This is a genomic window from Cephaloticoccus capnophilus, from assembly GCF_001580045.1.
Lineage (GTDB): Bacteria > Verrucomicrobiota > Verrucomicrobiia > Opitutales > Opitutaceae > Cephaloticoccus > Cephaloticoccus capnophilus.
In genome coordinates, this window is the sequence record NZ_LSZP01000003.1 from 1 (window position 1) to 57,671 (window position 57,671).

The 57,671-nt window shown below is 59.9% G+C and carries 47 protein-coding genes and 6 tRNA genes (1 of these 53 running past the window's edge); 24 read left to right on the forward strand and 29 right to left on the reverse strand.

Annotated elements, in window-relative coordinates:
• The 13 genes from AXK12_RS00155 to AXK12_RS00215 all read right to left on the reverse strand — a co-directional run.
• Positions 1-365, reverse strand: a 365-nt coding sequence (locus AXK12_RS00155) for a hypothetical protein (RefSeq protein ID WP_156468733.1), incomplete at its 3' end; no start/stop codon positions are given.
• 79 nt (positions 366-444) lie between these two features.
• Positions 445-627: a cyclophilin-like fold protein gene (locus tag AXK12_RS08665; RefSeq protein ID WP_156468734.1), complete on the reverse strand. Its 183-nt coding sequence runs from the start codon at positions 625-627 to the stop codon at positions 445-447.
• Between the two features lie 796 nt (positions 628-1,423).
• A tRNA-Pro gene (locus AXK12_RS00165) sits at positions 1,424-1,500 on the reverse strand.
• 195 nt (positions 1,501-1,695) lie between these two features.
• Complete coding sequence (locus AXK12_RS00170; protein ID WP_068710764.1) at positions 1,696-2,244, reverse strand: hypothetical protein; 549 nt, start codon at positions 2,242-2,244, stop codon at positions 1,696-1,698.
• Between the two features lie 57 nt (positions 2,245-2,301).
• A complete protein-coding gene (locus tag AXK12_RS00175) occupies positions 2,302-2,847 on the reverse strand; it encodes a hypothetical protein (protein WP_068710765.1) in 546 nt (181 codons plus the stop codon).
• 39 nt (positions 2,848-2,886) lie between these two features.
• On the reverse strand, positions 2,887-4,266 hold the full coding sequence (locus AXK12_RS00180; protein ID WP_156468735.1) for a tetratricopeptide repeat protein: 1,380 nt from the start codon (positions 4,264-4,266) through the stop codon (positions 2,887-2,889).
• Between the two features lie 36 nt (positions 4,267-4,302).
• Entirely contained in the window at positions 4,303-4,959 is a 657-nt protein-coding gene (locus AXK12_RS00185) for an energy transducer TonB (protein WP_068710767.1), read from the reverse strand.
• Positions 4,960-4,982: 23 nt separating this feature from the next.
• A complete protein-coding gene (locus AXK12_RS00190) occupies positions 4,983-5,423 on the reverse strand; it encodes an ExbD/TolR family protein (protein WP_068710768.1) in 441 nt (146 codons plus the stop codon).
• Between the two features lie 85 nt (positions 5,424-5,508).
• Positions 5,509-5,931 (reverse strand): ExbD/TolR family protein, encoded by a 423-nt coding sequence (locus AXK12_RS00195; RefSeq protein WP_068710769.1) that lies wholly within the window; start codon positions 5,929-5,931, stop codon positions 5,509-5,511.
• A 42-nt stretch (positions 5,932-5,973) separates the two neighbouring features.
• Complete coding sequence (locus AXK12_RS00200; protein WP_068710770.1) at positions 5,974-6,642, reverse strand: MotA/TolQ/ExbB proton channel family protein; 669 nt, start codon at positions 6,640-6,642, stop codon at positions 5,974-5,976.
• Between the two features lie 418 nt (positions 6,643-7,060).
• Positions 7,061-7,134, reverse strand: a tRNA-Gln gene (locus AXK12_RS00205).
• Positions 7,135-7,200: 66 nt separating this feature from the next.
• Positions 7,201-7,275 (reverse strand) — tRNA-Thr (locus AXK12_RS00210).
• A gap of 110 nt (positions 7,276-7,385) precedes the next feature.
• A tRNA-Lys gene (locus AXK12_RS00215) sits at positions 7,386-7,460 on the reverse strand.
• Between the two features lie 196 nt (positions 7,461-7,656).
• Here AXK12_RS00215 and AXK12_RS00220 point away from each other — a divergent pair.
• The 14 genes from AXK12_RS00220 to ribF all read left to right on the forward strand — a co-directional run bounded on the left by AXK12_RS00220 (position 7,657) and on the right by ribF (position 24,523).
• Positions 7,657-7,791 (forward strand): hypothetical protein, encoded by a 135-nt coding sequence (locus AXK12_RS00220; RefSeq protein WP_231863458.1) that lies wholly within the window; start codon positions 7,657-7,659, stop codon positions 7,789-7,791.
• Positions 7,792-7,896: 105 nt separating this feature from the next.
• A complete protein-coding gene (rplT, locus tag AXK12_RS00225) occupies positions 7,897-8,286 on the forward strand; it encodes a 50S ribosomal protein L20 (protein WP_068710772.1) in 390 nt (129 codons plus the stop codon).
• A 169-nt stretch (positions 8,287-8,455) separates the two neighbouring features.
• Entirely contained in the window at positions 8,456-9,508 is a 1,053-nt protein-coding gene (gene pheS / locus AXK12_RS00230; RefSeq protein WP_068710773.1) for a phenylalanine--tRNA ligase subunit alpha, read from the forward strand.
• A gap of 55 nt (positions 9,509-9,563) precedes the next feature.
• Positions 9,564-12,056: a phenylalanine--tRNA ligase subunit beta gene (gene pheT / locus AXK12_RS00235; RefSeq protein WP_068710774.1), complete on the forward strand. Its 2,493-nt coding sequence runs from the start codon at positions 9,564-9,566 to the stop codon at positions 12,054-12,056.
• A gap of 52 nt (positions 12,057-12,108) precedes the next feature.
• Positions 12,109-12,393 carry an Asp-tRNA(Asn)/Glu-tRNA(Gln) amidotransferase subunit GatC gene (gene gatC, locus AXK12_RS00240; RefSeq protein WP_068710775.1) on the forward strand — a complete coding sequence of 95 codons (285 nt, stop codon included), beginning with the start codon at positions 12,109-12,111 and terminating at the stop codon, positions 12,391-12,393.
• 12 nt (positions 12,394-12,405) lie between these two features.
• Positions 12,406-13,902: an Asp-tRNA(Asn)/Glu-tRNA(Gln) amidotransferase subunit GatA gene (gene gatA / locus AXK12_RS00245; RefSeq protein WP_068710776.1), complete on the forward strand. Its 1,497-nt coding sequence runs from the start codon at positions 12,406-12,408 to the stop codon at positions 13,900-13,902.
• A gap of 43 nt (positions 13,903-13,945) precedes the next feature.
• Entirely contained in the window at positions 13,946-15,421 is a 1,476-nt protein-coding gene (gatB, locus tag AXK12_RS00250; RefSeq protein WP_068710777.1) for an Asp-tRNA(Asn)/Glu-tRNA(Gln) amidotransferase subunit GatB, read from the forward strand.
• A 278-nt stretch (positions 15,422-15,699) separates the two neighbouring features.
• A complete protein-coding gene (locus AXK12_RS00255) occupies positions 15,700-17,010 on the forward strand; it encodes a DUF2851 family protein (RefSeq protein ID WP_156468736.1) in 1,311 nt (436 codons plus the stop codon).
• A gap of 147 nt (positions 17,011-17,157) precedes the next feature.
• Positions 17,158-18,408, forward strand: a complete 1,251-nt coding sequence (nusA, locus tag AXK12_RS00260; RefSeq protein WP_068710813.1) for a transcription termination factor NusA — start codon at positions 17,158-17,160, stop codon at positions 18,406-18,408.
• A 101-nt stretch (positions 18,409-18,509) separates the two neighbouring features.
• On the forward strand, positions 18,510-21,152 hold the full coding sequence (infB, locus tag AXK12_RS00265) for a translation initiation factor IF-2 (RefSeq protein ID WP_068710779.1): 2,643 nt from the start codon (positions 18,510-18,512) through the stop codon (positions 21,150-21,152).
• An 81-nt stretch (positions 21,153-21,233) separates the two neighbouring features.
• Positions 21,234-21,659 (forward strand): 30S ribosome-binding factor RbfA, encoded by a 426-nt coding sequence (gene rbfA, locus AXK12_RS00270; RefSeq protein WP_068710780.1) that lies wholly within the window; start codon positions 21,234-21,236, stop codon positions 21,657-21,659.
• On the forward strand, positions 21,659-22,741 hold the full coding sequence (locus AXK12_RS00275) for a DHH family phosphoesterase (protein ID WP_068710781.1): 1,083 nt from the start codon (positions 21,659-21,661) through the stop codon (positions 22,739-22,741). The genes rbfA and AXK12_RS00275 overlap by 1 nt, the downstream gene beginning before the upstream one ends.
• Positions 22,738-23,463 (forward strand): tRNA pseudouridine(55) synthase TruB, encoded by a 726-nt coding sequence (gene truB / locus AXK12_RS00280; protein WP_068710782.1) that lies wholly within the window; start codon positions 22,738-22,740, stop codon positions 23,461-23,463. The genes AXK12_RS00275 and truB overlap by 4 nt, the downstream gene beginning before the upstream one ends.
• Positions 23,464-23,494: 31 nt before the next feature.
• Entirely contained in the window at positions 23,495-24,523 is a 1,029-nt protein-coding gene (gene ribF, locus AXK12_RS00285; RefSeq protein WP_231863455.1) for a riboflavin biosynthesis protein RibF, read from the forward strand.
• A 90-nt stretch (positions 24,524-24,613) separates the two neighbouring features.
• Here ribF and AXK12_RS00290 read toward each other — a convergent pair.
• Positions 24,614-24,687 (reverse strand) — tRNA-Val (locus AXK12_RS00290).
• A 177-nt stretch (positions 24,688-24,864) separates the two neighbouring features.
• Here AXK12_RS00290 and AXK12_RS00295 point away from each other — a divergent pair.
• Complete coding sequence (locus AXK12_RS00295; RefSeq protein ID WP_068710783.1) at positions 24,865-26,526, forward strand: DNA repair protein RecN; 1,662 nt, start codon at positions 24,865-24,867, stop codon at positions 26,524-26,526.
• 72 nt (positions 26,527-26,598) lie between these two features.
• On the opposite strand, the gene AXK12_RS00300 is transcribed toward AXK12_RS00295, so the two are convergent.
• From AXK12_RS00300 to AXK12_RS00320, 5 genes are all read right to left on the reverse strand, one after another.
• The gene (locus AXK12_RS00300) at positions 26,599-28,455 is read right to left on the reverse strand and encodes a cytochrome c biogenesis protein (protein ID WP_068710784.1); all 1,857 of its coding nucleotides are present in this window, start codon (positions 28,453-28,455) and stop codon (positions 26,599-26,601) included.
• Positions 28,455-29,729 carry a cytochrome c biogenesis ResB family protein gene (locus AXK12_RS00305; protein ID WP_068710785.1) on the reverse strand — a complete coding sequence of 425 codons (1,275 nt, stop codon included), beginning with the start codon at positions 29,727-29,729 and terminating at the stop codon, positions 28,455-28,457. Before AXK12_RS00305 ends, AXK12_RS00300 begins: the two co-directional genes overlap by 1 nt.
• A gap of 87 nt (positions 29,730-29,816) precedes the next feature.
• Complete coding sequence (locus AXK12_RS00310; RefSeq protein WP_231863456.1) at positions 29,817-30,350, reverse strand: hypothetical protein; 534 nt, start codon at positions 30,348-30,350, stop codon at positions 29,817-29,819.
• Between the two features lie 349 nt (positions 30,351-30,699).
• On the reverse strand, positions 30,700-31,698 hold the full coding sequence (gene dapF, locus AXK12_RS00315) for a diaminopimelate epimerase (RefSeq protein WP_068710787.1): 999 nt from the start codon (positions 31,696-31,698) through the stop codon (positions 30,700-30,702).
• Between the two features lie 119 nt (positions 31,699-31,817).
• Complete coding sequence (locus AXK12_RS00320; protein ID WP_231863457.1) at positions 31,818-33,431, reverse strand: TonB-dependent receptor; 1,614 nt, start codon at positions 33,429-33,431, stop codon at positions 31,818-31,820.
• Between the two features lie 120 nt (positions 33,432-33,551).
• Between AXK12_RS00320 and sppA the strand changes: the two genes are divergently transcribed.
• Both sppA and AXK12_RS00330 read left to right on the forward strand, forming a co-directional pair.
• On the forward strand, positions 33,552-35,450 hold the full coding sequence (sppA, locus tag AXK12_RS00325; protein WP_068710789.1) for a signal peptide peptidase SppA: 1,899 nt from the start codon (positions 33,552-33,554) through the stop codon (positions 35,448-35,450).
• A 118-nt stretch (positions 35,451-35,568) separates the two neighbouring features.
• Positions 35,569-36,147 (forward strand): iron-sulfur cluster assembly protein, encoded by a 579-nt coding sequence (locus tag AXK12_RS00330; RefSeq protein ID WP_068710790.1) that lies wholly within the window; start codon positions 35,569-35,571, stop codon positions 36,145-36,147.
• A 103-nt stretch (positions 36,148-36,250) separates the two neighbouring features.
• Here AXK12_RS00330 and AXK12_RS00335 read toward each other — a convergent pair whose 3' ends face one another.
• The 7 genes from AXK12_RS00335 to leuS all read right to left on the reverse strand — a co-directional run bounded on the left by AXK12_RS00335 (position 36,251) and on the right by leuS (position 46,499).
• A complete protein-coding gene (locus AXK12_RS00335) occupies positions 36,251-37,339 on the reverse strand; it encodes a tRNA dihydrouridine synthase (protein ID WP_068710791.1) in 1,089 nt (362 codons plus the stop codon).
• Positions 37,340-37,403: 64 nt separating this feature from the next.
• A complete protein-coding gene (locus AXK12_RS00340; protein ID WP_068710792.1) occupies positions 37,404-38,258 on the reverse strand; it encodes an LpxI family protein in 855 nt (284 codons plus the stop codon).
• 287 nt (positions 38,259-38,545) lie between these two features.
• Entirely contained in the window at positions 38,546-40,795 is a 2,250-nt protein-coding gene (locus tag AXK12_RS00345; protein ID WP_068710793.1) for a GumC family protein, read from the reverse strand.
• Positions 40,796-40,801: 6 nt separating this feature from the next.
• Complete coding sequence (locus tag AXK12_RS00350) at positions 40,802-41,431, reverse strand: polysaccharide biosynthesis/export family protein (RefSeq protein WP_068710794.1); 630 nt, start codon at positions 41,429-41,431, stop codon at positions 40,802-40,804.
• Positions 41,432-41,489: 58 nt separating this feature from the next.
• Entirely contained in the window at positions 41,490-42,635 is a 1,146-nt protein-coding gene (locus AXK12_RS00355; RefSeq protein ID WP_068710795.1) for an outer membrane beta-barrel protein, read from the reverse strand.
• Between the two features lie 184 nt (positions 42,636-42,819).
• Entirely contained in the window at positions 42,820-43,752 is a 933-nt protein-coding gene (locus AXK12_RS00360) for a hypothetical protein (protein ID WP_068710796.1), read from the reverse strand.
• Positions 43,753-43,859: 107 nt separating this feature from the next.
• On the reverse strand, positions 43,860-46,499 hold the full coding sequence (leuS, locus tag AXK12_RS00365; RefSeq protein WP_068710797.1) for a leucine--tRNA ligase: 2,640 nt from the start codon (positions 46,497-46,499) through the stop codon (positions 43,860-43,862).
• 3 nt (positions 46,500-46,502) lie between these two features.
• On the opposite strand from leuS, the gene AXK12_RS00370 reads away from it, so the two are divergent.
• The 5 genes from AXK12_RS00370 (at position 46,503) to ahcY (ending at position 52,306) form a co-directional block, all read left to right on the forward strand.
• Positions 46,503-47,693, forward strand: coding sequence for a PDZ domain-containing protein (locus AXK12_RS00370; protein WP_082782519.1), 1,191 nt, complete (start codon positions 46,503-46,505; stop codon positions 47,691-47,693).
• A gap of 43 nt (positions 47,694-47,736) precedes the next feature.
• Positions 47,737-48,393, forward strand: coding sequence for a riboflavin synthase (locus AXK12_RS00375; RefSeq protein ID WP_068710799.1), 657 nt, complete (start codon positions 47,737-47,739; stop codon positions 48,391-48,393).
• Between the two features lie 15 nt (positions 48,394-48,408).
• Positions 48,409-49,383, forward strand: a complete 975-nt coding sequence (locus AXK12_RS00380; RefSeq protein ID WP_068710800.1) for a uracil-DNA glycosylase — start codon at positions 48,409-48,411, stop codon at positions 49,381-49,383.
• A gap of 160 nt (positions 49,384-49,543) precedes the next feature.
• On the forward strand, positions 49,544-50,755 hold the full coding sequence (metK, locus tag AXK12_RS00385) for a methionine adenosyltransferase (protein WP_068710815.1): 1,212 nt from the start codon (positions 49,544-49,546) through the stop codon (positions 50,753-50,755).
• A 105-nt stretch (positions 50,756-50,860) separates the two neighbouring features.
• The gene (gene ahcY / locus AXK12_RS00390) at positions 50,861-52,306 is read left to right on the forward strand and encodes an adenosylhomocysteinase (protein ID WP_068710801.1); all 1,446 of its coding nucleotides are present in this window, start codon (positions 50,861-50,863) and stop codon (positions 52,304-52,306) included.
• Positions 52,307-52,662: 356 nt separating this feature from the next.
• Here ahcY and AXK12_RS00395 read toward each other — a convergent pair whose 3' ends face one another.
• The 3 genes from AXK12_RS00395 to AXK12_RS00405 form a co-directional block, all read right to left on the reverse strand.
• A complete protein-coding gene (locus tag AXK12_RS00395; protein WP_068710802.1) occupies positions 52,663-54,057 on the reverse strand; it encodes an ABC transporter substrate-binding protein in 1,395 nt (464 codons plus the stop codon).
• A gap of 467 nt (positions 54,058-54,524) precedes the next feature.
• Entirely contained in the window at positions 54,525-55,292 is a 768-nt protein-coding gene (locus tag AXK12_RS00400; protein ID WP_068710803.1) for an SDR family NAD(P)-dependent oxidoreductase, read from the reverse strand.
• 101 nt (positions 55,293-55,393) lie between these two features.
• Positions 55,394-56,269, reverse strand: coding sequence for an SMP-30/gluconolactonase/LRE family protein (locus tag AXK12_RS00405; protein ID WP_068710804.1), 876 nt, complete (start codon positions 56,267-56,269; stop codon positions 55,394-55,396).
• Between the two features lie 321 nt (positions 56,270-56,590).
• Between AXK12_RS00405 and AXK12_RS00410 the strand changes: the two genes are divergently transcribed.
• Both AXK12_RS00410 and ftsH read left to right on the forward strand, forming a co-directional pair.
• Positions 56,591-56,684 (forward strand) — tRNA-Ser (locus AXK12_RS00410).
• 291 nt (positions 56,685-56,975) lie between these two features.
• On the forward strand, positions 56,976-57,671 hold the 5' end (the start) of the coding sequence (gene ftsH / locus AXK12_RS00415) for an ATP-dependent zinc metalloprotease FtsH (RefSeq protein ID WP_068710805.1). Its footprint extends 1,332 nt past the window's final position; only the first 696 of its 2,028 coding nucleotides appear in the window; its start codon is at positions 56,976-56,978; its stop codon lies off the right edge, out of view.

Genomic DNA, 57,671 nt, shown 5'->3' on the forward strand with positions numbered 1-57,671 from the left:
CGCACCGCCTTGTTATACGCCGCTTGCGCCGCTGCGTCTCCATTAGCCGCCGCGATCAACTGCTCGCCCTGCTCAGGCGACGCGGAGAGTTTGATCAAGTCCTCGTCCGTGTTGTACTTGCGCAGTTGCTCGTAGGCGAGGGGAGTGAGCAAGCCCCCGTCCGTGTCGGTAATGTAGATCTGCCGCTCGCCGGTCTCAGGATTGACCGCCACAGCCTGCATAGACGCGCCCGACTGCTTCGGCTGCGCTTCGAGCATCTGCCTAGCTAACACCCGAGCACGTGCCCGCGCATCCACTGCCCCCGCCACACCGAACACACCACCACCTACGCCGCCCAATAGCCCGCCGATACCCGCCTCCAGCATACGCCGCTGCAAGCCCTCACCCGTGAAAGCCTCGCGCGTTTCGTCGTACGTTTGCGACGCCCTGTAGTCATTCCAAAGCCTAGATTGAGCCGAGGAGGATCAACCCGCGCGAGTAGCCGAAATCTTTGTAAAAGAGGGAGAGGTTTCCCCAAGGCGCGTAGTAGGCGACAGAGCCCAGCTCCGGGTCGCTGCCAGCAGGGGCGTCGTTTTTATTAGGTTTGCGCGCAAGACCTGATAAGTCCCACACGCGACACCGCCTCATAACGCGCCGCGTTGTCGCTCCCTATACGCTTAAGCTTACCAGCTCGGGTTAACGCCACCAGCTCCCGAGTTATCGCCTCCGGCGCTAGCGTGTACTCATAACCCTCCGCTCGCAAACCCTCGATAATCTCCGCACGGGGTAGCGCCTCAGACGCCTTGCCCACCACCGCCAAAATGCGGCGCGGTAAATACCCCCTAGGCGCTCGCAAACGCCCCACTGCTGCCCCACCGCAACCACGCATCAACCCCACACGCGCTTTTTCGACCGCCCGCAGCTCCAACTGCAGCCGCGCAATCTCCCCGTGCAAACGCCCCTCCTCCTCTCGCATAGACGCCACCAGTGCAGCAATCGCCGCATTTGCCGCCGATGATACGGCCCCACCCACACTATCCGACGCTTGTTGAGTACTCATAGCTACAGCTCCTATCTTGTTGTTGTTGTGGGGGCGTTAGTATCCCCCAGCTCTGCCGACGCCACACCAAACAACCGACAAAATCGCTCCCAGCCCAGCTCTACGGTCTTTGGGGTGATGCAAAAATAGGCACGCACCACCGCACGAGATACCCCACGACCCCGATAGTGCGCTAGCAGCATATTAATGTCCCGATGCGTCAGTAATACCGCCGTGCAGCACCACGCCCACTCACACGCTCACGACCTTTGCTCTGCAACTGATCTTATACCATGTTTGTAACAGTTTTGTACCCGCTCCCGTGCTAAATCAGGCCCCAAACCACCATCACAATCCACTTTTTCCGACACTTTTCCCTCTGCCGCTCCCTCTATCCCTCGGCCATGGTCGGGGTGGGGAGATTCGAACTCCCGGCCTCTACGTCCCGAACGTAGCGCTCTACCAGGCTAAGCTACACCCCGAATGGCGATCCTCTCACGAGGAGGGGACAGGAAGGAGAGTCGTAGAAGACGCCGCAACTCAAAACTGGGAGACAATCGAAAGAAAAGGGGAAGGAAAACCGGTTCGGGACGAAACAAAAAAGCCCGACTCGTTTTGAGTCGGGCTGAGAAAGAGGCGGCTGTGCCTAGCGATTTGGAGTAAGCGGGGTGGGGAGATCAACGACGCCGAGTACCGCTACCCGCCTGCTGAGCAGCGGGCATTTGGGCGACGGCGCTCGACTCGACACGACGGAGCATGAGCTCAGCCTTACGCTGGATTTCGAGCTCTGCATTGCGCTTAGCGATTTGGGCCAACTCGACGCGTTTGGCCGCGTTGAGGACGTCGGTGTTTAGCTGCTCTTTTTGCTTACGGAGGGTGTCGAGTTGAATCTCTTTTGCTGAGATATCTTTGGAGATACGATCGGCTTCTGCATTAAAGGCGTCGGTCGCGTCTTGGATGTCACGGCCTTCGGCTTCCCATTTGGCGATGCGGTCTGCTTCTTTTTGAGCGGCTTCGGCTTCGCGCTCGGCCGCGCGAGCAGCGGCGTCTTGCCGAGCTTTCTCTTCGATCACCGCGCGCTTGGCTTCTTCTTCTTTGCGCTCGCGCTCCACACGCTCCTTACGGGCGATTTCTTGCTGCTCCAACTCCTTCGACTGGGAGAGGTAGAAGAACGTGAAGACCACCAACATGACGGTGGGAACGATTAAATAGAGCCATTTTTTCATGAGAGTAACGTGGAGTAATGAAAGGACGAAAGGGTGGGCGGGGGAGGCGGGCTGAGCTTATGAGTTGCGGCGGCTGCTTGCTTGGGCGGCCTCGGCGGCAGCGGCAGCGCGGGCGGCCTCAGCTGCGGCGATGCGTTGAATAACTTCGGTGATACCGCCTTCGTTGGACTCGGCTTTGCGGACATACTCTTGAAGGAAGCCTTCTTCCGCGAGGAGGTATTGTTTGCGCTCTTCGAGCTTAGCAACGGCCTCCGTTTCCTTCACAATATCTTGGTCTAGAAGTTCGGCTTGGCGGCGGAGTTTTTGACGCTCGCGGTCGGCGCGCTCACGGGCTTCACGCGCGGTTTGGCGGTCTTCGCGCTCCTTTTGACGTTTGGCCTCGCGAATTTCGCGCTCACGGCGCTGTTCGGCTTGTTTTTCGATGGCCAGCTTAATGGCGAGTTCTCGGTCTTGGGCTTCTTTTTCTCGTTTAGCGACGAGGGCTTGGCGGTCCCGCTCCTTTTTGGCCTCTTGCTCGGCTTCGTACTGTTTGTTGTAGTTCCACCAGTAGCCGCCAAACAGAATCATGGCGATGAGGGGGAAGAGGACGTGGACTTTCTTCATAAGTTTTAAGGGGCTAGAGGGCTACGAAATACAGAGAGATTAGAGGGCTTTGGTGGCGGCTTCGCGGTTGGCGATGGCGTCTTGAATCGCTTGGCGAAGGCCGGGGAGTTGGGCGTTTTCCGTGCGTTGGAGTTCTGCTGCGAGATTAATGGCAACGAGTGCTTCATCGAGCTTTTGGAGTTCGAAGCAGATGTACGCTTTGAAGTAATGGACCGCTCCGACGTTATCGAGCCCGCCTTTCGCGAGTGCGCTGTTGAGGTAGCGGTAGGACTCTTCGCTTTGGTTAAGCGAATAGTAGATTTGGGCAACTTGGTTATCGAGCTGGCCGGATTCCGGGAATTGCTGAATGGCCTCCTTGAGCACCTCGATGGCGGTGAGCTCGCGGTTTACCTGAATGAAGGAGTAGGCGAGGAGTTCCCATTTCTTAATGTCTGCGTCAATGGCGCCACTGCGGAGCCCAGCATGTAGGAGCTCGGTCGCCTTTCCAAATTGGCCGATGTTAAAGTAGATACCAACCAGGTTGTAGTTGTCCTTGGGGGTATTCATGAAGCCGAGGGCTTGCGCGCGCTCTAGGGTCACTATGGCGCGTAGGTTGTACGACTCGGCTTCTTCGGGGCGTTTGGCCTCGGCTGAGAGATTGGAGTAAGTTGCAAAAAGCTGCTGCCAGTAGGTCTGCTTGGCAGGGTATTGCTTTGCGAGGAGCTCTAGGAGGTCAGTCGTGCGCGCGAGGTCGCCTTCCTGTTGAAGGGTGGCGAGGAGGATGAGGTAGAGGCCTTCCTTTGGCGCGAGCTCAGCTTGGAGGGCTTCTTGGCATTGTTGCTGGGCTTTTTTGAGGAAGCCCATATCGATTTTTTGTGGATCGAGTACTGCCTGATTATAGAGGAGCGAGATGTAGAACATCCGTCCATCGGCACTGGGGGATTCTTGGGAGTTTATCCACTTCTCAATGTAACCTAGTGCCTTGCTAAAGAGCTGGGCTTGGGCGGCGGGCACTTTAACCGTGGAGGCCTCTTGGTAATAAATTTGAGCAAGGAGGTAAAGGCGCTCTAGTTGGCTTCTCTCCTCGAAAAATCCATTGGCGACGGCGGAGTTGTAGGCCGCTTCCAGCGGTGGGAGGCTGGCGGCATAATCGCCAAGCTGAAGGTACGCCTTGGAGAGGATGTCGTTGGCGAGTGCCTGATCGAAGCTGTTGGGCGCGGCGTAGCGAAGGATGCTCTGCATGAGCTCGACCACGCCGTTCCAGTCTTGGCCATCAATGAGCGGCTGGATTTTGACCAACTCATTTGCCGTGCGCTCTGAAGGTTGGTTTACAGAGGCTTGCTGGGCATGCAGCGACTGAGGTATGCTGCTCGCGAGAGCGAGAACCAGCCATGTACCCGCTGCTACTCGAGAGATTGTTTTCAGGTGGGGGAAAAGCATGTCAAAAGGAAGGAAAGAGGCTATTTGCGTTGGCGATTAGTCCTGTTGGAGCGTGAAGGACAGCAATTGCTGTACGCGGGTATTCACGTTACGCCCGCCTTTGCGGCCGGGGCGGAACTTCCACTTACTGACCGCTTGGATCGCAGATTGCTCAAAGTCGCGCTGACTGGAGCGAACAATGAAAGGGTTACGTACCTCTCCGCTGCTATCGACGATGAACTCGACGAGGACCTCGCCTTCGACACCGGCGCGGCGCATCTCGAAGGGATACTGGGGCTGGACGCGGAAGCGGGGTTGGGGCTGTTGGTCGAGGTTACGAATGTCGAAGATTTCGACGCCCTTGCCGAGGCCAGTTTGGCGAACGGTCGGAATATTAATCGCGCCTGCCGATGGCTTGAGGCTCTGTGGAGGAGGCGGTTGTACAGGTTGTACGAACGAATCCACGGAGACGAGCTGTGGGACGTCGGTCTGCATCGGGGGCGCAAACTCGGCGACCTCTGCGGCCTCGTCAGATTCGAGGATTTCCTCCTCTTCGGGCTCAAGGTCGAGCTCCGGCATTTCCATCAACTCAATAGTTGGCGGGGCTTCAATGGCCGGGGGAGGCGGCGGTTCGTCGGGCCAAAAGGAGGTTGCCCAGAGGCCGACATGGATAAGGAGGGAGGCGATGATGCCAAGAACGAGGTCGCGGCGCATAGGGAGAGGGTCTTTCTGGGGGGTTAGCGGCCTGTAGTGCGAACACGGGTCTCGACTGAGACTTTGTCGATATCGGCGAGACGGACTTCGTCTAAAACACGGATGGCGAGAGAGAACTTAGCGCGGTCGTCGGTAGTGATGAGTACCCGAGGATCAGCGGTGTTGGCCTTGTAGTTTTGCAACCTAGGGCGGACATCGCTTACGTCAATGAGTTCAGTCGTTTTTCGGTGTGTCCAGTAGCAGTTTCCAAACTCGGATACCTGCAAGGTTACGGTCTCATCTTCTTGACTGGTCGCCGCAGAAGGGGGAGCGGCCTTGGGCAGCTCAACAGGCAGCGATTGGATTTTCTCCAGCGAGAGCGTGAAGAGGATGAAGGTGGCGAGCAGGAAGAAGATCACGTCAATGAGAGGGATAATCTCAATACGTGCTTTCTTGGGGCCGCCGGATGAGTCGTTTCCGGTCATGTTCTAGGAAGAGTTCGTGGGTAAGGTGGGACTTGGGGAGCCAGAGAAGGTTACGGGCGGTGCTGGAAGCACGCCCAGTAGGCGATCAGCCCTCGGCCTTTGCGAGGCGGGTTTCGATAAGGACCTTCTGGACCCCCGCTTTGCGGACTTCGTCGAAGACGTAGATGGCTTGGCTGAAGAAGGCATTTTCGTCGCCGTTAATGAGTACCTTCGGGCTGGCTTCGGAGGCGACGTAGGTCTGCAGACGAACGAGAAACTCGTCGAGCGTCACCGGGTCTTTGTCCCAAGCGAGAGTGCCTTCGTCAGTCACGGTGATTGTGACCGAGTTAGAGGGATCACGGGGCTCACCGGTTTCTGACCTAGGCAGCGCGACGCGCAAGCCGCCTGGTGTATTCAGTGAGAGCGTGAAGAGGATGAAGGTGGCGAGCAGGAAGAAGATCACGTCAATGAGAGGGATGATCTCAATACGTGCCTTCTTAGGGCCGCCACCTTGTGTGCCACCGGTCATCGGAGCGTGTTGTTCAGAGGGTTTTCGTGAGCAGCCCAGCGGTTAGCGGGCTGCTGCGGTGGCGGCTTCGTGCTTGTGGAGGATGATCTCCAAGGCATTGGACGCATCGGCGAGGTCGTGCTTAGCCTGTTCAGCGCGAGTGTTCAGGTAGTTAAAGGGCAGCATCGCGGTGATGGCGATAGCGAGACCGGTCGCGACCGCAATGAGGGCTTCACCCACACCACCGGTGATTTGGCCAGCGTTTGCGGCGATATCGCCTTCGCCGAGAGCACCGAACACGCGCATCATACCCGTAACAGTGCCGAGCAAGCCCATGAGCTGGACGATGGGAATAACCGTGTCGAGGGTGGGGAGTCCTTGCTGGAAGCGGGCGAGTTCGCGGTTCGAGGCGCGGACGAGGGCGTTTGCGAAGGAGGACTTGCGGTGTTCGAGTGCGTAAACTAACACGCGGGCCACATAGTCACCGCTCTTCTTGCCGATAGCGATTGCCCCTTCGATGTCGTTTTTCTCTGCCTTATCTAAAATGGCCTCAACCGCCTCTTCGTCCCGGCTACTGTTTTCACGAATGATGAAGATGATGCGCTCGACGATGACCGTGATAGCGATGAAAGAGGTCAGCAGAATCGGCCACATGATCGGGCCTCCGTGAATGAACAACTCCATGAGAGTGAGGTTCATGAGGAAGGCCATTGGCAGTAGTTGGGTAATCATAAGTTTTACTGTATTCGGGTTGAGAGATTAGGGGAAGGAGGAGAGTGTGATGAAGTTAGCAGTGGTGTGGGTTAAAGAGTGCAGGGGGCTCAGGCTTAGAGGACTTAGCCGCTCCCTAAAGGGACGGGGGCTCTGACACGGGAAAACGGAAAGCGTTCAATGGTTAGACTCATTTATTTTGTGAGCAAAACTAATAGTGGGGGCTAGTAGAGGGGAGGGACGGGCCTGCAAAGGCACCCTGAAAAAAGCACTGAATAACGGGGCGCGGGGAGTTGGAGGACACGCTCACGGCATGTCAACTCCCAAGCTTTGCGTAGTCTTTGTCACTGGGGCTCGATACAAGCCTACTCGAAAGGGGTACTTAGGTTGGGTTGAGGGGATTTCCTTCTTTCAGAACCAATCTCAATCTTATGGCACTTGGCTGCCCGGCTAGGATTCGAACCTAGACAAGCAGAGTCAGAATCTGCTGTGCTACCATTACACCACCAGGCAGTGGGCTATCGCGCTGAGGCGGGGTGTGGGCCATACCCAGTGTGGGTTTTATCTGGGAGGCCAAAATGGAGCCGGCGATGGGAATCGAACCCGCAACCGCCTGTTTACAAAACAGGTGCTCTACCGTTGAGCTACGCCGGCACTAAAGTCAGAAAAAAGTGCGCGAAAGAAGGGGGGAGATGTGAAGGAGCATGCTTACGGCCGATTTTCTCAAGGGGAAAATGGAAAGTTCCGCAATCTGCGCTTTGCTTTGGTGGCTCCCCGGGGACTCGAACCCCGAACCAATTGATTAAGAGTCAACTGCTCTACCATTGAGCTAGGAAGCCGACAAAACGAAGGCCGCAGAAGACGTGGATTCGGCCACGGGATGTCAACAGCGTTCATTCTACAAAATAAAAGTCTCATCGTGGTAAATTGCCTTTACAGGGAGGGGAGGGGGCTGTGTGGTGCGCGGCTTTTCTCATGCAAAAGACCAAAAAGTCCGTTGCCAAACGCTTCAAACTTTCCGCCACCGGGAAGTTGATGCACCGTTCGCCAGGCACGCGTCACCTCGCTTCGACAAAAACCTCGAAGCAGAAGCGCCGTCTGGGCCAAGCCAAGGCTCTCGCTGTCGGGCACGCTGTGCCGCTGAAGCGCTGCCTGCCTCATGGCCTTTAAGCTGTTCGTTAGCAATTAGATACGAAGCGAAAAACAAGAACCTCGCTCGGCGGGTGATTCCCTCAAAGCCGACCCGCCAGCGATTAACCTAAAAGGAAACCTAACATGGCTCGTGCAACTAACTCCCCCGCGTCGCGCAAGCGGCGCAAAAAAGTCCTGAAATACGCCAAGGGCTATTTCGGCAATAAGTCCCGGCTGTTTCGCTACGCGAACGATGCCGTCAAGCATGCGTGGCAGCATGCCTACATCGCCCGCCGCAAGAAGAAGAGCGACATGCGTGCGCTCTGGATTGTCCGGCTCAACGCGGCCTGCCGCGAGGCGGGTATTAGCTACAGCCGCTTCATGGAGGGGCTAAAGGCTGCGCAAATCGAGCTCGACCGCCGCGTGCTTTCTAACCTCGCGATTGAGGATGCCGCCGCCTTCGCGCAGCTCGTCAAGCAGGCTCAAGACGCGCTAAAGGCCAAAGCTGCAAGCACTGCTGCCGCGAAAGCCTAAGCCGCTTCCCTCTCTCCCAGCGCGGCCACGCGCGGAAAATTTCGGAGGACGGGCCTCGACCGTGGGGCACCGTCCTCTTTTGTTTTTGCGAATTGCCGCCTGTGCCAAACCGCGCTTTTCCGCTAGATGAGTGCCGTTCCCGCGGCTGAACTCCTTTCTCTTTTCCCCTATGCAACACACTTTGGATGCCATCCTCACTTCGGCTCGCGCGGAATTTGCCGCCGATGTGCCTTTGCCTAGCCGTGCCGAGTTTGAAGCGGCCAAGGCCCGCTACGTCGGCCCGAACGGTCAGCTTACCGCCCAAATGAAAAAGATGGGCAGCGTGCCGAAGGAGGAGCGGCCCGCGCTCGGCAAACTCATCAACCAGACCAAGCTCGACGTGCAGCAACTTCTTGATGCCGCGCTCGCCCGCATCGAGGCCGGCGAGCTCCGCGCAAGCCTTGGGCCGCCCATCGACCCGACCTTGCCCGCGCCCGATATCGGCCCGGGCTCTTATCATCCGCTCTCCGCCGTCCGTGAAGAGCTGAGCCGTATCTTGCGCAAAGTCGGCTTCACCGTCGCCGACGGGCCGGAAGTCGAGACGGAGTATTACTGTTTCGACGCGCTCAACACGCCTGCCGACCATCCCGCGCGCGACACGCAAGACACCTTTTACCTGCCCAGCTCGGTGCGCTTCGCCAACGTGCCCAAGAAAACCGAGCACGAGCACTATCTGCTGCGCACGCACACGTCCTCGGTGCAAATCCGCACGATGCTCAAAGGCCAGCCGCCGATTCGCATCGTTTCGCCAGGCCGCGTCTATCGGCGCGACACGACGGATGCGACTCACTCGGCCAACTTCCAGCAACTAGAGTGCCTTTACGTGGATAAGAACGTCACGATCGCCGACCTCAAAGCCCTGCTCGACTACCTCTTCGAGTCGCTCCTCGGCAAAGACACGAAGACTCGCTTTCGCCCGCATTATTTCTCCTACACCGAGCCGAGTTTTGAGGTGGATTTGAGCGCACGCCACTTGCCCAAGGTCAACAAGGAGTGGATAGAGATCGGCGGCTGTGGGATGGTCGATCCAGCGGTGTTTGCCGATGTGGGCTACGACCCGGAAGTGTGGAGCGGTTACGCCTTCGGCATGGGAATCGAGCGACTTGCCATGCTCCTCTACGGTATCGATGACATCCGCTATTTTTACCAAAACGACCTACGCTTTCTGAGGCAGTTTGCTTAAGCCGAAAAACGGAAACCGGCCTGCTGTCGTCCCATTTCTGATACGTCTGCTCCCAATGAAAATTTCGCTCAACTGGATAAAAGACTACCTGCCCGCGCTCGACGCCTCGCCAGAGGAAATCAGCCGTGCAATCACCTTCCTCGGCTTCGAGGTCGAGGCCGTCCTCCACAGCGGTGCGCCCGCGCTCGAAAACGTAGTCGTCGGCAAAATCCTCACCCGCGAGAAACACCCCAACGCGGACAAGCTCTCCGTCTGCACGGTTGACGTCGGGGAGGCGCACGGCGGTGTGCGCACCATCGTTTGCGGTGCGCCCAATTGCGATGCGGGCAGGCACGTGCTTGCGGCGCTCCCGGGGGCCGTTCTCCCCGGCGATTTCAAAATCAAGTCCTCAAAAATTCGCGGCCAAGTCTCCGACGGGATGCTCTGCTCAACGGACGAACTGGGCATCGGGACCGACTCTGAAGGCATTCTCCTGCTCTCCGGTGAGCCTGCGCTCGGCACAGCGGCGAACGACGTGCTGCCGGCGGGCGACGTCGTCTTCGACGTCGAAATCACGCCCAATCGGCCCGATTGCCAATCGCATCTTGGGCTCGCGCGTGAGTTGGCCGCGTGGTTCAAGCTCCCGCTTGTTTACCCGCAATCGCGTTTCCGTGGCCTCGCCGAAGACGCGCCAGAGCGGCGCGACCTGCTCGCTGCCGTGCAAGTCGATACACCGGTCGAGTGTCCGCTTTACAGCGCGCACATCATCAGTGGCGTAAAAGTCGGGCCGAGCCCTGATTGGCTCCAAGCGCGGCTTAGCGCTGTCGGGCTGCGCCCAATTAACAACATCGTCGATGTCACGAACTACGTGCTCCTCGAATACGGCCAGCCACTCCACGCCTTTGACGCGGCGCGACTCGGCGGCGACGCGCGCGTTAGCCCTGGTGGCCAGCGCTTGCACATCCGGCACGCGCAGGCGGGCGAGACGCTCACCACGCTCGATGGCAAGGCGCGCGCACTGGAGCCGCCCACGCTCGTTATCGCCGGTGCGGAGACGCCGCTTGCCGTTGCCGGAATTATGGGTGGCGAAGCCTCTGGTGTGAGCGATGCGACGAGCGACCTCGTCCTCGAGTGCGCGATTTTTAAGCGGCAGACGATTCGCCGCACCTCGAAGCGGCTTGGGCTGTCCTCCGACTCGTCCTATCGCTACGAGCGCGGTGTCGATCCGCACATGGCACTTGAGGCGGCGCGTCGTGCGATCGGCCTCATCCTTGAGACGGCGGGCGGCGAAGTAGTCGGCCCGGTTTTCCAGGTTGGCGGCGAGGTGCCTTGGCAACGCGAGGTCGTCGTAACGCACGACTATATTTGCGAAAAACTCGGCTTCGACATTCCCGCCGAGGCGATGCGCGCGGCCTTTGAGTCGCTCGAACTGCGCATCACGCGCGAGGAGCCCACGGAGGCGCGCGGCCCCGCGTGGACGCTTGCCATCCCGAGTTGGCGGCAAGACCTCGACCGCCCGATTGATTTGGTGGAGGAGGTTTTGCGCGTTTACGGCACAGATAAAATCCCCGCAACGCCGCTCACGAGCCCCGGCCTCCTCGCCGAAGACGACCCGACCGTGCGTTTTAATCGCCGCGTGACTGACTTTCTCGTTGGGCACGACTTTAATGAGTGCGCCAGCTACACGCTGCGTTCGGGCGAGGAACTGAGCACTTGGGTTTCGCAGACCGCTGCGGCCGAGCTTGCGCTGGCGAATCCTTTTGTCGCTGACCAATCGCATCTGCGCCCGACGCTGCTGCTCGGTCTGCTCGAAGCCCTGCACCTGAATCAATCGCGCGGAACGCCCGTGCAACGGCTTTGCGAAGTCGGTCGCGTGTTTATCGAGAGTAACGGCCAAACGCACGAGTGCGCGTCGGTCGGCTTCCTCATCGCGGAGGACACGACGACGCGCCACTGGCTGAAACGCGAGGCTGCCGACTTTTACACGGCCAAGCACCTCGTCGCGGCGCTGGCGAATGCGGCTGGAATCGATTTTGCGCGGCAGCCAGTAGAGCCCACCTCCGGCGATTTTCTTGGCTGGCAAGACGGGCACGCGGCCCGCGCGGGCGACCTCGAAAAGCTCGGCTGGAAAGCGCGTTTCGGGCTGCTCGACCTCGCGCTTGTGAAGTCGCTCGGGATTGAGGGCAAAGTATATGCAGGTACGTTTTCGATTTTGCCTGAAAAACTCGCCGATGCGCAGACGCGCCGCCGCTTCGCGCCCTTTAGCTTGTATCCGGCGACGCTGCGTGACCTCGCGCTTGTCGTCCCCGCCGCACTGCCTGCCGAGGACTTGCGCAAGCAACTGCAAAAAACCGCGCGTGCCGTCGTGGGTAATGCCTTTGCGGTCGAGTCGGTCGCACTCTTCGACGTGTATCGCGGCGAGAGCCTCGGAGACGCGCAGAAGAGTTTGGCCTTCAGCCTCGTTTTTCGCGCCGAGGATCGGACGCTTACCGATGACGAGGTGAACGCGGCCTTCCAAAAAATCCAAGACGAGTTACTCGCATCGACTGGATACGCGCTGCGCAAGTAACGTCGTAAAACCGCCCTCCGCTCAACCGCTGCTTCTAGGCCACTTCCCAAACATGCCCGAGGAAATCGATATCGACCGCGTCGCCCAGCTCGCCCGCATCGCGCTGACGCCGGAAGAAAAGGAAAAATTCTCCCGTCAGCTTGGCGACGTGCTCACGCACATCCACCAGCTCGAGCAAGTTGATGTGAGCGGCGTCGAGCCGATGTCGCACGCGCAGCCGCTCGCCAACGTGTGGCAGGCAGACGAGCCGCGCCCCGGGCTGCCGCTCGAAGACGTGCTGCGCAACGCGCCCGCCCACCGCAGCGGCATGATTTCCGTGCCCAAGATTATCGATTGAGTCTTCCCGCGAATGAGCACTGCAACTTCCGCCCCTTCGGCCCTCGCGCCGCTCCACTCTCAAACGATTGCCGAGCTTTCGGCGCGGCTCGTGCGCGGTGAGTTGAGCGCAGTCGAGCTCACGAAAGCGGTGATTGAGCGGACCCGCGCGGTCGAGCCACAGGTAAAGGCGTTTAACTCGTTCGACGAAGCCGATGCACTGGCGCAGGCCGCCGCCTCGGATGTGCGCCGCGCGGCGGGCGAAGCACTCGGCCCGCTCGACGGTATTCCGATCGGGCTAAAAGACGTGATCGCGGTGAGGGATCAGCCTTTGACTGCGTCGAGCCGGATGCTCGCTAACTTCGTGTCGCCCTATGACGCGACGGTGACTGAGCGGCTCAAAAACGCGGGTGCCGTCCTTTGGGGACGGCTAAACCTAGACGAGTTTGCGATGGGCTCTTCGACGGAAAACTCGGCGACGCAGACTACGCGCAATCCTTGGGACTTGGCTTGCGTGCCGGGAGGCTCGTCGGGCGGCAGTGCCGCCGCGGTCGCCGCGGGGCAGGCGATTGCCACGCTCGGCTCGGACACGGGCGGCTCGATTCGCCAACCGGCGGCGTTTTGCGGCGTCGTTGGGCTGAAGCCAAGCTACGGTCTCGTCTCGCGCTACGGGTTAATCGCGTTTGCGTCGTCGCTTGACCAAATCGGCCCGTTTACGCGGACAGTCGAGGATGCCGCGCTGCTGCTCCAAGCGATCGCCGGGCACGACGCGCGGGACTCGACTTCGTTTAACACGCAAATTCCCGACTATCGCGCGGCACTCGCCCAAGCGGGTAAGCCCTCTGCTTGGAAACTCGGCGTGCCGAAGGAGTATTTTGGCGAGGGCATTGATGCGGAGGTTTCCGCTGCCGTTGAGAGAGCGATCGAGTTCTACCGTGCCCAAGGCTGCGAAATTGTCGAAGTCTCGCTGCCGCACACGCGCTATTGTTTAGATGTTTACTACGTGCTGGCGACGGCTGAGGCGTCGTCGAATCTCGCGCGCTACGATGGTATCCGCTATGGCCACCGTGCACAGGGGGCGAGCGACATCGTCGACCTCTACTTCAAGTCGCGTGCCGAGGGTTTCGGCGAGGAGGTTAAGCGGCGGATCATCCTCGGCACCTACGTGCTCTCCAGTGGTTACTACGACGCCTACTATCTGCGTGCGCAAAAAGTCCGCCGCTTGGTGACGCAGGATTTCCTTAACGCCTACGCGAAGGTCGATGCGCTGATTACGCCGACTGTTCCCGCGCCGGCTTTTAAAGTCGGGGCCAAGGCCGACCCGCTCGCGCTTTACTTGTGCGATATTTACACGATTGGCGCGAATCTCGCGGGCTTGCCTGCGATCAGCCTACCCTGCGGTTTCACGGCGGGCGGCTTGCCAATCGGGCTGCAACTCATCGGCCAACCTTTTGGCGAGGCGGCACTACTGCGCATCGCGCAGGCGTACGAAACTGCGCACGATTGGCATCGCCGCGTGCCCGCACTCTAAGGGTTTTAACCCGCCTATTTTTCAGTTTTTCCGCGTTTTCGACATGGCAAATTACGAAGCAGTCATCGGCCTAGAGGTGCATGTGCAACTGCGCACGCGCTCGAAGATGTTTACCCGCGTGCCGACTGGCTACGGACAGCCGGAAAACACACTCACCGACCCGACCGTGCTCGCGCTCCCGGGGGCTTTGCCCGTGATGAACCGCGCCGCGCTCGACGCGATTATTAAGGCAGGGCTGATGCTCGGTTGCGAAATCGCGCCCGTCTGCAAATGGGATCGCAAAAACTACTTTTATCCCGACTCGCCGAAGAACTACCAAATCTCCCAGTACGACCAACCGATCTGCCTTGGCGGCGCGGTCGAGATCGAGTTACCCGGCTCGGCGCGAAACGTGATGGGCGAGCACAAGCACATCCCGCTTACCCGCATCCACCTCGAAGAAGACGTGGGTAAGTGCACGCACGGTGCGAGCGATTCGCTCGTGGATTATAACCGCGCAGGTACGCCGTTAATGGAAATCGTATCCGAACCAGCCCTACACAGCGGGGAGGAAGCCTACGCCTACCTCACTGCGTTGCGCGCAGCGATGGTGCAGGGCGATATCTCCGAGTGCGACATGGAGAAGGGGCAGATGCGCTGCGACGCGAATATTTCGATTCGGCCCGTGGGCTCGACCGAGCTCGGGACGAAGGTGGAGCTCAAAAACCTGAACTCTATCTCCTACGTTCGCGCCGGAATCGACCACGAGATTAAGCGGCAAATCGCGCTCCTCGAATCCGGTGGCGTGATCGTCCAGGAAACGCGCGATTACGACGGGTTGACTGGGGCGTCTCAGTCGCTGCGCACGAAGGAAATGGCGCACGACTACCGCTATTTCCCCGACCCCGACCTCATGCCTGTGCGTGTGGATGAGGCGTGGAAAGCGCGGCTGCGCGCGACTTGTCCGGAGCTGCCCTTTGATCGGCAGCGGCGGTTTTTCGCCGACTATGCGCTGCCCTATACGCTGACCTCGGTCCTCGTTTGGGATAAGCCGTTGGCGGACTATTTTGAAGAAGCCGTCAAGTTGGCGGGGGCGCAGCGCGCCCAGCCGATTGGCAACTGGATCGTCAACGACCTGTTGCGTGAGCTAAAGGCGGGAGGCGCCGGAGGGGCGGGAGGGCTCTCGCTTTCTGAAGTGCGCGTGCGGCCCGAGCACATCGCTGAGCTCGTCGAGCTTGTCGAGTCGGGCAAGTTGCTCAGCCAAGCGGCGAAGGAAGTGTTCGCGGAAATGTTCGCGACAGGCGAGTCCCCGGCGGTGGTTGCGGAAAAACGCGGACTGCTCGCAGAGCCTGCCGACGCGAGCGAACTCGAAGCGTGGTGCCGTGCGGCGATTGCCGAAAACGAAAAGGCCGCCGCCGAGTTTCGCGCGGGTAAGGAGAGTGCGATTAACGGCCTAAAAGGCCCGGTAATGAAAGCGTCGCGCGGCAAGGCCAACCCAAAGGAAGTCGATGCGACCTTGCGCCGCCTGCTGGCGGGGTAGGCGAGCCGCGCGGCCACGTTTGAAACGGGAACATACCCTAGCCACGGAACCGGCGCGGCTATGTTTGCTCGCTCTTTGAGCGCCGCCGCCAATAACGCGTTTTATAAAACCCTCACAGCAAAGTTCGCCTTTTACTCCCCAACTCTGTCCCCCTTTCGCTATGTTTAAATGGATGTTTCTCCCGCTGAAACGCTATGCCGAGTTTTCGGGCCGTTCGCTTGAGCCGCTAAAAAAACGCGTGCTTGTCGGCGCGTGATGTGTGGCGCAGCTTTGCTGGCATGAAGCCGTCGCTGCCGAGTTTAGCGGACGTGTCGCCAGCTCGGCTTACGCACGGGTCGCCGCAGAGGCCAGTGCACTCGTCGCCAAGTCGTGTAGCCGAAGCGTTGGGGACTTACGGGCCTTTCACGTTTTCAGAAAAACTGTTTCAAAAAATCTGGGACCAAGGAGCCTTTGACCAAGCGCGACTCGAAACGGTCGATGGGCAACGCATCCGAATCGAGCGGCGCGGTAAGTGGAATCATCTCGGCGGGCCAGATTTCCGCCATGCGCGGTTGCGGATTGGCGAGGAGGGCAGGGCGGTCGAGGGGGATATCGAGTTACACCTTTATGCGGGCGATTGGGCGGCACACGGGCATGCAGCTGATCCGGCTTATGATCGCGTGAGGCTGCACGTCGTCCTTTTCCCGCCTGCTGAGGGGAAGCGCACGTTCGCGCGTGACGGCAGCGAGATTCCGACTGCCTGCCTTTTGCCGCTGCTTCATCACGATTTGGAGGAGTACGCAGCAGAGGAAGCCGTGGAAACGCTCGCGGGGCGGCGGACGGATACGCTTGCGGAGGCGATTCGCGCGCTCGCGCCCGAGGCGTTGCGCGAACGCTTAGTGGGGCTGGCCGCACAGCGTTGGGCGCAAAAACTGCGTTACGCGGGGCTGCGCGTGCGTCGCTTGGGCTTTGATGAAGCGTGCCACCAAACTGCGCTCGAAGTGCTGGGCTTCCGCTTCAACCGCGTGCCGATGCTTAACCTCGCGCTGCGCTACCCGCTCGCGACTTGGGCGGGCGTGGATGAGGCGGAGCTGGACGCTCGGTTTGCCGAGCAGGAGCAAGCGTGGGCGCGTGCGGCGGTGCGACCGGCCAATCAACCTCGGCGGCGGCTCGCGCAATACGCGCGCTGGGCGAGTGCGTGTCCGCAGTGGCCGACCCGTTTGGGCGAGTTGGCCGTGGGCTGGCCCGTGCCATCGATGGAAGACGATACGCGGGCCTTGCGCCGGGGGCTTTCGCGTGCTGCGTTGCGCGACGAGATTTCCCTGAAAATTTGCGATCGCGCGGTGCGCGGCACACGGCTCGACACGCTGATTTGCGATGGCCTACTCCCGCTGGCGGCGCTGCGCACGGGGCGCGACTTTTCTGGACTGTGGTGGCATTGGTGGGCGGGAGATTTGCCCGGGTTTTTGCGCAACGCGCGGAGCGATTTGCGAAGCGTGGTGACGCCCCAATGCCAAGGCGCAATCCAAGCCCTTATCGCTTGGGCTCTGGAGTTGGAGGCGGTGTCGTCGCTGCGTGCGGCTGCCGATACGGCGGCTTCCTCCGAGTAAGAATGGCGCAGGGGCACTGTGCCTCCTTGACAGCCCCGAAAGCCTCCGGCACGCTCGCCGCTCTTTTACACACTCACTTTCCCGAACAGTTCTGAGAAGTGGGCCCTCTTGGCCCGCTTTTTTTTTCCCTTTTTTACTAAAGCCACTATGAGCCGCGAAATACTATTTGTCCTCGAATACATGGAGAAGGAGAAGGGCATCGGTCGTGCAGACATGATTAACACGATCGCGAATGCCGTGAAGACGGCGGCTCAGAAGGGCGTAAACTCGGGCCAAGAGCTCAAAATCGAGATTAACGAGCGCAACGGCCAGATGCACGCGTGGGCGCTGCTCAAGGTCGTGGACTCTGTCAGCGACCCGAAGACCGAAATCCATGTTGAGCGTGCGCAAGCCATCCAGCCCGGAGCACAGCTCGGTGACATCGTCGAACTCGAAATCGACCCTTCCACACTCGGGCGTATCGCCGCGCAAACTGCCCGCCAAGCGGTGATGCAGCGGCTGCGCCAGTTCGAGAAAGAGCGCATCTACGACGACTTTAAAGACCAAGTGGGCAACATCGTTACGGGCACCGTGCGCCGTCGCGAACGTGGTGACCTTTACATCGACCTGGGCAAGGCTGAGGCGGTCCTGCGCTCCCGCGAGCAAGTCCCGGGCGAGGAATACCAGCCCGACGAGCGCATCCGCTGCCTGCTCCTTGGGATCGACTCCACGCCGCGCGGCCCCGAAATCATCCTTAGCCGCGCGAGCCCCAGATTTGTTCGCCGCCTCTTCGAGCTCGAAGTGACCGAAATCGCCGATGGCACGGTAAAAATCGAAGCCTTTGCGCGTGAGCCCGGCTATCGCACAAAAATTGCCGTCACCAGCACCGACCCGAGGGTTGACCCGGTCGGGGCTTGCGTCGGCGCACGCGGTGCTCGCGTCAAAACCATCGTGCGCGAACTCGGCGGCGAGAAGGTCGACATCATCAAGTATTTTAGCGATCCGCGCGAGATGGTGCTGGAGGCATTCAAGCCTGCGGTGCCCCGCGAAATCATCATCAACGAGGTCGATCACCGCATCCTCCTCAAAGTCGCGACTGACGACCTCGCGGTGGCGATTGGCCGCAAGGGACAAAACGCGCGGCTTACCTCGCGCCTTATCGGTTGGCGGCTCGACATTGAGGAGTTCAAGGCGGCCGGCGACGACCCCGTGCGCAGTGCTATCGACCTGCTCGTGGCCACCTTTGGCATCGACGCGTCTAGCGCGTCCCGCCTTGTCGAAATGGGGATCAACTCGCCCGGAGCCTTTGAAGGCGTCGATGCGGAAGATCTTATCGACGCGGGCTTCAGTGCTGATGAGGCGCAAACTATCATCGCTCGCGTCTCGGCCTCTACCGCCGAGGCCTCTGCTGCCCGGTAAGCTCACTCGCCATCCTGCCGCCGCTCTTCCTCTCTCTCACTTTTTACTAAGACCGCCCGCCTCTCTCCGCAGATAGACCCGCACCTCCCCGCACCTTTTAGATGAGCATCCGCATTCACGAACTGGCCAAGAAGATCGGCATGGACAACAAGCAGCTCCTCAAGCTGCTCCAAGGGCGCAACTTCGAGGTAAAGAGCGTCTCCAGCTCGATTGATAACATCTCGGCTGACGCGCTCGTAGCGGAGTTTGCCAAGCCCGAGGATGCGTCTGCGCCGCAAGATGCCGAGACCGCTGTGAAAACTTCGGCGAGGAGCAAGGCCGCTGCCGAGACGGCGTCTAGCGAGTCTGAAGCCGCCAGCACGCCCGGCGCTCCCGCGACACCGACCGTTAATTTACCTGCCGGAGTCTTTGTTAAAACCCCTGAAGACATCGCTCGCGAGAAGGCCGAAAAAGCCGCCGCTGCCGAAGCCGAAGCGGCTGCGCTAGCCGCCGAGAAAGCAGCGACTCGTGCACAAGCCGAGGCAGCCGCGCGTGAGCCGAAGCCTGTCGCTACTCCGCCTCCTGCGGCTGCGCCCGTGGCACCGTCCGCAGCAGTTTCGGCACCGCCAAAACTGCCGCCGCTGCCGAAACCCGTTCCGCGTGCGGCCCCGTCTATCGCCGCAAAGCCGAGCGCTACTTCCACGGCTTCTGCTGCGCCGCTTTCAGTTCCGCCAGTCTTGGGTGCGCGGCCTCCAGTAAAAGAGTCTTCGCCCGCGCAGCCTCCGGTAAAACCGGCTGCAAGCGCTCCGCCGCCGCCGCCCGTGTTGAGTGCGCCGCCGTCGATTGCGACGACCGCTCCGCGTCCCATAACTGGGGCTGCGGCCCCGGTGCCTCCTCCACTGCCGCCTGTTGCCGGAGCATTTGCACCGAAGCCGCCGCCAATCGCAGCCCCGCTCGCAGCCGCCGCTAGCAGCAGCGACGACCAGGAGATTAAGCACATCCAGCTCAAGCCGCCGATCATCGTCCGCGACTTCGCCGCCGCGCTTGGCCTGAAACCCTTTAAGCTCATCTCGGAGCTCAATCAGCAGGGCGGTTTTGCCTCGATGAACTCGACCATTGAGGAGGCCGTCGCCATCGCGGTCGCCGAGAATCACAACTTCATTCTCGAAATCAAACACCGTGGCGAAGCTGCGGAAAAGAAGGTCGTCCAAGAGAAAGCCGACCCCGAGGAAGAGGAAAAGCGCAACCTAGAGTCGCGCCCGCCAGTCGTGTGCATCTTGGGCCACGTCGACCACGGCAAAACCTCGCTCCTCGATCGCATCCGCTCCGCCAACGTCGTCTCTGGCGAAGCGGGCGGGATCACCCAGCACATCGGTGCGTATCAGGTCGAGAAAGAGGGCCGAAAAATCACTTTCCTCGATACTCCTGGTCACGCTGCATTTACCAAGATGCGCGCGCGCGGAGCCCATGTCACCGACATCGCCGTGCTCGTGGTCGCTGCAGACGACGGCTTCATGCCGCAGACGGACGAAGCGCTCAAACACGCCCAAAAAGCTGGAGTCTCCCTCATCGTCGCGATCAACAAAACCGACGTGAAGGGGGCCAACATCGACCAAGTCAAAACCCAGATGCAGCAGCGCAACATCGCTGCCGAAGACTGGGGCGGCGAGACGATCACCGTGCCCGTCTCCGCGCTCAAAGGCGAGGGCATCGACACGCTCCTCGAAATGATCCTGCTCCAAGCAGACATGCTGGAGCTCAAGGCCAACCCGAAAGCCGAGGCCAGCGGCATCATCGTTGAGAGCGAGATCGATTTTGGCCGTGGCCCGATGGCGACTGTCATCGTCCAGCGCGGCACGCTCAAGGTCGGCGACGCGCTCGTATGTGGAACGCACTACGCGCGAGTCCGTGCCATGTTTGACGACCAGGGCCGCAACATCAAAGCCGCCCCGCCCTCGACTCCTGTGCGCATCATCGGCTGGTCGAGCACACCGGACAGCGGTGCGACCTTCCGCACTGCGAAAAACGCCCGCGACGCCGAAGACCAAGCCGAGACCGAGCGCTTGCGTATCCGCCAAGTCGCCACCCGGGCCGCTTCTGCGCCCAAGGAAGTCTCCGTCGACCAACTTTTCGCGAATATCGCCGCGACACAGGCGCGCACGCTCAAGGTCATCCTCAAGACTGATGTCTTTGGCTCAACGGAGGCCGTGCGCAATGTCCTCGAATCGATCAAGAGCGACAAAGTGCAGCTCGACATCATCGCTGCGGAAGTCGGCCTCGTGACAAAGAACGACGTGCTCATGGCCAGCGCGGCCAAGGCCCTCGTCATCGGCTTCAACACCAAGCTCGAAAACGGCGTCACTTCGATGGCCAAGCACCACGGCGTGCGCATCGAGAGCTTCGAACTCATTTACGAACTCGGCGACAAAGTGCGCGAACTCATGGCCGACCTGCTCGATCCTGACCTTAAGGAAATCAAGCTTGGCGGGGCCGAGGTGCGCCAAGTCTTCGAGTTGGGCAAAGGCGCAGTCGCGGGCTGCCTCGTCACCGATGGCAAGATTACGCGCAACGTTCTCGCGCGTCTGCGCCGTAAAAAGGGCATCGTCCACGAAGGCCGCGTCAGCACCCTCAAACGTTTCAAGGACGACGCCAACGAAGTCCGCGCCGGCCTGGAGTGCGGTATCAAGCTCGACGATTTCAACGGCTACGAAGTCGGCGATCTCATCGAGTGCTACGAGGTGCAGAAAGTCCGCGCCTCGCTCTAATCGGTGCGGGCTCGCTCCTAGGCCCGCCCGTGCTCCTACCTTCGCCGCCCCGTTTGCTCCTCACTTAGCTTTTTTCTCGATATGATTAACCGGCTCTTGCGAGTGAACGTGCTCCTGCAACGGGAGATTAGCGACATCCTCCACCGGCACTATCAACAGGACACCGTTACGCTCACGATTACGGAAGTTCGCTGTGCGCCCGACTTGCGCACTGCGCGCGTGTTTGTGTCGGTCGTGGGGGACGAAGATCACGCCGCCGAGCGGATGCGCTGGCTCTCTCGCCAAGCCAAAGACATCCGCCTAGAACTGGGCCGCCGCATCGTCCTCAAATACCTGCCACGGCTCGACTACGTCCTCGACGGCTCGGCAGAGCGCGGCACGCGCATCGTCCAAATCCTCGACGAACTGGATGCGCACCAACCGAGAGAGGCTGCTGCTGCACGCGACGATGAGGCGGATTTTTCTGCTATCGACGCCGATGAGCAGGGCAGGGAGCTCGCCGAGTGATGGCCTGTTTTTACCCCGAGTTTTCCCAAAAGTTTGCCGCGCTTTTGCCGGAGCTTCGTGCGCACGGTCGTGTCGCCATTGTGGGCCACATGCGGCCCGATGGCGACTGCATCGGTGCACAGGTCGGGCTCGCTCGCGTCCTCTCTGCGGCCGGTGTGCGCGAGGTCACTTGTCTCAATGCCGATCACGTCCCGCGCCGGCTGTCCTTCCTCACGGCGCAAACGCGCGTCCTCCACGCGCCGGAGTTTTTGGGGAATCCCGACTCGGATTTCCGCGCCGGTGATTACGCAGCAATCTTTGTCGATTGCGCGGATGCGGCCCGCTGCGGTGTGGAGCTGCAAACGGCCTTTCCGAAGCCCTTCGCGATGGTTGATCACCACCTCTCGAACCCGGGTTTCGCGACGCACGATTTTTTAGACGCCAACTCAGCGGCGACTTCCGAAATCTTGGCGGGGATCTTTCTCGACCTTGGGCTGCCGATTGATGAGCAGACCGCCCAAGCGCTCTATACGGGAATCGTAACTGATACCGGCCAGTTTCGCTTCCCCTCGACTACACCGCGCTGCTTCGCAATCGCAGGCGAGCTTATCGCTCGCGGAGCCCAACCTGCCGAAATCGGCTACGAACTCTACGAGCGCGAATCGCTCGGGCGGCTGCGCTTGTTGGAGGCATTTCTAAAAACGCTGCGGCTCGAATGCAGCGGGCGGTTTTGCTTCGGGTTTTTGCCCAAAGGGATTTTTGAGGCGACTGGCTCCACCGTGGAAGACACCGAGGGGCTAGTCGATTACGCCCGCTCAATCGAAGGCGTGGAGATCGCCGCACTCGTCGAAGAGCGCGTAGAGGCCGAGTGGCGTGGTGGCGGAGTGAAGATGAAGGCGAGCCTTCGCGCAAAGAACCCGATTTACCGCGTGGATAAAATTGCCGCGAAATTTGGCGGCGGCGGTCACGCGTGTGCGGCGGGGCTCACCGCGGAGGCCGATCGCGAGGCGTTTTGCGCAGAGCTACTCGCCGCAGTTGCCGAGCAACTTGCGCGCGTTGAGGCCAGCGGTGGGGCGACTAACTCGGAGGAGACGATTCTATGATTGGACAATTGGAAGAGCTGCACGGCGTCTTACTCGTCGATAAGCCGCAAGCGCACACCTCGCACGACGTGGTCGCGCGATTGCGCGGAAAATTGCACACGCGAAAAATCGGCCACGCGGGCACGCTCGACCCGATGGCGACGGGGCTCCTCATCATGCTCGTGGGCAAGGCGACGCGGATTTCCCAATACCTCATCAGCCTCGATAAGGAATACACCGGCAGCATCGAACTCGGCAAAATCACCGACACGCAGGACGCCGAAGGCCGCGTGATGGAGACGCGCCCCGTGCCCGCGCTCAGCGAGGCCGAGCTGCGCAAGGCGATGGCCGGTTTCATGGGCGACCAATACCAGACTCCGCCTATGTATTCGGCGATTAAGATAGACGGTGTGCCGCTTTACAAAAAAGCGCGCGCAGGGGCGGAGGTCGTCCGCGAGCCGCGCTTTATTCGCGTCGGTGCTTTCGACCTCACTCGCTTTGGGCTGCCGCAGTTCGACTTCCGGCTCCGCTGTAGCAAAGGCACTTACGTCCGCACAATTGCCAACGATCTCGGCGAGCGCATCGGTTGTGGCGGGCATCTCGCCGCGCTGCGCCGCACGGCGAGTGGACAATTCTCACTCGACCAAGCTTTGCCACTTGAGGCGATTTTAGAGCTGTCGCGCGCGGAGATTAAGGCGCGGCTGATCCCAATCCACGAAGCCGCGCCGAGCGTTGCGCTTTAAGTGTACGGCAACGGGATTGCGCGTAGCGAAATTGGCCTCACAAAACGACGACACGATGGGCACGAAGACACTACGGCAGTTTCCAAGTTTGGAGTCGGTCGATTTTCCTAAAACCGTGCCGCTGCATCTGGCAGTCGGGATGTTTGACGGGCTGCACCTCGGCCACCAGGCCGTAATTGGTCAGGCACTACAGGCAGCCAAGCGCGATGGAGGGACCTTACCTGCAATCGCTGCGGTTCTCAGTTTCTGGCCGCATCCGAGCCACCTACTCCGGCCCGACGCGGCGACTCAGATGCTGATGCTCCCGAGCGATAAAGCCCGCGTGCTCGAAAAACTCGGCGTCTGCGCACTCATCACCCAACCCTTTACTGAAGCGTTTGCGGCACTGGAGGCGGAAGCGGTGCTGCCGCACTTTAAACGCGCGCTGCCCGGACTGGCGGGAATTTACGTGGGCGAGAATTGGTGTTTTGGACGCGGCCGACGCGGCGACTTGGAGCTTCTTAAAGCACAAGGGAAAGCGCACGGCGTCGAAGTCGTTGGGCTTTCCCGTGTGGAGTATGACGGCGAGCCGATTAGCAGCACGCGGATTCGGGCGGCGATTCAGCGCGGCGAAATCGAGCAAGCCAACGCGATGCTCGGCTATCCCTATTTCGCGCAAGGCGTGGTCGCCTCGGGGCGCGGGCTCGGGCGGACGATTGGCTCGCCTACGCTAAACATTGAGTGGCTGCCCGAGCTCCAACCACGCTACGGCGTTTACGCGGTGGAAGTCTCGGCAGTGGGCGCGGAGAGTGGGGCTGGGGTGAACGCTGCGCTGCCGGGAATCGCAAATTATGGACTGCGCCCAACGGTCGGCACGCAGGCCGTGCCGCAACTCGAAGTCTTCATCTTGGCGGACGAATGCCCGTGGGACAGGGGGGACGAACTGCTCGTGGAACTGCGCCACTTCATCCGCCCAGAAAAGAAGTTTGCGGGGCTGGACGAACTGACCGCCCAAATAGTCAAAGACACCACAATCGCGCGCCAGTGCTTAGCTGGAAATCCGCGTATTTCGCAAAATTAGCCTACAAAAAAACCGAAGTGATAATTCTTCGGCGGATTGAGGAGGCGGGGGTAACGACGACGCCCAAAATAAAAATGGTCTGTGACCGCGTGGACCCTACTGGACTCGAACCAGTGACCTTTTCCATGTCAAGGAGACGCTCTAACCAACTGAGCTAAGGGTCCGCTCGGAGAAGAGGAGCGCGGAGTAAGGACGAGCGGTGGGGGGCTGCGCAAGAAAAATTCCGGTCGTTCTAACTAGGGTCGGTTCCCGTTTCAAACGTGGCCGCGACGGAGGCCTATTCTATATCGGTCGAACGACCTCTTGAAAGTATGCGGAGTTTTCTCCGGTATCCGCAGTCTATGCTCCAATCGTTGCGGATCCAAAACCTAGCCCTTCTGGAAGAGGTCGAGCTCGACTTCGAAGCGGGGTTCACGGCGGTCACGGGTGAGACTGGCGCGGGCAAGAGTATCCTGATTGGCGCGTTGAGTCTGCTCGCGGGGCAGCGTGCGGATAAGACGATGATTCGGCAGGGCGCGGAGGCACTCGTCGTTGAAGCGAGTTTGTTTTTCGCAGACTCGGAGCGCGTAGACGCAGTGCTCATGGAGTTGGAGCTGCCGATTTGCGAGGAGGGCGTGTTGATTTTGCGGCGTAGTTTGCCGCGTGAGAAGGCGCCCAAGATTACCATTAACGGCAGCCTCGCGACGCTCAGTGCGCTGCAGCAGTTGGGCGAACTGTGGATTGATTTTCACGGGCCGAGTGAGCCGCGCCGTTTGCTCAAGGAGAGTTGCCAACTGGAGTTACTCGACCTGTACGGACGCTGCGGGCCTGCGCTGGAAACCTACCAGAGGCGCTACCGCGCGTGGCGGGAAGCGGAGGCGGCGGTCGAGCGCTTGCAAGCTCAGCGGCGCGCTTCGCCCGAGCAACTTGAGTTTTTGCAAAGTCAGCTCGCGCGGATGGAGGCGCTCGACTTGAGCGAGGAGGCGATTGGGGCCTTGGAGCGCGATTTTACGCGGATGAGTCAGGTGCAAGAATTGACCGAGCTTGCGGGGCGGCTGGTCGAGGGGCTTTCGGGGGAGGAGGGCGTTGAATCGCGGTTGGCGGCGGTGCTGGCGGACGCGCGGCGCTTGCGCGAGATGGATAGCGAGAGCGCGACACTGGCGGAGCGATTGAGCAGCGCGGCGATTGAGCTGGCGGATGTGGCGAGCGAGGCGAGTGCGTTGCTCGAGGGGCTACAGTTTGACCCGCAAGAGGCGCAGCAAGTGCAAGACAACATGAGTGCATGGCTGGACTTGAAGCGGCGGCACGGCGGGGACCTCGATGCGGTGATCGCGGCGCGCGGCGAGATGCAGCGGCAGCTTGACGAGCAGGGAGACATTGAGGGCGCGCTGCTCCGCGCGGAGACGGCGCGGGATGCCGCGTTGCGCGAGGCACAGGCCGCGGCGGCGGTGTTGCGTGTGCAGCGAGAGAAAGCGGCGACTGGGCTGGGCGAGGTTGCCGCCGGAGCGATCGCGCAGCTCGGTTTCGCCAAGTCGGAGTTTCGGATTTGCATCGTGCCGAAAGAGCTCGGGCCGCAGGGCGATTGCGGTGTGGAGTTTTTGTTTTCGCCCAACGTGGGTGAGGCTGCGTTGCCGCTTAACCGAGTCGCTTCGAGCGGCGAGTTGGCTCGGGTGATGCTTGCGCTAAAAACGCTTTTGGCGGACCTCGACCGTGTGCCGCTGCTCGTGTTCGACGAAATCGACGCCAATGTGGGCGGTGAGATTGGCGCGATTGTGGGGCAAAAGCTGGCGCAGATCGCCCAGACTCACCAGGTGCTTTGCCTGACGCATTTCCCGCAAGTGGCTGCGCAAGCGCGTCGCCACTTGCTCGTTGAGAAAGACCAAACGCAGTCGCGTGCAGTGGTGCGGATTAGAGGGATTGAGGGCGAGCGGGAAGCCCGACTGGGCGAGCTGGCGCGAATGCTCGGCGATCGAAACGCGGCGAGCGCGTTGGCGCACGCGCAGAGGCTGCTAGACTTAGCCTGAAGTAACGCAGCAACCAGCGGCGCGGCGGTGCCGGCAGGGTCCTGACGTAGGGCCCTTTTATTCGTGGCGCACTTATTGGTGCGCTGTCTTTTGAGGCGAGATTGGGCGCAGGAGGGCGAGGGCGATTGCGGCGAGTTGGCTTATGACGAAGGCCGAGAGCCACCAAAAGGCCGCGTCCATAAAGCCGTAGCTGTGTAGGCCTACGCCGAGCATGTTGGTGCCGAACCAGCTCCACGCCGTGACGATGTTGCCAAAGACGGCGAGGCACATGAGGCCGCGTTGGCGGACGAGCCCGCCCCAGCGGGCATGCAGGATAATCGCGTTCCAAATTACGATAATTAGCGCTCCGTTTTCTTTCGGATCCCAGCCCCAGAAGCGTCCCCAACTTTGGTCGGCCCAGATACCGCCGAGGACGGTGCCGACGAGGCTAAAGAGTGTGGCGAAGCAGACGATGCCGTAGACCATCCGTGAGAGTGCGGCGGCGGTTGGACGATCGAGTGAGCGGGTGAAGCATCCGCGCAGGATGTAGATGAGTGCCAAAAAGCCCGCGAGGAAGGTGGCCGAGTAGCCGATTGTGATAATGATGACGTGGGTCGCTAACCAGAAGTTGGAGTCGAGGACGGCGCGCATCATTTCGAGCGTGTCGCCGCCGAGCGAGAGGTGGTGCGCGATTAGTAGCGTGCTAAAGCCGATGAGCCCGGCGGCGACGCTGCCTATCGCGTTTTTGTAAAGCGCTTCGAGGACGAGGCAGAGGAGCACCGCGCCCCAACCGACGAAGAGCGCGGAGGAGTAGAGGTTGGTGACGGGCGGGCGACCTTCGAGCCACATGCGTGTGGCGATGCCCGCACTGGTTGCGATGAAGGCGCAGAGGATGAGCCAAAAGGCGGTGCGGCCCAGCACGTCTGGCCATTTGAGCCAGGAGAAAATGGCGAGGACAAAGGCGAGCACGTAGAGCAGCATGCTGCGGTAGAAGGGGGCGGCTGCGTTAAAGCGCGCCTCGGTGTCGGTTTTGCGTAGCTCGGGTGCGAACTGCGTTTGAAGTTGGTCGCGGTAGAGCCGGACGATTTCGTTAAACTGCGCGTGCTTTTGTCCGCGCCAAGCTTGGGCAAGGCCCGCGTAAGCGAGCACGTTGTGGTCGACTAGGCCGGTTTCAAAGGTGCCGAGCAGGGCTGCGCCCGTCGTGCGCCAGTCGGCGTGTGATGAGTCGTTTGCGCTGCCGCTCGGCGGCGGGATGGGCCGGAGTGTAGAGGCAGTCGAGAGCGTGTCGAAGCGTGTGCCGAGCGCGAGCATGGCGTTAAATGCGGCTTCGTCATAGGGCTCGTTTTGCTGGCGTGCGCGCACGGCGGCGACCCCAGCGGGGAGGTTTTGTTGGAAGTTGAGCAGTTCGCCTAGGAAGTCCGCGCTATCGGGTGGGGCGAGCGTGTGCTTGAGTTCGTGATACAGGTTGAGGTTGAGGTGGAGCTGGATGACGGCGCGTTGGAAGGCGCTGCGTGCAGCGGTGTCGGTTTGCTGCGCGAGTTGCGACTGGCGCATGAGTTCGGGGAAACCGCCGCTGAGTTGGACGAAGGAGAAGCGTTTGCCGCTGTCTCCGTCTTCGGGGCGTAGGTTGAAGAGCGTGAGCACTTCGGGGTGCACGACTTCGAAGGTGCGCATCCGGTCGGCGCGCGCGGGATCGAAAAACACGGTGGCGAGCCAGGCCGTGGGCGCGAGCGTCGCGCCGGAGCCGCTCTGCACGCGTTGGCGGCCTTGGAGCTGGAGGAGCGAGCTGCGGGCGACGGTATCGAGTGGCTTGATACGGCCGTTGGCGAGGATGGGGAGCCGACCAAAGCCTTCGAGGTCGAGCTGCTTGTCCGCGCGGTGGTCGCGCAGGGTGTTTGCGAGCCAGAGTATGGCGAGCGCGAGGACGAGGAGCGGGAGCGCGCGTTTCATTAGCGGGTCCTCCTTGGCTTGGCGGTTTTAGCGGGCGGCGGCTGTGCGGATGCGCTCGTTGCGACTGCGGCCGTCGCCGTTGCGGTTGCAGCCGTGAGGCTTCGTTTTTTGGTAAAGCCAAAAAGCGAGATGCCGAATTGGATGAGGAGCCCGGCCATCATCAAAATGCAGGACACATAGGGGAGCATCCAACTGGGGTTTTTCACGACTTGGAGGACGGAGTAGCCGCTGGCGCTATCCATTTGGTATTGGTAAAAGGTGAGGCCGCCGTAGCGAAGCGGGTTATTCATGTAGATGAGGACTTCGCGGTCGGCTTGTGCGCCGGCCTCACTGAGCCGCACGCGGCTGGAGAAGTTTTTGGGAATTTCGGTGCCTGGGTAAACGTCGTGCCGGAGTTCGAGCAGTTTTAGGGAAAAGGGTTTGTAGTTGCGCGCGAAGCGAAGCGAGAGCTCGAAGCTGCGCCCCGCGTACTCAAAAGGCTGCGGGCGCACAAAGGGATGTGCGGAGAGTAGCCAAGTGCCGAGCGAGCCGTCCGGGCCGATTAGCTCCACGACTGCAGCGGAGAGGTTGCTTTGGTCTTGGCGGTAGCTGAGCGGCAGCGGGATAACCGTAAAATCGCGGCCAAAGCCCATCGTCGTTGGCGGGACGCTCGGTGCGTTCGGCGGGACTTGGTCGCGGGTTTGCGGGATGGCGTTGGGGTAGTAGTCGCGGACGACGAGGCGGAAGGGGAGCTTCGGGTGTTGGACTTCGGCCCTACCGCTTTTCCCGCCGCGCTTTGCGAGGAGTCGGTCGGGCAGGATTACCACGTCGTCGTAGTCGGGATGCGTCGTGTCGATTATGGCGAGTTCTTGGTCTCGGAAGCTTTCGGAGTAGTTTTTCTCTACCCCCTCATCGAGCCGGAGTTGGTAGTCTTGTTGCCAAAGGCCGGTGAACAGCTCGCCGAGGAGTAGCAGGATGAGCCCGCTGTGGGTGAGCTGGATGCCGCTTTTGCCCCAAGTGAAACGGAACCGATACAGATGAGAAAAGATGAGATTTAGCAGGAGCAGTCCGCCGATGAAATAGCCGCCCGGGAAAACGGGCACGGGAATCTCCGTGCCGGGGATTTTTTTGAGGACGAAGAAGGTTTTAAAAAATTGCTCCTGAACCCCCCAGATCCCGAGTTCGACCTGCGCGAGCGTCGCCCAAAAAATCAGGACAATCGAAAGCGCAAGCAGCACGACGGTGAGCTTCAGCGAGGTGAAAAACTTTATGAACTCGTCCCAGTTTTCGCGCATGGTTTTCGAGGGAGGGGAAGGGGGGCGGTAGTGGAGTGGCGGAATGCCGGAGAGGGGCAGGGCTTTGGGCGGCGAGTGAGTGGGCCCTTAGCGCGGCTGGATGGTTTTGAGAAACTCCAGAAACGCGGGCTTCTCGGCGGAGATGAGCGCGGGCGCACCGGTGAGCTTGAAGAACCAAGTGTGCCCGTCGTGCTCGGTGTAGGCGGCGAGGGTGGCTTGCGCGGGTGAGCTTTGGGCGTTGGTCATTTCGACGAGCTTAAAGTCGCGCGGCTTTCGTTCGCCCTCTTGTCCCTCTGGCCCGTCGATGCGCAGCCGTTGGAGTTCGGTGGCGAGCGTGTCGGCGGAAATGGGGTTTAGGCCGATTTGGCCGCGCCAGCGGTTGATGTTGGCAAGGTCGCCGCCGACATCGCCCGGAAAGGCCGTGATGGTGAGCTCGGCGGTCGAGCTGTCGTCTGCACGCGTGAGGCGATAGCCGGCGACTCGCATGGCCACGGGCGGGAGCGGAGCCCAGCTTTCGGGAGCGGTCCAGCGCAGCGCGGCATCGGCCGCACTGGCGGCGGGGATAGCGGGTTGCGCGGTGGGGTTAGCATTGGGCCCGGCTCCGGCATTCGCGGCGGCCATTCCTCCGGGCATCTCAAAAGAGAGCGGGGGTAGCGGGGCTTCCTTGGGCACGCGGTAGGATTGGACCTTGGCCTCTCGACACCCTGAGAAAAACAGGAGCAAGCCTGTGGAAGCGAATAAACTGGCGCGGACAAAACGCATGAAGGCCGAGAAAGCGCAGCTTATCCCGTGAGTTCAAATCCTTACTGTTAGCTATTAGGTGCAGGAGCCTCGCGTATTAGATGGTTTGCTCGCGTTGGGCGCTGCTCAGAAATGGGCGAGTGGGCAGCCTTGTTCATCAGTGCGGTCTCGGCGGTGGCGTAGCAGGTCTGCTCGGGACAGCCCGCTGTCGCTGCACTCCAGCACTCAATCAAACGCGGTCCAGGAAGCTGAAGAGGTCGGGGGAGAGTTGGCCTTCACTGACTTTTGTGACGGTGCCGGTGAGCGTGATTTCCCAGTCGGGGGCGATGTTGATTTCGAGCGTGCCGCCGGGCATGTGCACGGTGACTTGGCTGTCAACGAGTCCGAGCCGGTGTGCGACGGCGGCGGCGGCACTGGAGCTAGTGCCCGAGGCGAGGGTGTAGCCTGCGCCGCGCTCCCAAATCTCGATGCGGATGTTTGCGCGGTCGATTACTTGCATGAACTGCACGTTAATCCGGTTCGGGAAAAGCGGGTGCGTCTCGATTTCTGGGCCGTAGCGGCGGGCGAGTTCTTCTGAGATTTCGGGCAGCGGGACGACGCAGTGAGGGTTTCCCACGCTGGCGGCGCAGAAGGAGAAGTGACGGTCGCGGCCAAGGTCGAGCGACTCGCCTAAGACGTCGCGGGATGGCCCTGCCACAGGGATTTCCGCGCTGGCAAAGGTGGCGCGGCCCATGCCGATGCACAGGCGCCATGCGGCGCGGTCGATAATCTCAACTCGCGCGAGGCCGCCGACTGTTTGGAGGGTGAAGGTGTCGCCTTGCACGAGTCCGTGTTCGGCGAGATAGCGGGCGAAAATCCGCAGCCCGTTTCCGGACTTTTCGGCTTCGGAACCGTCGGGGTTATAAATCCGCAGCATACGGGGGCGGCCATTCGGGCGAGGCTGGGCGGCGTTGTCTTGTTTCGCCCGATCGCCCACTGCATCGGCTACGTTATCGAGCGTCTCGACGGGCCCCCAGAGGATGCCGTCGGAGCCGAGTCCGTAATGTCGGTGGCAGAGGAGGCGGACTTCGGCTTCGGACGGCGGGGCGGATCCCCACTTACTTGGCGTGCGGTCGTTGCCGGCAGGGCCATCCAGCAGTTTGCAGGCACTCGTCGCCTGCGCGGGAAAATCGGCGGGGTTGAGGACGAGGTAGTCGTTTCCTAGGGCGTGATATTTGTAAAACTTCACAGTTGGAGACTGGGTTATTTGGCGGGCGGTCCGACGGCGTTGTGCAGGACGAGCTTAGTCGCCGAGGCGGCCACGTTTGAAGCGAGAACAGACCCGGCCCTTCGTTTGTGGTTCGGAGATTAACTGGCGCCAACGAGCGTGCTGGGCTGCTGCGGAGCTTGGTAGTGGAAGAGTTGGCGGGCTTTGATGACGGCAGCGACGGAGTCGGGGACGAGGTTTTCCCAAGTCGGGTCTTGGTCTTGGATGCGGCGGAGGACTTCGCGCGAGAAGATGTGAAGGATGTCGGGGTTGTAGCCAGTGAGGCACTCAATGTAGCAGTTTTCGTAGAGGTGCGCGTAGAGGTTTCGCAGGTGCGGGGCGACTTGGATGTTTTGCGCGGTGACTGTCTCAATTTTGTGCGCCTCTGTTAGTCGCGCGTCGCGCGGTGTACTGCCGCTGCCATTTTGGCGCTCTCCCGTTGGCGGTGCGGCGGAGTCAGTGGTAGGCTCACTCGTTTGGCCGGTGGCGAGGTAGCATTCGTAGGGTTCTCGCAGCATCGGGTAGACGTAGAGTTTGACGGAGTGGCGGAAGAGCCGTCCGAGCGATTCGAGGATGCCGCCTTCGAGGTTTTCGTAGTATTTTTCGTTAAGAATTTCCAAGAGGTTGGTGATGCCCATGGCCATGCCGATCATCTCTTTGGTGTAGCGGCGGAAGTAGGCGGTGAGTCGGTAAAACTCGGAGTAGTTGGAGATGAGGACGGTGAAGCCGATGGCCCCGAGCAGGTCGACGCGCGAGAGGAAGTCGGCGGAGTCAAACTGGCCGTCAGCCAGCAGGTTGTGCACGGTGATTTCAGTGAGGACGATGAAGTCGCGGTCTTTGACGAGCGGCTCTTGGATAAACTGGGCGGCGGCACAGTGGAGCATATCGACGTTGACGTGGGTGACGGGGCGGAAGCTGCCGCGCTCCACGAGGATGGCTTTTTTGCGCAACACCTCGGAGGGCTGGAGGACGGATCCGCCGGGGCCAAACATGACAGCGTTGGTGAGTCCGTAGTGGACGAGGAGCAGCGAGGTGAGGCGGTTGTCGATGTGCGCAAACTCGGGGCCGCGAAACTCAAGCATGTCGATCTCGATCCGCGTGGGGCTGAGGTGGTCGAGGAGCGAGGCGGTGAATTTTTGCGGGTCGTTGCGGTAGTAGAAGGCGGCGTAGACGAGGTTGGTTCCGATGATGCCGAGGGCTTCTTGCTGGAGGACAGCTTCTGTGTCCGACATGCGGACGTGCAGGACGATCTCGCTGGGTTCGGCGCAGGGCGCAGGCTGGAAGCGGATGCCCATCCAGCCGTGTTGCTCGTTGGTGCCCGCGAAGTTTCGTGCAGAGACAGTGTCGGCAAAAACGAAGAATTGGGTCTTCGTGCCGCGCGATTCGGAGAGCCGTTCGCGCAAGAGCTCGAACTCATGGTCGAGCATCAGCAGGAGCCGTTCTTGGGAGACGTAGCGCGGGGCTTTCCCGTAGATGGCGTCGCTAAACGTCATGTCGTAGGCGGAGATCGTCTTGGCAACCGTGCCGGAGGCGCCTCCTGCTTGGAAAAATACGCGGGCGACTTCTTGGCCTGCGCCGATTTCGGCAAAGGTGCCGTATTTGGTCGCATCAAGGTTGATGCGCAGTGCCTTACGGTGAGTGGTGAGCAGGTCTTGGCTATCGGGGGACGCGGCCCCTTCCATCGGCATCGGGGTGTCGGGCGTAGGGCGACTCATGTTGGCGCGAAGGGTGGGAGGCCGTGCCTATGACGCAACTGTTCCTGTGCGGAATGAACCGGTGCGCGTGCGCTCCTTTTTCTCGCCGCGTGGGCATTGAGGCCCACGCTGTGGCGGTTTATGAAGTCTTTCCTTCGCTCGATGCTGGCGGCCTTTGTTGCCTTGGTGCTGTTTTTTGGTGGGGGCTTTGCGCTGCTGATGCTGGCGGTGGCGATGTTCAGCTTCGTCGGAAAATCGGCTGGGCCGCGCGTGCCCACGGTGCCGAGCGGGGCTTTCCTCGTGGTGAATTTGGACACGCATTTTCGCGATGCGCCTGCTGGGCCGCCGGACTTTACAATGGCCCTTTTGGGCGGTGGACATCTACCGCCCACAGTGCCGCTACGGCGTGCGCTTGACGCGATTCGCACGGCGGCGGACGACGAGCGGATTAAGGGCGTCGTGATTTTTGGCGGGGACAGCGCGACAGGGATTGCGGAGCGGCGCGAACTGCGCGCGGCCTTGGCTGACTTTAAGGAGTCGGGAAAGCCGATTCGGGCCTACCTCTCGCTGGCGTCGAGGAGCCAGTATTACCTCGCCTCGGTGGCCGATAAGATTGCGCTCGATCCGTTTGGCTTCGTGGCGATACCGGGGCTCGCGAGCCAAGGGCTGTTTTTTAAAAATGCGTTCGAGAAGCTTGGAGTGGGCGTGCAGGTCACGCGTGTGGGCAAATATAAGAGCGCGGTGGAGCCTTTTACGAGTGACGGATTGAGCGAGGAAAACCGTGAGCAGACGCAAATGCTTTTAAATGACGTGTGGGGGAGCTTGCTTGGCGATATGGCGGCCAGTCGTGGCCTTGAGGTGAGCGAGATTCAGGCGGCAGTGGATGCTGAGGGGGTGTTGCTCGCCGAGTCGGCCCTGAAGCACGGGCTCGTCGACGAGTTGGTCTATCGGGATGAGTTTTTAGCAGCGATGCGGGCGGAGGCGGGGCACGGGAGCGATGGAGCAGGAAACCGCTCGTTTAAACAAATCTCGCTCCAGAAATACTCGCGCGCGCTGCGAGCCGGAGAGCGGGCGGGGGTTTTTGTGGAAAAGGCGGCAGCCGAAAAAAAGAAAAGTGTGGCGGGTGAAGCTGGCGGAGCGCGAAAGCCGCGCGGGCGCGTGGCAGTGCTTTACGCGGAGGGAGCCATCGTCGATGGGCGTGGAGGGCCCGGGCAAATCGGCGGAGAGCGGTTTGCCCAAGAGCTGCGCACGCTGCGCGAAGACAGCCGAGTGAGCGCGATCGTGCTACGGGTAAACAGTCCGGGCGGCAGTGCGTCGGCGTCGGAGGCGATACAGCGCGAGTTGAGCTTGGCTGCCCAGTCGAAGCCGGTGGTGGTATCGATGGGCTCGGTCGCCGCGTCGGGCGGCTACTGGATTTCGACGCCCGCGCAGCGGATTTTTGCCGAGCCAGTTACGATTACCGGCTCAATCGGTGTCGTTGGCGTGTTCTTCAATATCGAGAGTTTAAGCGAAAAGCTGGGGCTCAATTTTGAGACGGTGAAGACGAGCCGCTTTGCCGATACGGGGGCGATTGACCGCCCGCTCACTGCTGCCGAGCTCTCGATTGCGCAGCGGAGCGTGGATTGGATTTACGACAAATTCATTGAGCGGGTCGCAGAGGGGCGCGGGCTCGCACCGGACTTTGTGCACGAGATTGCGCAGGGGCGTGTGTGGTCGGGACTGCGGGCGCAGCGGCTCGGGCTCGTCGATGAGTTGGGCGGGCTGGGCGAGGCGATTGCTTATGCGGCGGAGGCCGCCGGGCTGGAGCAGGGCCGCTACCGCGTGAGCGAATACCCGAGACCGACGCAGTTTGGCGAAGCCCTTGCGGAGTTCTTCGAGGAGTTCATGCAAGAGGGTTTTGGCGAAGCGCGTGCGCTGAAGGCGAACGCAGTCGTGCGCGGTCTCTGGCAGCGGGCAGCGAGCGAGCTTCGCGCGCTCGAAAGCTACAACGACCCGCAACACGTCTATGCACGGTTGCCGTTAATACTCGAACTGAACTAAGGATCGCAGACCCTGCTGATTGGGGCTCGGCTCGTTGGCCGAGTCGGACGTCCATCATTTAATAAAAAGGGTCGGCGTACCTGCCGGCGACCTCTCTAACACTCCTTTAACGATTTTTATGGAACACCTATTGATGCGCGATGTGCGCGCGACACGCATCCCTTCGGGCGAGTCGGTAATGCTACCGATGGGCGCGGAGTTGCGAATTATGCAGGCACTCGGCGGCAACCTCACAGTGCGCAGCGACGAGGGACTTTTCCTTATCGCTTCGGGTGATGCAGACGCGCTCGGTGGCTATGTGCCGGAAGGCGGTAGCGAGCCGATAGACGAGGGCGGGAGCGGCACGAGCGCGGCTGCGCAAGCGGCCCCGCGTGAGTTTAGCGCGGATGCGGTGTGGGCTGCGTTGCGCGGCTGCTTCGACCCGGAGATTCCGGTCAACATCGTTGATCTGGGGCTCGTCTACGATATGGCGATTGAGACGAGCGAGAGTGAGAAAGGCGTGAGGTATCGGGTGGAGGTGAAGATGACGCTCACCGCGCCCGGCTGCGGGATGGGCCCGGTAATCGCCGAAGACGCGCGTGCGCGAATCGCCGCACTGCCCGACGTCGAAGACGTAAAGGTGCACATCGTCTGGGACCCAGTCTGGGTGCCGCAGATGATTTCCGAGGCGGGCCGCAAAAAACTCGGCCTCGAGTAGTCGCGTCGCTTCGGACAAGTCGAACCTTTCCCTGCCGGAAGGCAGGTAGACTCACTTGCTCGCTGCATCTTGTTCGCGAGATCGATGGAAGAGGTCACTGGCCTCACGCGGCCACTGTTTCCAGTGAGCAGCCGTCTGACTGCGGGGTTTCACAATTGGGGCGTGCGATGACGCCCGGGTAGGGTTCGTCTGAAAAGGGTTTTCCCGGCTCGGAAAGCAGGTGTGTGTCGCAGATTTGGAAGAGTTCGGTGGCAGTGCTTGCGCGGCGGATGGCATGGAGAAATGCCCCAGCGGGATCGACGCTTTGGCCCACAAAGTTGAGGTATTTCTTCATCTTGTTGACGTGCGCGCGCTCGGGAAAATCCGCGCTGCGCGTCGCTTCGTAGAGCCGCTCAATGTAATCGCGAACTTGAGCGAGGACGACGGGGGGCGGTTCGCGATCGGCGAGCGTGTCACGGCACTGGGAAAAAATCCACGGGTTGCGAATCGCGTGGCGGCCAATCATCACGCCTGCGCTTCCGGTTGCCGTGAGGACGTCGCGGGCTTTGGTGGCAGAGGTGATGTTGCCGTTGGCGAGGACGGGGCAGGGAACGCGCGCGGCGGCGTGGGCGATAAAGTCGTAGTGGACCTCGCTGCGGTAGCCTTCGCGGACGGTGCGCCCGTGAACGCTGAGCAGGTCAACACGGTGCTGGGAGACGCTATCGAGAATCGTGTTGAAGTGGGCTGTATCCTCGAAGCCGATACGCATTTTGACGGTAAAAGGGCAGTCGCTGCCGCACGCGTCGCGCAGGGCGGCGAGGAGTTCGGCAATGCGTTGCGGGTCTCGCAAAAGCCCGCCGCCGACGTTTTTCTTATAAACCTTGGGCGCGGGGCAGCCGAGGTTTAGGTCGATTCCGGCGATTGCGTGCGTGCGCAGTTCGCGGACGGTGCGGATGAGTTGTGGAGTGTCTTCGCCGATGAGTTGGGCGAAGATGGGGCGGCCCGTGTCGTTTTCGTCAATTGAGCGCAGGATGTGCTTTTCGGGGCGCGACTGGGAGTGAACGCGGAAGAACTCGGTGAAAAAATAGTCCGGTGCGCCGTAGTGCGCGATGACCCGCATGAAGGCGAGGTCGGTCACGTCCTGCATCGGGGCGAGTGCTGTCAGCGGCTGCCCGAGGATATGTCCGCTCGGAAGTTTAGGAAGCTGGCTCATTGGGTGGGAGAGTCACATGACGAGGCGACACCGACACCTCGCAAAATAAAATAGTCTGCGACTGCTAATTGAAGCCGAGCAGGGCGATTTTGGCTTCTCGGGCGCGGGCGAGGATGGCGGGCTTATCGAGGAGGATGACGCTGCCGACCTTGAGCGCGGCGGCGTGAATGCCCGCTTCGCGCATGACCTCGAGCGTGTGCAGGCCGAAGCAGGGCACATCGAAGCGGTAGTCTTGCGCGGGTTTCACGGTTTTCACGAAGAGGGCTTCTTCGGTTTTAAATTGTCCGGCGCGGCGGAGCATTTCGTCGGTGCCCTCGAAGGCTTCGACGGCGAGGACGGTGCCTTTGCGCACGACGCAGCCTTGGCCGATATCGAGCCGTGCACACTCACGGGCGATTTGGATGCCGTGCTCTAGGTATTCGGGGGCGATTGCGAATTTTCCGCCTGTCATGCAGCCCTCGGTGGGCAAGTGCGCGTCGAGGAAGCTGCGTGCGTCGAGCAGCGGGATGCCGAGTTTTTCGATTTCAGCGGCAATTGCGCCAAAGATCGTTTCGGCATTTCGGCGTTTGAGGGAAAAGAGGATTTGGGCGGCCTTGAGGTCGGGGTGTAGTCCTTTGAAAAGGCGACGTGGGGTGATTTGGCCCGCCATGAGCGCGGAGCCGCAGCCAAAGCGTGCGAGGGTTTTTAGGAGTTTGCCGAGTTGGCCAACGAGGATGATTTCGCGTTCGGCAGGCGGGAAAAGCGCAAGGAGTTCGGCGGAGGTTTCGCCCTCGAAGGCAATCAGCCGGACGGCGACTCCGGTGCGTCGTGCGGCCTCGGCGACGAGCAGCGGATAATGGCCCTTGCCCGCAATGAGCCCCAGTGGGCGAGTGGGATCAAAGTTTTCAGGCAGGAACGCAGAAAGAGGAGTGTTTGGCATGGTGACTCGGAGTCGGCGAACGGGTTGAGCACTCGAACTCCTGTTTGCTGGAAATCGGAGACATTACGCGTGACGACCGTGAGCCCGCGCCGGTGGGGCATGATGGGTCGAGTGGTTTTTCCGAAGCGGACTCTTGGCGCACCACCCCCGATAAGGAAAGCCGATTAACGTGACACGAGGCTCACCGTCGCTTGCCGCTTGGCACAAGCTACTGTGCGAAAAACGAAAAAGAGCGACCCGCTTGGGTTCGGGGCGCTCTTTCAGAAGATAATAGGCTCGGCTTTCGCTTACGCGATTTCGCTGACTTCGGCCTCCTCGACGACCTTCTTTGGTCGCTTGGTTTCTCGCTCTGGCCGGTCGACTCGCTCGGTGTATTTGCCGTAGCTGCGGTAGTAACGGTAGTTGGAGTAATACTCGACGCGGCGCGGGGTGAGCCCGTTGAGAACGACGCCGAGGACTTCCGTCTTCGCGTTGCGCAGCGCACGCATGTAGAGCTGGATGTGCTTACGGTGGGCACGGTTGAAGCGGCACACGTAGGCGACCTCGTCCACACGCTCGGCGATGAGCAGCCCATCGGTGACGGCCCCGAGCGGGGGCGAGTCGATAATGATGAGGTCGTAGTAGTGGCCGAGTTTTTGAAGCAGGTCACCGAAGAAGGGAGATTCCAAGAGCTCGGTGGGGCGGCGGGAGCGTCCGCCGGAGCGCAAGAGCGAGAGGTTTTCGCTGAGTTTGACGATGCCTAGGGTGGAGTCGTTGGGCAGGTCGCAGTCGAGGTCGCCGTCGGCCTCGTAGAAGGCGATGATGCCACTGGTGTTGGCGAGGTCGAAGCGGCGGTGGAGCATGGGGCGGCGCAAGTCGCAGTCGACGAGGAGCGTGCGTTTACCGTGGCGGGCGAAGCTGGCCGCGAGGTTGGCCGAGACGAGGGTCTTGCCTTCGCCCGGGATGGTGCTGGTGACGAGCATCGACTTCGGGTAATCGACGAGGCTATGCGTCTTGGCCGCGCCGTAGATGCCCATGAAGGCTTCGACAGCGGTCGGGTGCGTGTCTTTGAGCAGCAGTGTGTATTTGTCTTCGTCTTTGACGGAGGCGAGGTCGGGGACGATGCCGAGGAGGCTCGTGCCGAGGAAGTTTTCGATGTCCCAGGCGCTCTTGATCCGGTCGTCGATAAAATCGAGACCAAAGGCTGTGCCGAAGAAGACCACGCAGAACATCATGACGCACATGCGGACGATTTTCGGGAAATTGGGCGTGTAGGGGCGGCCGGAGACTTGAGCGCGGTCGAGGAGCCGGATCGGCACTTTTTCCAGATACTTAGTGGTGGTGGTCTGGTTAAGCCGGTCGAGGATCTGCATGTAGTTTGCGCGGGCGACGGCGGCTTCGTTTTGGAGGCTCTCGAAGTCGACCCGCATGTTGCGCAGGCTGAGGGCTTCTTTCTCGTTTTCGGCGTATTCGTTTTCGAGCTGCGCGATGGTTTTCTTTACCTCAATGAGGCTGGTTTTGAGGTCAGCGATTGCGCCTTGGACGGCGAGGTCAAGGTGCTCTTGGGTGATGATGATTGCGTTAGTCACCTCGATCATCCGCGGGTGCCGCTCTAGGTAGCGCTCGGCGAGTCGCGCTTGCTCTTGGAGGAGCGTGGTCATTTGGCCGCGCAGCGGGGCGACCGTGTTGTAGTTCCCGATGTAGGTGATTTCGAGGAGGTTTGCTCCGGCCTCTTGATAGTCGTCGACCTGCTTGGCGAGTGACTCGACTTCGAGGAGTCGCAGTCGCGCCTGAGTGAGTGAGCCGTTAACAGCGAGGAGGCGGCTATCGACGATACTTGTGCTGTTATCGAGCGAGATGAGGTTATGCCGCTGCATATACTCTTGCTGGCGCTGGGCCTTGGCCTCGGATTCGAGCCGAAGTTGCTCGGCTCGCTCGCGTAGAAAGTCGACGGCGGTGTCGTTTACGCCGCTGATGTTTTCGAGCAGGTAGCTGAGGAATTGGTCAACGTGGCGTTGGGCGAGGATGGCGGCGGCCTCGGGATCTTGGTGGCCGACGGTGAGGCGCAGGATGAAGCTGTTGCGCACAGGGTCGATGCTGAGGAGGCCGAGCATCGCAGCCAGCGGCGGGAGCGGCTCACCTGGCGCTTGGCTTTTCAGATAAGGCCGCTGGATGATGGCGACTTCTTCGGGGGTGAGAGACTCAAGGACGCGCGTGCGGACGCGGTTACTGGTGAGCTGGTGAATGTAGGTGTTAAGATCGAGCTCGTTGCGGATGGTCGCATCCATGACCGTCTGCGTGGTGACGACCGTTTCGGGACGCTCGAACTGGATGATGGCCGTGCTGGCATACATGGGTGTCTGCCGCGCTTGGTAGTAGCCAATGACGAGCGAGACGAGCAGAGCGAGCGGGAGCGCGATCCAGAATCGCTCACGCAAGATTACATAGTAATCGCGCAGCGAGCGGCGTTGCTCGACAGGTGCATCTGCGGCAGAGGAAGAGGGCGCCGCGCCCAAGGGCACAGGCGGCGTGGGCGACGAGCCAGCGGGTTCGGCCATGTTTCGTTAGATAATGCGTTCGGGGACGTAGACGATATCACCTGGCTGGAGCGCGAGGGAGTTGTCTTCGACGCTCGCGCGGGAGCGCCCTCGGATCAGACTTTGGACGTCAACGACAAATTTTTCAGTGGAGCCGTCAGCCTTTACTCGGGTGACGGTGACGGCAGAGCCGCGAGCAACATCGGTGAAGCCGCCCGCACGGGTGACGAGTTCGACCAAGGTCATCGTTTGCTCAATAGGCAGCGGATAGCGGCCGGGGGCTCTGACTTGGCCTTGGATGGAGATTTCGCGCGGCGCGTAGTCGACGATGGAAATGGTGACTTGTGGGCTGCGCAGGTAGCGTTCGTTTTGATACGCGCGGGCAATTGCCTGCTCGGCTTCGGGGATAGTGTGACCGGCGATTCGGATCTGGCCGAGGAGTGGCAGGTTAACCATGCCGCTGGCATCGACGCGGGCCGTGATTTCTAAATCGGACTCTTGGAAGACGACGACGCGCAGTGTGTCGTTGGTCGCTATCCGGTAGGTAGTCGGTGCAGCTCCGTAGCGACTGCTGGAGATTTGGGCAGAGGCAAAGGCGAAGCTAGCCAAAAACACTAGCAGGCAAGAGAGGGCTTGGGCGTATACGGAGCGTGTCACCGTGAAAAGAGCCTTGGGTTTTGCTAATTAAGCGAGCGATAGGCAGCGAGGCCGCTTCTTAGAAGCGGCTGCTGGCGGAGAGGCTAAGCGAGTCGCGGTCGTAGTCGGAGATCGCGGTGTTCGACCAGTTGCGGAAGTAGTTGTAGCCGAGGTGAAGCCGCAGGTAGTCGCCGTAGACTGCGTAAGACGCACCGACGTTGGCCCCGAAGAACTGGTCTTTACGTCCACCGCCGCCTAGGCCGAGGAAGCGCGACTCACCGCCGTTGATGCCGCCGTTGACGCTGAAGCGTGGGGTCAGTGAGTAGCTGACGTTTGTACCTGCGCTAAGCGTGTCGGTGTGGATGTTGGTCGAGGCGACGCTGAAGTCCTTCGAGATGAAGAATGCAGCGTTGAACTTTGGGGAGATCCGCCAGTTGGCCGAGCCGGACATCGTCAGGCTGCTGTGCGAGCCTTGCCACTTCTTGGTGTTATTGCGCTGTTGATAACCCATGTGGAAGCTGCCTGTGAGCTTGGCCAAGATTTTGCCGTTAACGCCGACTAGGAAAGCATGGTCGTAGTAAGAGTCGTGCGCACTGGTTTCACCGTAGCGACCGCGATAGCTGGCAGTGAGGTCGGTTTGGTCGGTATAAGCGTAGTTGAGGCCAGTGCTCCAGTTGGTCACGCGGTCGTCAACCAAGTAGCCGGGGGCGTTGCGGAAGGTGCGCTCATGAAAGCCACCGCCAAAGGTGAGCGAGTAGCGCGAGATGATCGGATATTTCAAGCTACCTTGCGCGTTATAGTACCAAGATTCGTTACGAATATTGGCTGCCGAGTCCGCGCGGTTTTGGCGAGCTCCACTCAGGGAGAGCGTGCCAGTCGTGCGCCCCGTGTGCTTGGACAGGCTGAGGCTCATGTCTGGGTTCGCGAAGTTTTCTTCGCTGTGGTTGTTGAAGCGGCTGATGTTTGCCGTGGCGTTGGCATCAATACTGATGATTCCGGCGCGCCGTGAGAAGTTTACTCCCACGTTGGCGAACCAGATATGGTCGCTCGTTGTGTCCGCACTGGAGTTTATATTAGAGTCCCAAGACATGCCTGTGGACACGTTAACGAAGATGCTGTTCTGCCCATCGTTAAAGGTTACGAGGCTGTAGCCCGGCGTAGTGGCGAAGAGGCCAAGGAGGGCAGCAACAGGCACTGCGAGTTTGGAGGAGGTGATTTTCATCATCTGTCTAAGGTTAGCGGAGAGAGCGCGGGTGTTAGGTTTTAGCAAAAAGAGGAGAGGGGAGGGGACAAATGGGCTCCTAACGAAAGCGAGGTGTTACTTACCGATAAACCAAAAGAGGCAGGGTGAGGGAGAGAGGCTACACACATACTCTCTCCCAATTATTGGCCGGATAGCGACTTAAGTCTTAGGGGATATTGGCAGGGCTAACTGTGTTCGGCGGGGGCTCAACCGTTGTGCCGCCACCACCGCCACCCGGGCCACCGCCTCCGGGCCCGGGCGTCGTGGGCGTGCCAGTGATCCCTTCAGCTTGGTCAGGTGTATCAATGATGTCGCTGGCGACAGGATCACCGAGGACGTCGAAGTAAACGCCGCGTCGCGCCAAGCAGGCGATTGTGACGATACCTTCCATCTCGGCGAGCTCTTGGCCGCTGAGCTCGGTGTCGATCGGCTCGCTGCCGTCTGCGGGGAAGAAGAGCTTGTGGCGCACCTTTAGGTCGCGGCCTTCGTTTTCATACCAGATTTGGCCGGACTGCAAAGAGGCATCTCCGCCGACGAGGGTGACGGAGCTGCCTTCGGGGCCGCGCTCGTAGACGAGCTTCCCATCGACGATGCGGGTGGTGAACTCGTCAGTAACGACCTCTAGGAGCGTGCCTGCGAGTAGGCGGCTCGTGCAAATGCCCATGACGCCACGCTCGTGTTTCAATTGGATATTAGAGACAGAGGGCTCGTTAATCATGTCGCTGCGCTCACCTTGGAAAGGTTCTTGCTCGGCGCGGGTGACAGTCATGCGGCTCGATTCGCTCAGGAAGATGCCGGTGCCGTTGGAAATAACGAGTGAGGCGGTGGATTCCTCCGAAGTGTAAACAGTCGAGCCTTGGGCGACGTAAATTTCGCGGGCAGCGAGTGGGATGATCAGGCCGCTGTTTTCGACATAGACTTCGCCCTCAACATCGACCGCGTAGAGCTTGCTCACGAGATTGGTGGTGATCGGCGCATCAATGCCACCTCCTCCCGGGGCGTAAATCATAGGGCTCTGGGCCTGAGCAGTGCCCGTGCCGAGGGCGGCGGTGAGAGCCGTAAGCGCAAGGCCTAGCCGGAGTTTTACGTGTGTAGCCATAGTGTGAATACGAGTTAGATACTGCGTGTGTTAGGGAAATTACTGGGTGAGAGTTTTACTGTGCACAAAAAATTAAACCTACGTAGTTTCTTTCCGCAACTGGGTAGTTATGCAACAACCAGGTTTATAATCTTTTGAGGGACGAAAATAATACGCCGGATTGTTTTACCTTCTAGCTGTGAGGCGACCTTCGGATGAGCCTTGGCAAGAGCCACTGCGTCTTCCTGGCCGATAGATTTGGGCACGAGTGCGTCGCCGCGATGTTTGCCGTTAACCTGGAAGACGAGTTTGCACTCGTCGCGCTCCAGCCACTGCGGGTCGTAGGCGGGCCAAGGCGCAGTCGCCAGCGAGCCACTGCTTTCTCCCAATCGTTCCCACAGCTCCTCGCAAAAGTGCGGGGCGAAGGGCGCGAGCACTTGTAGAAACAGCTTAATCGATGCTCGGCGCACATGTGGGGCTTTCTGCAGCGCATTGGCGCAAATCATCATTTGCGAAATCGCAGTGTTGTAGCGCAGGGCGGCGATGTCGTCGCCGACTTTGCGAATCGTCTCGTGCAGCACGCGCAAGAACGCCTCGTTGTCGGGCTGCGAGTCGTTGAGCTTTGCACTCGGGCGACCTTCGCCGTCGAGGCACTCGCGCCAGATTTTTTGCAAGAAGCGATAAACGCCCTCAATCCCGCGCGGGCTCCAAGGCTTCATCGCTTCGAGCGGTCCGAGAAACATCAAGTAGAGCCGCAGCGTGTCGGCACCGTAGTGCGCAATAATGTCGTCAGGGTTGGCGACGTTACCGCGACTTTTGGACATTTTTTCGCCGTCTTCGCCGAGGATTAATCCCTGGTGAAACAGTCGCGTAAATGGCTCGTCTGTCGGAAATAAGCCTAAGTCGTAGAGCACTTTATGCCAAAACCGCGCATAGAGCAGGTGCAAGACGGCGTGCTCCGCGCCGCCGACATAGAGATCGGGCGTGCTCCAGTAGCGCAGTGCTTCGGGCGAGGCCAATGCATCCGCATTTTGCGGGTCGAGGTAGCGTAGGTAATACCAACACGAGCCCGCCCACTGCGGCATGGTGTTGGTCTCGCGGCGGGCGCGCACCCAGTGCGGCGCTGGGCGCGGTTCGCTCGCAGGGACGCTCTTCCCGGTCTGCGGCTCGTGCCAAATCTCCAGCCACTCGGTGACGGCGGCGAGCGGGCTTTCCCCTGTGCCGGTCGGCTCGTAGCCTTGGACTTTGGGAAGTTCGAGCGGGAGCGCGGAGGCGGGTAGCGGGAGTGCGTAGCGCTCCTCGCCGTCGAAGGTCGCGGTCACTGGCTCGGGCGGGAGGGGGAGATTTGCGGTTTTCGCGGTCGCGAGCGCGGCGGCGTAGTCCGTTTTACTTACCCAAACGATGGGGAAGGGCTCGCCCCAGTAACGTTGGCGCGAGAAGAGCCAGTCGCGCAGCTTGTATTGGGCAGTCGCTTTACCGCGTCCTTCGGCGGCGAAGCGGTTTTGCAACGCGGCGGTCGCCTCGGCGGGAGTGAGGCCGTTGCAGTCATCGGAGTTGATGAGGTGGAGCCCGTCGCCGCTCTCGCAAAAGGGAAGGGCGTCTGCATCGCCGTCCGCAGCGGTCGCTTCGATCGCGTTTTTGCGCGCGATGACTTGCACGACCGGTAGCCCAAATTTTTTGGCAAACGCGTAGTCGCGCTCGTCGTGCGCGGGCACAGCCATGATTGCGCCGGTGCCGTAGCTTGCGAGCACGTAGTCGGCGACCCAGATGGGGACGTGCTTTCCGTTGGCGGGATTAATCGCGTAAGAGCCGGTGAATACGCCCGTCTTTTCCTTAGAAAGCTCTGCGCGTTCGAGGTCGCTTTTTGAGGCGGCGGCGCGCGTGTATGCGGCGACTGCGTCGCGTTGCTCGGGCGTCGTAAGCCGCGCGGCGAGCGGGTGCTCGGGCGCGATTACCATATAGGTCGCACCATAGAGCGTATCGACGCGCGTGGTGAAGATTTTCAAACGCGCTTCGTCGGGGGCGACTCCCTCAATATCAAACTCGACCTCCGTGCCCTCGCTGCGGCCAATCCACGCGGCTTGCATCCGCTTGGTCGAGTCCGGCCAGTCGAGGTCTTTTAATCCTGCTAGCAGCCGGTCGGCGTAAGCGGTGATGCGGAGCACCCATTGGCGCAGCGGGCGACGCTCAACCGGGTGGCTGCCGACTTCGGACTTTCCGTCGATGACTTCCTCGTTGGCCAGCACGGTGCCGAGCGCAGGACACCACCACACGGGCTTGTCCTCCACGTAGGCGAGTCCGCGCTCGAAGAGCTTTAGCCAAATCCACTGTGTCCACTTAAAATAATGCGGGTCAGTGGTATTTATTTCGCGGTCGAAATCGTAGGAAACGCCGATTGAGCGGAGCTGCCGCTTAAAGGTGGCGACGTTTTCGCGCGTAACATCTGCCGGATGGCGTCCCGTTTTTACTGCGTAGTTCTCGGTCGGCAGTCCAAAGGCATCCCAGCCAATGGGATACAACACGTTAAAGCCCTGTGCGCGCTTAAACCGCGCTAGGATGTCGGTGATCGCGTAGTTTTCGCAGTGGCCGAGGTGTAGCCCCGCGCCCGAAGGGTAGGGGAACATGTCGAGCACGTAGTATTTCGGTTTCGCAGCGTCTGCCGCACCATCGTTTGCGACCTCGTTGGCGCGAAAAGTGCGGTTTTGCTCCCAGAAGGATTGCCACTTCGTTTCTATCTGCCGAAAGTCGTATTCTTTGCACCGAGACATAATATGATGAAGCGAACGACCGTGAATTTCCCTCTTTGTGGGTCAATCTCCTTTGCCGCGCAGATCCTGCGCTTCGTGTTTTTGGCCACGCCACTGGTGGTATTTTCAGCGGTAGCGAACGGGGCAACACTTGAGGAGCTGTGGCAGGAGCGCACGGGGAGCGTCGTAGCGGTTGAGTTTACGCTTGATGAAGGAGCGGGAGGGGCGGGAGCGAACGCCGGCGCTGTAGGTTCTACGCCGATACAGGCGTTTGGCACGGTAATAGATGCGCAGGGCACGGTGATTTTTTCGACTGCTGCGATTGAGCTGCAAACGCCGCCGAGTGCGCTGCGCGACTTTCGACTCTATCTGCCCGGAGGCGATATTGATGCGCCGCTTCCGGCACACTATCTCGGCTACGATGCGTTTACCGAGTGGCACTTTGTGCGGGTGGATGCACCGAGCGACGCTGCGCGCCTGACTCCAGTCACGCGCTTTCGCAGTTTCGGCGCTGGGGCAAATGGCGGGCCGGCCCGCCCGCGCGTCGCCGAGGAGATTTGGGGGATCGGGCTGCGCAAAAAGGATGAGGGCTTCGCCCCGTATTTTTTGAGCAGCCGGGTCTCGCTCGTCGCCGAAGTGCCCGAGGCTTACGCCTTCGCTGCGCGCGAGGTCGCTGGGCCGGGGCTGCCAGTGTTTAATGCGGCGGGGGATTTTGTGGGTTTGGGGCAGAGCGGTTTCGGCCAAGCCGCGCTCCAATTCTCGCAGCGCGATCGCGAGGGGCTGCCCGTCGTGATGCTCAACCCCGATGAGACGCCCGCCGTGCTCCTCGCCGAAGAGATTTTGCAGGAGTTTATTACGCGGGTTCCCGAAAGCCCGAGCGCGCGCACGATTCCGTGGGCGGGTTTTGAGCAGTTGCGGGTCATCGACCGCGCAAACGCCGAGCGACTCGGGCTCGTGGGGCGGCCCGCGCTTTTGGTGGGCGATGTTTTGCCCAATAGCCCTGCGGCCAAGGCCGGGATGCAGCCGGGCGACGCGATCATCTCGCTCAACAGCCGCGCGCTGCCCGCGATTCGGCCACAGAGCCGACTTGCTCGCTATTTGGAGCGCGATATCGCCCGCCGCGCCCCCGGCGACACACTCTTTATCGAAGTCGTTCGCGACCGCGCCGACGAATCGCGGATGCTCATCCTCACGCTCGAAAACGCACCGTATTGACCGGTGCCCTACGCGCCCAATCTAAACCCCGATTTTTAGAAAAATGTTTACCGGACTCGTAGAAGAAAAAGGGCGGCTCCTTGATTTTGCTCGCGTGGGTGAGGGCGCGACTGCGGGCTGGCACCTCACGCTCGCCGCAGAGCGCGTGCTGAGCGACGCCAAGCTCGGCGACAGTATTGCGGTAAATGGCTGTTGCTTGACGGTCGTCGCGATTGACCGCGAGGCGGGAGCGCTGACTTTCGACGTTTTGGAGGAGACGCGGCGGCTGACGAATTTTGCTGCTTTAAGCGATGGGAGAGTGGGCGGGGCGAGTCCGGCGCGGGCGAGCGGCTCACAGCATCTCAACCTCGAGCGCAGTTTGCGCGCGGATGCGCGGCTCGGCGGGCATTTCGTGAGCGGGCACATCGACGGCGTGGGCACCATCGAGAGTTTAGCCCAACACGGTGCAGACACTCGGCTTCGCGTTCGTCTGCCGGAAGCTGCGGCCCAGCGTGGTCCGATTGTCCACAAGGGGTCTATCGCGATTGATGGGGTTTCGCTGACAGTGGCCGAAGTCGATGCCGACGGGTTTACCGTGTGGCTGATTCCGACGACGCTTGCCGAAACCAACCTCGGCGAAAAACAGCCCGGCGACCCGGTAAACCTCGAGTATGATCTTTTGGGCAAATACGTTGCCCAAATTATCGACGGTCGGCGTTAAGCTATGTGTCTCCCAATGCGTGCTTCACTCACTGCGCTCACGGAGGAATTGCGGCGGCTAAAAAGTCTAGGCGTTCGCGAGATTTTTGCTCCACCTGAAACGCTCGAGCGGCTTCGCAGCGCGCTTGCCAAACGTAAACCTGCTAAACCGGAAAGTGCCGCGTCGCTGGCCGTCGCGCATTTTGACGCTGCACCCGAGCGGGTAACCCGCGTTGGCGCGACGCCAGAAATCACGACTTCGGCACCAGGGCGCGAAGTGACTCCAGTCAGGCAAACTCTCGAACCTGTGACTACACCTGTTCGCCAACCCAAACCGCAATTGATTGAGGCTAAATTTACACTGCCTGCTGAAGGCACCAAAGCCGAGCGGCTTGCCGCCTTGCGCGAAATCGTGCTCGCCGACAAGACCTGTCGCGCGCAGTTGCGCCCGGGCAAGCAAGTCGTCTTTGGCGTGGGCAACCCCGAGGCGCAGATTATGTTTGTGGGCGAGGCTCCAGGCGCGGAGGAGGAGCGACAGGGCGAGCCTTTTGTCGGCCCGGCGGGCAAGCTTTTGACCAAAATGATTCAGGCGATGGGCTTGGAGCGTGAGCAGGTCTACATTGCGAACATCATGAATTGGCGTCCGCAGATGCCGACCCAAAATGCGGCTGGCGAACAAGTGGGAAATCGCCCGCCTACGCCGGAGGAAATGGCGTATTGCCTGCCGTTTTTGCGGGCGCAGCTCGAAATCGTTGCGCCGCAAGTCATTGTAGCACTCGGTGCAACCGCCGCGCGCGGCTTGCTCGGTCACGATTCATTTAAGGCACTGGGCGAACTGCGCGGGAAGTGGCGCGAGTTCGCCGCTTGCCCGCTGATGGTGACTTACCACCCGAGCTACATTTTGCGAAACCAGTCAAACCGCTCGAAACGCGTCATTTGGGAAGACTTTCTAAAAGTGATGGAGCGCGCCGCTCTGCCCATTTCCGAAAAACAACGCGGGTATTTTCTGTAAAAATAGGCCGCCCTAAAACCCTGACTCAGCGCTAGTGGCGGCTTGTGAGGGGTGGGTTGCTGCGTGTGGCCCCTATTTGCGTCATACATATTAGGGGATGCGAATATGTCGGGTTAAGGGCTTGCACTGGGGTGACATGGCACCTCTGCTCGGCGGCCGTATGGCAACTTCATTTGTCTTCTCCTCCGAGTCTGTCGGCGAAGGGCATCCCGATAAGGTCGCTGACTTTATCTCGGACAGCATCCTTGACGCCTGTCTTAGTTTTGACCGCACGGCGCGCGTCGCTTGTGAGACTTTGGTAAAGTCTAACACTGTTACGGTCGCAGGCGAGATTACCTTGCCCAAGCTTCAGGACAAGAAGACCGGCAAATCGAAGCCCATCGATGCGGCGTTTAACGTGAACGATGTCATCCGTGGCGCGATTCGTGAAATCGGTTACACGCACGATGACGATGTGTTTCACGCCGATACGGCCTTTATCAATAACCAGCTCACCGCGCAGTCGGCGGACATCGCGCAAGGCGTCGATGCGCGCCGCGCCGAGGGCAAAAAGACGGCAGAGCAGGGCGCGGGCGACCAAGGGCTCATCTTTGGTTTTGCATCCGACGACACCAAGGAGCTGATGCCTGCGCCAGTCATGTTTGCGCACCGGCTGGGCCGCGAACTCACGCGCATTCGCAAGAGCGGCCAGGTCAAGTGGCTGCGCCCGGATGCGAAGTCGCAAGTCTCCGTCCGCTATGTGGATGGGCGAGTGACCGAGATTGTTAACGTGGTTATTTCCACGCAGCACAGCGCGGACGTGACGCACGCCGAAATCGAGCAGTTCATCACTAAAGAGGTCATCCAAAAAGTCCTGCCCGCAGAGCTCTTGACCAAGAAGACCGAGTTTTTGGTCAACCCGACCGGCAAGTTCGTAATTGGCGGCCCGCAAGGTGACTCCGGTCTCACGGGGCGTAAGATTATTGTTGATACCTATGGCGGCTGGGGGCGACACGGCGGCGGTGCCTTTTCGGGGAAAGACCCGTCGAAGGTCGATCGCTCGGCGGCCTACATGTGCCGTTGGGTCGCGAAAAATGTGGTTGCTGCTGGCCTCGCCAAACAGTGCGAGTTGCAAGTCGCCTACGCGATTGGCCACCCGAAGCCGGTTAGCGTTTACGTAAATACCTTCGGCACGGGCAAGGTGAGCGACGAGAAAATCGCGGCTGCGGTCGATGACATTTTCAGTTTCAAGCCGGCGGATATCGTTAAGCAGCTCGACTTGCTGCGGCCTATCTATCGCGAAACGACTCAATACGGCCACTTCGGCAAAGCGGGGCTGCCTTGGGAGAAGACTGACAAAGTCGCCGAGTTAAAAGCCGCGCTCAAAAAGTAAACCCTATCGCAATGCTGCGAGGCGTCTGTGCTGCACTTTCGCAGTCGGGCGCATCGCCGCTTATCCGAGCACTAAATCTCATCCACTTTTTTTTAAAAAACCCACATGGCTTCCGCTCCTTCTCCGCTAAAAAACGCTCCCAAAGGCCAAGACTATATCGTTCGCGACCTCTCGCTCGCTGCTTGGGGCCGCAAAGAGCTAAACATCGCCGAGCACGAGATGCCTGGCCTCATCGCGCTCCGCAAAAAGTTCGGCGCGAAGAAGCCGCTCAAAGGCGTTCGCATCACTGGCTCGCTGCACATGACGATTCAGACGGCGGTCTTGATTGAGACGCTTGTCGCGCTCGGGGCCGATGTTCGCTGGGCCTCCTGTAATATCTTCTCCACGCAAGATCATGCCGCCGCCGCAATCGCCAAGGCGGGTATCCCCGTCTTCGCATGGAAGGGCGAGACTTTAGACGAGTATTGGGAGCTTACTTGGCGTGCGCTCAGCTTTCCCGGCGACAAGGGCCCGCAACTCATCGTTGACGACGGTGGCGACGCCACGCTCCTCCTCCACAAAGGCTACGAGATGGAGCAGGGCAGCGACTGGGTAAACACCGCTTCCGAGTCCGAGGAAGAGGAAGTCATCAAAAAGCTCCTCAAGAAAATCGGGCGCACGCAGAAAGGTATTTTTGCAAAGCGCGTCAGCGAGTGGCGCGGTGTTTCGGAGGAGACCACCACGGGCGTTCACCGCCTCTACCAACTCCACGAAAAAGGCCAGCTCCTCGTCCCGGCTATCAACGTCAACGACTCGGTCACCAAGTCGAAATTCGACAACCTCTACGGCTGTCGCGAATCGCTGGCCGATGGACTCAAGCGTGCGACCGATGTCATGATCGCGGGCAAAGTGGCTTGCGTGTGCGGCTACGGCGACGTCGGCAAAGGCTCGGCACACTCGCTGCGCGGCTTCGGTGCGCGCGTCATCGTGACCGAGATCGACCCCATTAACGCGCTGCAAGCGGCGATGGAAGGTTTCGAGGTGAACACGATCGAGTCCACGCTCGGCCAAGCTGACATCTACGTGACCACCACCGGTAACAAAGACGTTATCACACTCGAACACATGCGCCGGATGAAAGACCAAGCCATCGTGTGCAACATCGGCCACTTTGATAACGAAATCCAAGGCGCGCGTCTTGCCGCCGCTAAGGACGTCACGCACGTCAACATCAAGCCGCAATACGACCAATACACCTTTGGCAAAAACGGTCCCACCATCTACCTGCTTGCCGAAGGCCGTCTCGTAAATCTCGGCTGCGCGACGGGTCACCCGTCCTTTGTGATGTCCAACAGCTTTACCAATCAGACCCTCGCCCAAATCGATCTCTGGCAAAATAAGGACAAGTATGCGCCCGGCGTGTATCGGCTCCCCAAGCACCTCGACGAAGAAGTCGCGCGGCTGCATCTCGACAAAATCGGCGCGAAACTCACCCGCCTTACCAAAGAACAAGCTGACTACCTCGGCGTGCCAGTCGGCGGCCCCTACAAGCCCGATCACTACAGGTATTAAAGAGATCTACCACGAAAGATCGCGGTTCAGCGCGTTCGCTGCCCGATAGAGCTGTTTCGTAATCGCTCCCACTCACCCGAGTGGGAGTTTTTTTCTGAAAAAAGCGAGCCCCTACCCAAGAGCCTCGACATTGCCAAAGTGGCTTAACGCTCAATTGGAAATGAAGAGATAGGAGATGATGGACTGAGAGTCTTGCTTTTGAGGGGCTAGTTAAGGTATTGTGCAAGAACATGAAGCATTTTACTTAAGCGATGAGGGGTGGAGTGGGAGTAAAAAACAGCCCCTAAAAACTTTGGGCCTTGGAAGACGGTTTACTCGTGCTTTAGGTCCTGGGCAGTGAGGACAAGGGCCTCCCCTCATTGATTGAGATCTCCCTCTTGAAACACGTTTCTTGATATGAGGCGTCTAAGCATAGTTTCCTTTTCTTTCAGGAGTCGCAGTGCCTCGGGGACTAGGCGATCAACTGCATAGATACTGTTTTGTTCAGCGTAGGCTCGGAGTGCAATCGCAGCGGCACTGACTTGCTCATATGTGATGTATTTGTAGGGGGATGAGGGCCGCTCTGGCGCATATGGTGCTTGTTCAATATAGAGTGTCCCTGCTCGCTGACCACCGACGAAAGGGTCGGGCTCATGATAAAAGGGCTCATCCCAGAGGGTTTTGACGGGAGAGAGAATGCCCGTTGATTGCCAAATCTTTTCTGCTCCCCTGGCTGAGGTGTAGAGCATCTTTGCGATTTCCCAACACTCTTCAACATAAGGGCTGCGCTTATTGATTCCAATATTGGAGCCACCCATCGCACTGGTACGTCGACCACCGGGCTCCCAAGCCGGTAGCGGCATGAGCCGTATCTTTCCAGCCATGCCGGGGTAATGTATTTTCCAATCTCCATAAAGCCAATCGGGGAGTATATTACCCACTACGAGGCCGTCGAGTTGCTGACGAAATCCAGAAGGGAGCGGGCTGACTGGAGTCGCAACGCGATCAGGCCCAGTAAGCCAAGTGATGATTGTTGCGAGGGAGCGAGCGTTGCGCTCATTGGCGAATATGGGCACGTCATTTTCGTCGAAAAAGACGCCATCATTTTGCATCATCAATAGAACCAAGAACTCGTGGTCGGTTTCTGAGAGGTTAAGTAAATAGCGGTCGGGACGTCCGTCGCCATCACGGTCTACCATCAGCGGTCGCATCACGCGGAAGTAATCCTCCCAGGTTTCGATTTCGCTAACATCAATGCCTGCTTCCTCCACTAGGTCTACATGATACCCCAGTAGCACTGGGTGCACATCTTTGGGTAGACCAAATATCCGACCACGCGAGGTCATGGTAGAAAATGAGGGCGCGTTGAATTGCTCATAGAGTCCCTCATCGTGTAGCCGATCCGTGAGGTCTAGGAAACCAACCTGATCAAGTGGGCCGAGAAAGGCTTTGGGATAAACACCATTGTTGGATTCAAATACATCTGCCATTGGCGTGCCGCTTAGGAAGCCCGAGAGCATCCCTCGCTCAATTGCGGCCATGCTCATCAACTTCATAACCACGGGCTTATCGGGATGCAACCGGTTCCACTCAGCAATGTCTTCAATTCTAGCGTCGCGGTGAGGAGTGTAGAAAACCCAAAACTGAATGCCTTCAGGGTTCTCAACTGGCAGCAGTGTCACGACGAGCGAGCTCAGTGCCGCAAGGCTTACGATGACTAGCGCCCCCGGGGAAAAGAACCGATCTGTTAGCTTTTTAATAAAGTTTGGCATAAGATGTGAGTCGGAGTAGGGGGAATCTGACTTCGATCTGTTTGCACGCCAAGGGCGATTTCCAGCAGAGGCGCAGCAGCTTTAAATCTATTTCTGCATAACAAAAGTGCCCCCGCTTAGCATAATTAAGCGGGGGCGTAGTAATTCGGCTTTTAGAACTTCAGTGTCGCTTTTAGTGAAGTTACTTGGTCTTTTGTTGCAAATGAGTTAACGGCGTTATTAACGTAGTTTAGTTCTTTCAGTTTTTCCTTATTTGAGAGTGGGGGCATTAATAATGTTATAAATAGGGCGAGAGGGGGCGCGCACTACATTTGCTTATCTCAGTTGGAATGAGTCATTATCAAACGGCAATGAGCTGTCATAATAATATAATGTACAATCACTATTGCCCAAAAAGTGAACTCAAAATCCTGGGTGGCTGGTGCCAGATATAAACCCTGATCTAGTATAGCCCCAGAAATAGAGAATCAATTGAGTAGTCGCGCCAGCAAGCCGCCATCGACCTGCAAGGCACTGCCGGTCACGAAGGATGCTTCGGGGGAAATCAGAAACCCAATCGACGTTGCAATCTCCACTGGGTCGGCAATGCGGGCAATACTGTTGCGCTCGAAGGTAAGCCCCAGTGCTTCGGCTCCGCCTGCTGCTTTTATATCATCCAGTGTTATCCGAGTCGCTACCGAGCCGACCAAAATCGCGTTCACGCGGATACGGTCAACGGCATAGTCGAGTGCCATTTGCCGGGACAAGCCCACGACGCCGGCTTTGCTTGCGGCATAGGCGGGGACGCCGGGGACGGTGGCCTCGGCGTGTACGGAGGCTATATTGACCACGGAGCCTCCGCCGCTACGGCGCAAGAGCGGCATGGTCGCACGGCAGACTTTGAAGATTGAGGTTAGATTGATCGCCAAGGCGTTGTCCCACTCTTCATCGCTCAACTCCTCCACACGCTTACCGTTGGGGTAGATACCCGCGCAGTTAACTACCGCGTCTAGCCGGCCAAAACGGCTCTGCAGATCATCGACAGCGGATTGGATAGCCGCCGTATCACGCACGTCCGTTTCCTTGAACACACAGGACGACGGATCACGCCCGGCGTAGAAGCCCTGCGCTATATTGGCCTCTAGGCCGATCCCGTAGACGCGGGCACCGTTATCATTCAGATATTCGACAGTCGCCCGCGCGATACCGCTGGCGGCACCGGTGACGAGTACGACTTTATCATTAAATCGGTTCATACTGAGTTGTTGGAGGGATGGTGTGGGGAAAGCCCAGCAAGATCGCTGGGAGAAAGCCGTAGTTGTTCGCGTAGCTCTCAGGATTGGCGATACACGAAATATCAGCCGCGAAAGCGCGTTTCGGGCAGGCCTGCGACGCCCGCATCTACCGCAAACAGGCCGCCCGCCTGTGGTTGTGCCGCCCGTGCCTCGTCCGTAAGACCCTCTGCCGCACTGGTGATATAGAGGGTGCGCAAATCAGGGCCACCGAACATGCAGCTCGTTGGATTGCTCACTGGCAGGTGGACTTCACCAACAATGCGCCCGTCTGGCGCGAAGCGGAAGACTTTCCCACTGCCCCAAACTGCCACCCAGATAAAGCCCTCTGCGTCGATGGTGCCGCCATCGGGGGTATAGTCCGTGCCGATGGTATCCGCAAATGGCCGACGGTTCGAGAGGGTTCCTGCGGAATGGTCGTAGTCGAAAACCGATATTTGCTTGTCAAGCGAGTCAGCAAACCAGAAGCGGTCGTTCTCGCGCGACCAGACAAGGCAGTTCGATATGCCGATACCGTCTAACACTTTGTGCACCGACAGATCAGGGTCCAAGCGGTAGAGTGCCGCTGTGTGGTTGGGACCGCTTTCGTCCAAGGTGCCGATCCAGTATCGGCCCATGCGATCCACCTTACCGTCGTTGAAACGGTTGCTCGGCAGATGGGCCTCTGGGCGTGCGATCCAGTCGAGCCGAGAGCTATCCAAGTCATAGAATGCCAGCCCTGAGGCAAAGGCAATGACAAGGCCCCCTTGATCGCGCAGCGCAACACTCGCAATGCGCTCGGGCATGTCCCAATGGCGCACTTCGCCAGTTGCCGGTGTAAGCCGGTGCAAACGGCTTTCAAAGATATCGACCCAATAGAGCGCCTGCTCGCGTACATCCCAAAGCGGGCCTTCGCCTAGTGTGTTGTGACAGTCGACTACGCAGTGGGCTATATTAGACATGATTTGCTCCTTGATGGGTTAAGTAGTTCTTCGGTTAGCCGTGCTCTGGTCGAGCGACCTAGCAAGTCTAAAACAGCGGTGGCGGGGCTGGATTTCATTGGCCAGCCAGCGGTGATTAAAGCCGTTCGCCCGCGATTGGTCACCGTCCCTGACAAAATCTGATTATCTTCGCCCGCTGAGCCTCCCTCAATCCGTAACGCTTTATTCCTAAAATCCTCCCATACAAAGCCTTACTGGCCACTATCGACTCAGCCTAAAATGAAAGAACAGGCTTGCGGTTTGGGGGCGAGGTGTTTGCCTCCGAGCTTCCCGCTTGGAATTGGAGAGATGGCTGAGTGGTCGAAAGCGGCGCTTTGCTAAAGCGTTGTAGGGCTTAAATTCCCTACCGAGGGTTCGAATCCCTCTCTCTCCGCCACGGTCTAAGACCGTCTCACTTTTTTGCCAAAACAAGGGGCATCACTTTTGCGGCAGGTCGGTGCCCTGCGCTCGCTCGGAAACTCGAAATCGCCCAAGTTGAGCACGGACTGAAAAGTTGACGCCGCACAGGTCGTATTTGGATTTGGGCGCGCAGTTAGCGAAGGACATTCTTAATAGGTAGGTCGGTTTTTCGCTAAGTTTCCCGCTAAGTAAGAGCGACTACGCGACCGCGCCAATTGACTTCGCGACGTGGAACATGCAGCGTCCACACTCACTCCTATTTGTCCCCATGCCCGATTCCGATAACAAGAAGAGCCGCCGCCCTCTGAAAAACCTCCCTCCAGACCGCTTTCAGCCGAAGGTGCTGCTTATCTGGCTACTGGTCGCGCTGACTTTGACGTCGCTCTTGTTGTGGTCGCCTGCCCGCCTCGGCTCGCCCATCACGCTCAAAATCCAGCAAGTCGTCGAGCTCGCCGAAAGTGGCGGTATCAAGGAAGGCGTCATTAAGCCCGATCTATCGGGCGGGCGCGATTGGTCACTGGTGACGGGCGAGTTGAGCGAGCCCATGTTGCTGCGGCCGGACAGCGAGCAGACGACTACGGCCTTCCGCTCGGCGGGCCGCCTTACCGACTCAAACCTAGAGCGGCTCCAGCGTTCGGCGCGCTTTGTCGAGCAACCGGCCACCACGATGTGGTCGCAGATTTTGGCGAACGTTATCCCCTTCGTCATCATTATCGGGCTCTTGTACTTTCTCTTCATCAGGCAGCTCAAACAGGCGGGGCGGGGCGCACTCAGTTTTGGCAAAAGCAAGGCAAAGCTGCTCACGCGCGATAAAGAGAAGATCACTTTCGCGGACGTCGCGGGTTGCGATGAGGCGAAGGAGGAAATCAGCGAGATCGTCGAGTTCCTAAAAGCCCCGAAAAAATTCTCCGCCATCGGTGGGCGCGTTCCCAAAGGCATGTTGATGGTTGGGCCTCCGGGCACG

Excerpts from the sequence above, each read along its gene's own strand:
- AXK12_RS08665 (WP_156468734.1), bottom strand. The coding sequence starts at position 627 with ATGAGGCGGTGTCGCGTGTGGGACTTATCAGGTCTTGCGCGCAAACCT.
- AXK12_RS00170 (WP_068710764.1), bottom strand. The coding sequence starts at position 2,244 with ATGAAAAAATGGCTCTATTTAATCGTTCCCACCGTCATGTTGGTGGTC.
- AXK12_RS00175 (WP_068710765.1), bottom strand. The coding sequence starts at position 2,847 with ATGAAGAAAGTCCACGTCCTCTTCCCCCTCATCGCCATGATTCTGTTT.
- AXK12_RS00180 (WP_156468735.1), bottom strand. The coding sequence starts at position 4,266 with ATGCTTTTCCCCCACCTGAAAACAATCTCTCGAGTAGCAGCGGGTACA.
- AXK12_RS00185 (WP_068710767.1), bottom strand. The coding sequence starts at position 4,959 with ATGCGCCGCGACCTCGTTCTTGGCATCATCGCCTCCCTCCTTATCCAT.
- AXK12_RS00190 (WP_068710768.1), bottom strand. The coding sequence starts at position 5,423 with ATGACCGGAAACGACTCATCCGGCGGCCCCAAGAAAGCACGTATTGAG.
- AXK12_RS00195 (WP_068710769.1), bottom strand. The coding sequence starts at position 5,931 with ATGACCGGTGGCACACAAGGTGGCGGCCCTAAGAAGGCACGTATTGAG.
- AXK12_RS00200 (WP_068710770.1), bottom strand. The coding sequence starts at position 6,642 with ATGATTACCCAACTACTGCCAATGGCCTTCCTCATGAACCTCACTCTC.
- AXK12_RS00220 (WP_231863458.1), top strand. The coding sequence starts at position 7,657 with ATGCACCGTTCGCCAGGCACGCGTCACCTCGCTTCGACAAAAACCTCG.
- rplT (WP_068710772.1), top strand. The coding sequence starts at position 7,897 with ATGGCTCGTGCAACTAACTCCCCCGCGTCGCGCAAGCGGCGCAAAAAA.
- pheS (WP_068710773.1), top strand. The coding sequence starts at position 8,456 with ATGCAACACACTTTGGATGCCATCCTCACTTCGGCTCGCGCGGAATTT.
- pheT (WP_068710774.1), top strand. The coding sequence starts at position 9,564 with ATGAAAATTTCGCTCAACTGGATAAAAGACTACCTGCCCGCGCTCGAC.
- gatC (WP_068710775.1), top strand. The coding sequence starts at position 12,109 with ATGCCCGAGGAAATCGATATCGACCGCGTCGCCCAGCTCGCCCGCATC.
- gatA (WP_068710776.1), top strand. The coding sequence starts at position 12,406 with ATGAGCACTGCAACTTCCGCCCCTTCGGCCCTCGCGCCGCTCCACTCT.
- gatB (WP_068710777.1), top strand. The coding sequence starts at position 13,946 with ATGGCAAATTACGAAGCAGTCATCGGCCTAGAGGTGCATGTGCAACTG.
- AXK12_RS00255 (WP_156468736.1), top strand. The coding sequence starts at position 15,700 with ATGAAGCCGTCGCTGCCGAGTTTAGCGGACGTGTCGCCAGCTCGGCTT.
- nusA (WP_068710813.1), top strand. The coding sequence starts at position 17,158 with ATGAGCCGCGAAATACTATTTGTCCTCGAATACATGGAGAAGGAGAAG.
- infB (WP_068710779.1), top strand. The coding sequence starts at position 18,510 with ATGAGCATCCGCATTCACGAACTGGCCAAGAAGATCGGCATGGACAAC.
- rbfA (WP_068710780.1), top strand. The coding sequence starts at position 21,234 with ATGATTAACCGGCTCTTGCGAGTGAACGTGCTCCTGCAACGGGAGATT.
- AXK12_RS00275 (WP_068710781.1), top strand. The coding sequence starts at position 21,659 with ATGGCCTGTTTTTACCCCGAGTTTTCCCAAAAGTTTGCCGCGCTTTTG.
- truB (WP_068710782.1), top strand. The coding sequence starts at position 22,738 with ATGATTGGACAATTGGAAGAGCTGCACGGCGTCTTACTCGTCGATAAG.
- AXK12_RS00295 (WP_068710783.1), top strand. The coding sequence starts at position 24,865 with ATGCTCCAATCGTTGCGGATCCAAAACCTAGCCCTTCTGGAAGAGGTC.
- AXK12_RS00300 (WP_068710784.1), bottom strand. The coding sequence starts at position 28,455 with ATGAAACGCGCGCTCCCGCTCCTCGTCCTCGCGCTCGCCATACTCTGG.
- AXK12_RS00305 (WP_068710785.1), bottom strand. The coding sequence starts at position 29,729 with ATGCGCGAAAACTGGGACGAGTTCATAAAGTTTTTCACCTCGCTGAAG.
- AXK12_RS00310 (WP_231863456.1), bottom strand. The coding sequence starts at position 30,350 with ATGGCCGCCGCGAATGCCGGAGCCGGGCCCAATGCTAACCCCACCGCG.
- AXK12_RS00320 (WP_231863457.1), bottom strand. The coding sequence starts at position 33,431 with ATGAGTCGCCCTACGCCCGACACCCCGATGCCGATGGAAGGGGCCGCG.
- sppA (WP_068710789.1), top strand. The coding sequence starts at position 33,552 with ATGAAGTCTTTCCTTCGCTCGATGCTGGCGGCCTTTGTTGCCTTGGTG.
- AXK12_RS00330 (WP_068710790.1), top strand. The coding sequence starts at position 35,569 with ATGGAACACCTATTGATGCGCGATGTGCGCGCGACACGCATCCCTTCG.
- AXK12_RS00335 (WP_068710791.1), bottom strand. The coding sequence starts at position 37,339 with ATGAGCCAGCTTCCTAAACTTCCGAGCGGACATATCCTCGGGCAGCCG.
- AXK12_RS00340 (WP_068710792.1), bottom strand. The coding sequence starts at position 38,258 with ATGCCAAACACTCCTCTTTCTGCGTTCCTGCCTGAAAACTTTGATCCC.
- AXK12_RS00345 (WP_068710793.1), bottom strand. The coding sequence starts at position 40,795 with ATGGCCGAACCCGCTGGCTCGTCGCCCACGCCGCCTGTGCCCTTGGGC.
- AXK12_RS00355 (WP_068710795.1), bottom strand. The coding sequence starts at position 42,635 with ATGATGAAAATCACCTCCTCCAAACTCGCAGTGCCTGTTGCTGCCCTC.
- AXK12_RS00360 (WP_068710796.1), bottom strand. The coding sequence starts at position 43,752 with ATGGCTACACACGTAAAACTCCGGCTAGGCCTTGCGCTTACGGCTCTC.
- leuS (WP_068710797.1), bottom strand. The coding sequence starts at position 46,499 with ATGTCTCGGTGCAAAGAATACGACTTTCGGCAGATAGAAACGAAGTGG.
- AXK12_RS00370 (WP_082782519.1), top strand. The coding sequence starts at position 46,503 with ATGATGAAGCGAACGACCGTGAATTTCCCTCTTTGTGGGTCAATCTCC.
- AXK12_RS00375 (WP_068710799.1), top strand. The coding sequence starts at position 47,737 with ATGTTTACCGGACTCGTAGAAGAAAAAGGGCGGCTCCTTGATTTTGCT.
- AXK12_RS00380 (WP_068710800.1), top strand. The coding sequence starts at position 48,409 with ATGCGTGCTTCACTCACTGCGCTCACGGAGGAATTGCGGCGGCTAAAA.
- metK (WP_068710815.1), top strand. The coding sequence starts at position 49,544 with ATGGCAACTTCATTTGTCTTCTCCTCCGAGTCTGTCGGCGAAGGGCAT.
- ahcY (WP_068710801.1), top strand. The coding sequence starts at position 50,861 with ATGGCTTCCGCTCCTTCTCCGCTAAAAAACGCTCCCAAAGGCCAAGAC.
- AXK12_RS00395 (WP_068710802.1), bottom strand. The coding sequence starts at position 54,057 with ATGCCAAACTTTATTAAAAAGCTAACAGATCGGTTCTTTTCCCCGGGG.
- AXK12_RS00400 (WP_068710803.1), bottom strand. The coding sequence starts at position 55,292 with ATGAACCGATTTAATGATAAAGTCGTACTCGTCACCGGTGCCGCCAGC.
- AXK12_RS00405 (WP_068710804.1), bottom strand. The coding sequence starts at position 56,269 with ATGTCTAATATAGCCCACTGCGTAGTCGACTGTCACAACACACTAGGC.